Raw genomic sequence first — 57,671 nt, 5'->3', positions numbered from 1 at the left:
AATCTGTTCGACGATTGGCGTCTGCCACTGAGTGCCGAGCTGAAGAAGCGCATGAAGGCCGACGTGGCGCGGCTGCTGCCCGCGCATGCCCAACCGAGCGTCGCCCAATGGAAGATGATTTTCAGCGACACACCGTCGACCTCGGTGATCGCCGGGGCGGGCGCGGGCAAGTCGACTACCCTGGTGCTGCGAATTCTGCTGCTCAGCCATTATCTGGGGTTTGAGCTGAGCTCGATGACCGTGGTGACCTTCACCCGTGAATCGCGCAAGGACTTCATCAATAAGCTGATCGAGCTGTTTGCAGTCTGGGGCCGGGGAATCAGTCTTAAAGAAGCGCGCGATCTGGTGCGCACTTTCCATTCACGCATCCTGCCGATGGTTCGCAGTCTGCCGGGTTTCGAGCGGCTGCAAGCCTTCGAAAACCTCAGTCACCGCGTGCAAAGCGGCGACGAGGAGGTCGACAGCAACCCCTTTGACCTGCGCATCAACGACGCCCAGCGCCAGCAACTCAACGCCTGCTATCACAGCCTGCACACCCGCGATGAGCGTTTTCGCGAGTTGATCAAGCCTTTGTCTCGTCATGCCTTGCAGCTCAAGGAGCTGGAGCGTGATCACCCGGACGTGCAGAAACGCATGGCGGTGACTGAACTCGCCGCCAAGCGCGATGAAGAACTGTGCGACACCATCGAAGACTTGTGGTTTCGCGCCGGTGCCTGGCCGATCAAGGGCATCGAACCGAATCGTCAGACCTTCGACATCAACGGTTCGATCTTTCATTGCCACGGCTATATTCCGACGCTGGACGCTTGGGTGGTGCTGGGTTTTGATCCCCGGGAAAATCCCCAGGTCAGCCGTCCGAATGCCAAACTTTCAGTGCGCGCAGAGTGGGCTGTAAAACGCACTCTGTTTCAAGCTTTCTGCCGTAAGCCTTTGATATGGCTAGATAGTTATGAATCTTCAAAGCGTGTTTTGGCCTCTCTTGCCGGAGACGCCAGCGCCGGGCCGGGCTTCGATTACAAGGTCAAGGGCGAGCTCGGCTCGGCTCCGTTGCTGGACTGTTTTGTCGCGGCGGCCGGGTTTATTGAAAACCTCGGCCTGGATGTGCCGAAAGCCGTGGGCCAGATGAGTTTCGCCAAGGATGACCCGGACCGGTTCTTCTTCGAAGCCTTGAGTCTGTTCTGGCGAGCGCTGGAAGATCATCTGCTGGATCAATCGCCACCGGTGATGACTTACAACCGGATGTTCGCTTTGTTCAGCGAACATTCGCCGGAAAACCTCAAGCTGCTGAGCGATGAGCTGCTCAGGCCAATGTCGCACTTGATGATTGACGAGTTTCAGGACGTGTCGCCGCAGATCGTTTCGTGGGTTCGCGCCAGTCTGACGGAGATCCGCAGTCGCGGACCGGCCATGCATGTGGGGCGCGGCGCGCAGCGTTCCTCATTGCTGTGTGTCGGTGATGACTGGCAGTCCATCTATGGCTGGCGCGGCAGTTCGCCGACTTACTTCATGGAGTTCAACAAGGAATTCCCGTCGCCGAGCACGACCAAAGTGATGCTCAGCGACAATTACCGCAGCCATCAGCACATCATCGACGCGGCGGAGCATATCGTCCGCGCGGCACCGGCGATCGCTGGCAAGAAGGCCAAGGCCAGCGGTGAACCCAAGGCGCTGCTGCCGGTGAATGTGCTCGATCGGGATGACCAGGGCATGGCTAAGCGCCTGATCGAGCACTATAGAAAGGGCGACTCAATCTTGATGCTTTATCGAAAAAGCAGCGATAAGTCATTGATAGAAGAGCATATTCAGTCTGTAGTTAATGTGGATTCTAGCTTGCCGTACGACGCTCGGCGGCTCAAACAACTGACCTATCACAGCGCCAAAGGCCTGCAGGCGGATGCGGTGTTTCTGCTGGGCGATTGCCAGCACCTGACCAGTTCCCCCTTCAAGAACCAGGTCTATCGCATGGCCGGACTCGGCAAGGCTGGTGACAGTGAAGCTTACGACAGCGCACAGAAAGACGAGATCCTGCGACTGGCCTACGTGGGCATCACCCGGGCAGTGAACCATTGCTATTGGTATGTCGATGGCCAGGATACCTCGGCTGCGAACATGCCCAAGGCCTCCGACCGGATCGGCAAGGGCAAGGCGTTCTTTGCGGATCATCGTCTGGGAAAAGTGCCGGCCTGATCCTTCAGAGAGTATTGAGTCGAAAAAAACCTGTGGCGAGGGAGCTTGCTCGCGCTTGAGTGCGCAGCACTCCCAAAAGTTTGGGGCCGCTACGCAGCCCAGCGCGAGCAAGCTCGCTCGCCACAAAGGTAGGCATGGCGAAGGGGTACCGACTGGCTGCGAAAAGTTGCGGGGGACGCAATCCCGGCCTAAGGTCCAAAGCGAGGCTTTGCTTGCGACTCGCGCGCAATGATTCGCCGCAGGTCGCTGTCCATCCAATGCGGATACATGCAGCGAGGTGACGACATGCCGAACGACTCCCGTCCCGCCGTGCTCGAACTGATCGGTAATACGCCGCTGGTGCGTGTCAGCCGCTTCGATACCGGCCCGTGCACGCTGTTTCTCAAACTCGAATCGCAGAACCCTGGTGGCTCGATCAAGGATCGCATCGGTCTGGCAATGATCGACGCCGCCGAGCGCGATGGTCGCCTGCGCCCCGGTGGCACCATCGTCGAAGCCACCGCCGGCAACACCGGTTTGGGCCTGGCCCTGGTCGGCCGAGCCAAGGGTTACCGGGTGGTGTTGGTGGTGCCGGACAAGATGTCGACCGAGAAGGTCCTGCACCTCAAGGCGATGGGCGCCGAAGTGCACATCACTCGCTCCGATGTTGGCAAGGGCCATCCCGATTATTACCAGGACGTCGCTGCGCGGTTGGCGCAGGAAATTCCCGACGCCTTCTTCGCCGATCAATTCAACAACCCGGCCAACCCACTGGCCCACGAGTGCAGTACCGCGCCGGAGATCTGGGCGCAGACTCAGCATGATGTCGATGCCATCGTGGTCGGCGTCGGTTCGGCCGGCACGCTGACCGGGCTGACCCGTTTCTTTCAACGCGTACAACCGAATCTGGAAATGGTGCTGGCCGATCCGGTCGGCTCGGTGATGGCTGAATACAGCCGCAGCGGCACCCTTGGCACGCCCGGTTCCTGGGCGGTGGAGGGCATTGGCGAAGACTTCATTCCGTCGATCGCCGATCTGTCCAGCGTGCGTAAGGCCTATTCGATCAGCGACGAGGAAAGCTTCGATCATGCCCGCCAACTGCTGCGCGCCGAAGGCATTCTCGGCGGCTCTTCGACCGGTACATTGCTGGCGGCGGCATTGCGTTACTGCCGCGAACAAACCGAGCCGAAGCGGGTGGTCAGTTTCGTCTGTGACACCGGCACCCGCTACCTGTCGAAGGTCTACAACGACCAGTGGATGAACGATCAGGGCCTGCTTGCGCGCAAGCGCTACGGTGATTTGCGTGACCTGATCGCGCGGCGTTTCGAAGATGGCCGGGTGGTCAGCGTGGGGCCGGACGACACGCTGCTCACCGCGTTCCAGCGCATGCGCCTGGCGGATGTGTCGCAACTGCCGGTGCTGGTGAACGGGCAGCGACTGGTCGGCGTGATCGACGAGTCCGATATCCTGCTTGGCGTGCACGAAGACGCGTCACACTTCCGTATGCCGGTGAGCAGTGCGATGACTGACAAGCTGGAAATCCTGCCGCCCGGCGCCAGTCTGGCCGAACTGGAGGCGAAGCTCGACCGTGGATTGGTGGCGATGATCGCCGACGACGACTCGGGTTTCCATGGGCTGATTACCCGCGTCGATATGCTCAATTATCTGCGGAGATCCCTTGCATGAGTCAGCACGATGAAACCGCCAAGCCACGAGCCTTCACCACCCGTGTGATCCATGCCGGACAGACGCCGGATCCTTCCACCGGGGCGCTGATGCCGCCGATTTACGCCAACTCCACTTATGCGCAGCAGAGCCCCGGTGTGCACAAGGGCTTCGACTATGGGCGCTCGCACAACCCGACGCGTTTTGCGTTGGAGCGTTGCGTGGCGGACCTCGAGGGCGGTACCCGGGCCTTCGCCTTCGCTTCCGGGCTGGCGGCGATAGCCAATGTGCTCGAACTGCTCGATGCCGGTGCGCACATTGTTTCCGGCAATGACTTGTATGGCGGCACATTTCGTCTGTTCGACAAGGTGCGTCAGCGCAGTGCCGGGCATCGCTTCAGTTTTGTCGATCTGACTGACTTGGCGGCCTTCGAGGCGTCGCTACAGGACGACACGCGGATGGTCTGGGTCGAGACGCCGAGCAATCCTTTGCTCAGCCTTACCGATCTCACCGCCGTCGCGCGCACCTGTCGCGAGCGAGGCATCATTTGTGTGGCCGACAACACGTTTGCCAGCCCGTGGATACAGCGTCCGCTGGAGTTGGGCTTCGATATCGTGCTGCACTCAACGACCAAGTACCTGAACGGTCACTCCGACGTGATCGGCGGCATCGCGGTGGTCGGGCAGAACGCTGAACTGGCCGAGCGCCTGGGTTTCCTGCAGAACGCGGTGGGGGCTATCGCCGGGCCGTTCGATGCTTTTCTCACATTGCGCGGGGTGAAGACATTGGCGCTGCGCATGGAGCGCCACTGCAGTAACGCGCTGGAGCTGGCGCAATGGCTGGAACGTCAGCCTCAGGTGGCGCGCGTTTACTATCCAGGCCTGCCATCGCATCCGCAGCACGAACTGGCGCGGCGGCAGATGCGTGGATTCGGCGGGATGATTTCCCTCGACCTGAGTTGTGATTTGGCCGGCGCCAAGCGTTTCCTCGAGAGTGTGCGGATCTTCGCCCTGGCCGAGAGCCTGGGCGGGGTGGAAAGCCTGATCGAGCACCCGGCGATCATGACCCATGCCAGCATCCCGGCAGAAACCCGCGCGCAGCTCGGCATTGGCGATGCGTTGGTGCGTTTGTCAGTGGGGGTCGAGGATGTCGAAGACTTGCGCGCCGATCTGGCACAGGCCCTGATGAAGGTCGGTTAAACACTATCCATGTGGGGGCGGGCTTGTGTGGCGAGGGGGACTTGCCTGTGGCGAGGGGGCTTGCCCCCGTTGGGCCGCGCAGCGGCCCCAAAAAAAACACCGCGATCCTCCAGGTAAAAGCGCATCAACCGGTTTTGCGACTGCTTCGCAGCCGAACGGGGCGATGCGGCGTTCCGACAAGCCCCCTCGCCACAGGCAAGCCCTATAGCCACAGGCCGCTCCCACAGGTTTTGTGGCACGCCGGCCGTCAGGCATAACTTTTGAGGGCCTGCGGTGGAATGAACGCCGCCAGCTCATCTTCCACAGCTTCGATGATTCGTTCTACATCCGCCGCATTCATGACCGTTGCGCAAGGAATGCCGGCAATGGCAATCATGGTCTCGCCACTGGCGCGGTCGAACAGCCGGGCAACCATACTGCCCGGTGCATCCATGGTCGCTTCGAAACCCATGGGATGAAAATGCCAGCGCATCAGCTGGCAGGCATTGGGAAAAGTGACTTTGCTAAAAGACCTTTCATTCATGTGTTGCCCACCTTCATCATCGAGCGCTTCCTTTAGCTCATGTTAGGAGGGAAGAGCCTTCAATGGCTCAACCGGTGACTGTCTTTAAAAGTAGCATCCAGATGTGAAAATCATGTGGATTTTTTCAGTCCGTTTAGCGATTGGTTCATTTTTTTTTGACGCAGATCACGAGACACCACTTTTTGTGGCGAAAGGCCAATATTACCGGGGTATTCCACGGAGTCATTGAAGCCCCGAGCCTGAACCTCACTAGCTCGGTTTTTTCTCGTCGAGTCCTTTATTCACGCCGATGATGATGGTCCGTTGCAAACCCAGGTCACGGACGAGACGGTCATGCGTTTCCACCGGCGGCTGGAAAAACCGGGATCCGGGTCCCGGAAACTGCTGCTACAAACATCTAGCGCCTGCAGACCTGTCGCCGCAGCCGAAGGCTGCATTCGGCTGCGCAGCAGTCACAACAATACCCATCCAATAAAAGTAAAGTTGATAGCAATACACTGGCACTTATATTAAGAATCCCTGAAAAATGAGAACTCATCTACAGAAAACAACTTATCTATATTTAATATTTAGATAGCACATTGTCAGACAATCCGGCTAAAACCTTCAACTACAAACTATATTTCGACAGCATGCGTACTGTTTGCTGGAGTTCGCGGGAGCCACTCAATTTGACGTCAAAAAAAATGTAGACGTTTGATTTCGAATTGTGTCAGTTTTTATACGCCTTCATTGGGCGAGTGATAGGACGATCTCGCCAGAGATTGTCGTATCGGACAAAAACTGTTCCATTGCTAAACAAGGAAGTGTGTTTATGTCGAAAGTAAAAGACAACGCTATTGATCTTGCCGAACAAGGCTTTGCGCCATTGCAAGCGCTGGCTGCTCCCAGTTCCGCCTACAACCAGATCGATAGTTTCAGCCATCAGTATGATCGGGGTGGCAATCTCACGGTCAATGGCAAACCCTCCTTCTCCGTCGACGAGGCTGCTACCCAGCTGCTGCGCGACGGCGCTGCCTACCAGGACAAGGACGGCAGCGGCAAAATCGAACTCACCTACACGTTCCTGACCTCGGCTTCGTCGAGCACCATGAACAAGCACGGCATCACCGGGTTCAGTCAGTTCAGCGCGCAACAGAAAGCCCAAGCCGCGCTCGCCATGCAATCCTGGGCCGACGTGGCCAATGTCACCTTCACCGAGAAGTCCTCAGGTGGTGACGGTCACATGACCTTCGGTAACTACAGCGGCGGTCAGGACGGCGCGGCGGCATTCGCCTACCTGCCTGGCACGGGTGCAGGTTATGACGGTACTTCGTGGTATCTGACAGGCAGTGGCTATAACGTCAACAAGACGCCGGACCTGAACAATTACGGTCGTCAGACCCTGACCCACGAAATCGGTCACACCCTGGGCCTGGCTCATCCTGGCGACTACAACGCCGGTGAAGGCGCACCGACCTACAACGACGCGACCTACGGGGAAGACACCCGCGGCTACAGCGTCATGAGCTACTGGAGTGAAAGCAATACCGATCAGAATTTCAGCAAGAGTGGTGTGGAAGCCTACGCATCCGGCCCGCTGATGGACGATATCGCCGCCATCCAGAAACTCTACGGTGCCAACACCACCACCCGTACCGGTGACACCACCTACGGCTTCAACTCCAACGCCGGTCGCGATTTCCTGAGCGCGTCTTCGTCGTCGGACAAAGTCGTGTTCTCGGTCTGGGATGCGGGCGGCAAGGACACCCTGGACTTCTCCGGTTTTACCCAAAACCAGAAGATCAACCTCAATGAGGCCTCGTTCTCAGACGTTGGCGGCATGGTGGGTAACGTGTCCATTGCCAAGGGCGTCACCGTCGAGAACGCGATTGGCGGTTCGGGTAGCGACCTGCTGATCGGTAACGGCGTGGCCAACGAACTGAAGGGCGGTGCCGGCAACGACATCCTCTTCGGCGCGGGCGGTGCGGACAAACTGTGGGGCGGTTCGGGTTCTGACACCTTTGTGTTCGCGGCCAGCAGCGACTCCAAGCCAGGTGCCGTCGACCAGATCCTCGATTTTGTCAGTGGCCTGGACAAGATCGACCTGACCGGCATCACCAACGGCGCGGGCCTGCACTTCGTGAACTCGTTCACCGGTGCGGCAGGCGATGCAGTGTTGACCACTTCGGGCGGCAACAGCCTGTTGTCGGTGGACTTCTCCGGGCACGGCGTGGCTGACTTCCTGGTCAGCACCGTTGGCCAGGCGGCGTTCTCGGACATCGCGGCCTGATTCAAGGCAAAAGGAGGGTGGCGTTTGATACGCCGCTCTCTGTCCCTTGAGCGACGATCCAGAGTAAAACGCCCTATGATCCAGAACGTTTTTACCTACAAAGCAACCGCGTGGCTGTTGGCGACGCTGATGATGTTTCTTGGAGATGTAGCCATGGCTCGCAGTCTTAAATTAGCCGATCCGTCGGAACTCGCCGGGAAATGGCAGGCCACCTTGAGCTCCGCGCAAGACTCGCCCGAGTCCCAGGCGCTGCAGGACAAACCGTCGAATGTCTGTTCGATCGAGCTCAAATTGAACCAGACCCTGGGTGAGGGTGCCGACTGCCTCGGCGCCTGGCTGAACGAGTCGGCGATCGGCTGGTTCCCGGTGCCGGATGGCATTGCCGTGACCGGTAAAGAAGGCTCAAGAATTGTGTTCTTCAGCCGACAGCATGAGGGGCTTTATAAAAGTACCTTGAAGTCGGGGCTGATTATCACGCTCACGCGCGCAGCGCAATAAGCGAAAAGCGTCGGACCGATAGCAGGTGCTGAATATAAAGACCGTTATTGCAGTTATAAGCAGCAGATCAATAACCGGGACTCTTTAAAGTCCATAAATAGTTGTTATTAGTCTGCCAGCGATAACCGGCAAAAGAATGTCTCGGCCATGTGCGGACAGTTAATTGGAACCTCGCCAAGTAAGGCGAGGATTAATACCTCAGGAAAAACCAATGAAGATGGCGAAGAGCCCGGCCACCGCACCGTTATTCAAGGCACTGGGTGACTATAAAAACATCCTGGTCAGCGTCGGGTGTTTTACCGCACTGATTAATGTGCTGATGTTGGTCCCGTCGATTTATATGCTTCAGGTCTATGACCGGGTACTGTCTTCGCAAAACGAAACCACATTGGCGATGTTGTCGTTGATGGTGGTCGGGTTTTTCGCCTTCATCGGTCTGCTGGAGATCGTGCGCAGCTTCATCGTTATCCGTATCGGCAGCCAACTGGAGCGCCGTTTCAACCTGCGGGTGTATCAAGCCGCTTTCGAGCGCAACCTGTTCAAGGGCGAGGGCAACGCCGGGCAATCCCTGGGCGACCTGACCCATATTCGCCAATTCGTCACCGGCCCGGCGCTGTTTGCCTTCTTCGATGCACCGTGGTTTCCGGTCTATTTGTTTGTGATTTTTCTGTTCAACGTCTGGCTCGGCGTATTGGCCACCGCAGGCGCGGTACTGCTGATCGGGCTGGCTTGCCTCAACGAGGCAATGACCAAAAAGCCCTTGGGCGAAGCCGCGGGGTTTTCCCAGAAATCCAGCCAACTGGCCACCAGTCACCTGCATAACGCTGAAACCATTCAGGCCATGGGCATGCTCGGTGTCTTGCGCAAGCGCTGGTTCCAGGTGCACTCGCGTTTTCTCGGCTTGCAGAATCAGGCCAGCGACACCGGCGCGGTCATCAGTTCCCTGAGCAAAACCCTGCGCCTGTGCCTGCAGTCTCTGGTGCTGGGGCTTGGCGCATTGCTGGTGATCGAGGGTGACATGACCGCCGGGATGATGATCGCAGGTTCCATCCTGATGGGCCGGGTACTGAGCCCCATCGATCAGTTGATCGCGGTGTGGAAACAGTGGAGCGGTGCCAAACTCGCTTACCGCCGTCTCGACGCCTTGCTGCAAGCCTACCCGCCAGCTGATGAGGCCATGGCGCTGCCGGCGCCGAAAGGTCAGATCACGTTCGAACAAGTCAGCGCCGGCCCGCCAGGGCAACGGGCAGCGACGTTGCACATGGTCAATTTCAACTTGGGCGCCGGGGAAGTGCTGGGCGTGCTCGGGGCTTCCGGCTCCGGTAAATCGACCCTGGCCCGGGTGCTGGTCGGTGTCTGGCCGACGCTCGGCGGCACGGTACGCCTCGACGGCGCGGACATTCATCGCTGGAACCGCGACGACCTCGGCCCTTACATCGGTTATCTACCCCAGGACATCGAATTGTTCAGCGGCAGCATCGCCGAAAACATCGCCCGATTCCGTGAGGCAGATCCGCAAAAAGTCGTCGAAGCCGCGCAACAGGCCGGCGTTCATGAACTGATCCTGCGCATGCCGCAGGGCTACGACACGGTGCTTGGCGAAGACGGCAGCGGTTTGTCCGGTGGCCAGAAGCAGCGTGTGGCCCTGGCTCGCGCGTTGTACGGCAATCCGAGTCTGGTGGTGCTGGATGAGCCGAACTCCAACCTCGACACCGTCGGCGAAGCCGCGCTGGCCGGCGCCATCGCGCACATGAAAGCCCGGGGCACCAGCGTGATTCTGGTCACCCATCGCTCTTCGGCCCTGGCCCAGGCCGACAAGTTGCTGGTGCTCAACGAAGGTCGCTTGCAGGCCTTCGGCCCAAGCCAGGAAGTGATCAAGGCGCTTGCCGGTAATCAGTCAGGCGCTCAGGAGCAACAACGTGAAAAACCTGCACAAGCACCGGGCGGGCTCAGCATGAGCCGACAGTATCAGCCCACGACAAGGAATTCGGGTGTATGAGCAGCACACGCATGAACGACGACAGCGAAGCGACGATGGAACACGACTACATCGCCCAACGCCCTGAGCGCGACGCGCGTTTCTTCGCCCGAATGGGCTGGATTCTGGCGATTGTCGGTGCCGGCAGTTTCTTCACGTGGGCCAGTCTCGCGCCGCTCGATCAAGGCATTCCGGTGCAAGGGACTGTGGTGGTCTCGGGCAAGCGCAAAGCCGTGCAATCGATGAGCAGCGGTGTGGTCAGCCAGATTCTGGTGCGCGAAGGCCAAGTGGTGAAGCAGGGCCAGCCGCTGTTCCGCCTCGACCAGACCCAGGTCGCGGCCGACGTGCAATCGCTGCAAGCGCAATACCGCATGGCGTGGGCCAGTCTGGCACGCTGGCAGAGTGAACGGGACAATCTCAAGCAGGTGAATTTCCCCGCCGTGCTGAGCAACGATCCTGACCCGCGTCTGGCCCTGGTGCTTGAAGGCCAACGGCAATTGTTCAGCAGCCGTCGCGAAGCCTTTTCCCGTGAGCAAGCCGCCCTGCGCGCGAACATCGAAGGCGCCAGCGCGCAACTGGCCGGCATGCGTCGCGCGCGCACCGACCTGACGGCCCAGGCCAGTTCCCTGCAACAACAGTTGAGCAATCTTCAGCCCTTGGCGGACAACGGCTACATCCCGCGCAACCGCTTGATGGATTACCAGCGTCAGTTGTCGCAAGTGCAGCAACAGTTGGCAGAGAACACCGGCGAAAGCGGCCGGGTGGAGCAGGGCATCCTTGAATCCCGCCTGAAACTGCAACAGCACAGCGAGGAATATCAGAAGGAAGTCCGTAGCCAACTGGCCGACGCGCAGCTCAAAAGTGTGACCCTGGAAGAGCAATTGACCTCCGCCGGCTTCGACCTGCAACACAGCGAAATCATCGCCACCGCCGACGGCATCGCCGTCAACCTTGGGGTTCACACCGAAGGCGCCGTGGTGCGTCAGGGCGACACCCTGCTGGAGATCGTCCCGCAAGGCACCCGCCTGGAAGTGGAAGGGCACCTGCCGATCAACCTGATCGACAAAGTTGGCACGCACTTGCCGGTGGACATTCTGTTCACTGCGTTCAACCAGAGCCGTACCCCGCGAGTCCCCGGTGAAGTCAGCCTGATCTCCGCCGACCAGATGGTCGATGAGAAAACCGGTGTGCCGTACTACGTGCTGCGCAGCAGCGTCAGTGACCAGGCTATGGAGAAACTCAACGGTCTGGTGATCAAGCCCGGCATGCCGGCAGAAATGTTCGTGCGTACCGGTGAACGTTCACTCCTCAACTATCTGTTCAAACCGCTGCTCGACCGGGCAGGCTCCGCGTTGACCGAGGAATAAGGATGTTCGGCTGTATGAATAAGTTTTCTTTGCTCGCAGCGACCGTGGCGTTGCTGACGTGCAACAGCACGATGGCCATGGGGCCGTTCGACGTTTATGAGCAAGCGTTACGCAATGATCCAGTGTTTCTCGGCGCCATCAAGGAGCGCGATGCAGGCCTTGAAAACCGTGCCATCGGCCGCGCCGGGCTGCTGCCCAGGATTGGTTACAACTACAACAAGGGGCGCAACACCTCCAAGGTCACTCAAATTAATGAGGGGAGACCAGACTTTACCGAAGACCGCAACTACAGCAGTTACGGCTCGACCTTGACCCTGCAACAGCCGCTGCTCGACTACGAGGCTTATTCGGCGTATCGCAAAGGCGTGGCGCAATCGTTGTTCGCTGACGAAAACTTTCGGGGCAAGAGCCAGGAACTGCTGGTTCGCGTGCTGGAGAATTACACCAAGGCGCTGTTCGCTCAGGACCAGATCGACATCGCGCGGGCCAAGAAAAAAGCCTTCGAGCAGCAGTTTCAGCAGAACGAGCAGATGTTCCGCCAAGGGGAGGGCACGCGCACCGATATCCTCGAAGCCGAGTCACGTTACGAACTGGCGACCGCCGAGGAAATCGAGGCGCGCGATGAACAGGATGCGGCCCTGCGTGAGCTGGGCGCACTGATTGGCGTGCCGGCCATCGACATTGGCGACCTGACGCCGCTGGATCAGAACTTCCAGACGTTCACCCTGCAACCGGCCAATTACGACACCTGGCACGAGATGGCGGTGGCCAACAACCCGAACCTGGCCTCCCAGCGTCAGGCGGTAGAAGTGGCGCGCTACGAGGTCGAACGCAACCGCGCCGGCCACCTGCCAAAAGTCAGCGCCTACGCCTCGGTACGCCAGAACGAATCGGAAAGCGGCAACACCTACAACCAGCGCTACGACACCAACACCATCGGCATCGAAGTCAACATGCCGCTGTATGCCGGTGGCGGGGTCTCGGCCTCGACCCGTCAGGCCAGCCGCACCATGGAACAGGCCGAGTACGAGCTGGACGGCAAGACCCGGGAAACCCTGATCCAGCTGCGCCGTCAGTTCAGTGCCTGCCTGTCGGGGGTCAATAAATTGCGGGCTTATCAGAAGGCATTGGTGTCGGCCGAAGCGCTGGTGGTTTCGACCAAGCAAAGCATTTTGGGCGGCGAACGGGTCAACCTCGATGCGCTGAACGCCGAACAACAACTGTTTACCACCCGCCGGGATCTGGCCCAGGCACGCTACGACTATTTGATGGCCTGGACCAAATTGCACTACTACGCCGGCACCTTGAGCGAGCAGGACCTGGCCAAGGTGGATGAGGCCTTCGGCCAGGGCCCGAAAGCTCAATAACGGTTAGAAAACATTGTGGCGGGGGAGCTTGCTCCCGTTCGGTTGCGCAGCAACCGCCATTGGGCCTGCTTCGCAGTCCAGCGGGAGTAAGCTCCCTCGCCACAAAAACACAGAAGCACAGAAATATCGCCCCAGGACTGGGGACTACAACTCTAAAAACGCCAAAAAAGCGAGAGTCATGAACATGGACGTACAGATCAAGCCGATGTCGGTCGGCACGCTATTGCTCTTGATTTCATCGGTACCAGGCTCAGCCCAGGCGCTTTACCTGGAAACCGGCAAACCCGGCGACCCCGCCAGTTGGCGCTCGACTGAGTTCCAGCGCGATTGGGGCCTGGCGCGCATGCAGGCCGATCAAGCCTATGCCGCCGGCATCACCGGCAAGGGCGTGAAAATCGGCGCGCTGGATTCCGGTTTCGATTCCAGCCATCCCGAATTTTCCGCCGACCGTTATCACGCAGTGACCGCCAGCGGCAGCTATGTCGACGGCTCAGCGTTCAACATCGACGGCACACTCAACACCAACAACGACTCTCACGGTACCCACGTCACCGGCACCATGGGCGCTTCCCGGGATGGCACCGGCATGCACGGCGTGGCGTACAACGCGCAAATCTACGTCGGCAACACCAACAAGAACGACAGTTTCCTGTTCGGCCCCAGCCCCGATCCGCGCTATTTCGCAGCGGTCTATAACGCCCTGGCAGATGCCGGTGTTCGCGCGATCAACAACAGCTGGGGCAGCCAACCGCCGGACGTCAGTTACCGAACCCTCGACGACCTGCACGCTGCTTACGCCCAGCACTGGAACAAAGGCACCTGGCTCGATGCCGCCGCCGACGTTTCGCGCCGCGGCGTGATCAACGTGTTCAGCGCCGGCAACAGCGGTTACCCGAATGCCAGCGTGCGTTCGGCCTTGCCGTATTTTCAGCCGGACCTGGAGGGCCACTGGCTGGCAGTGTCGGGGCTGGATCAAAGCAACCAGCAGAAATACAACCAGTGCGGGATCGCCAAGTATTGGTGCATCACCACGCCGGGCGCGAAGATCGACAGCACCATTCCCGGCGGCGGTTACGCGATCAAGTCCGGCACCTCCATGGCCGCGCCGCATGCCACCGGGGCACTGGCGCTGGTGATGGAACGCTATCCGTACATGAACAATCAGCAGGCGCTGGAAGTGCTGCTGACCACCGCGACCCAGCTCGACGGTTCGGTCACCGACGCACCGAGCACCCGCATCGGTTGGGGCGTGGTCAACCTTGAGCGGGCGATGCGCGGGCCGGGGCAATTGCTCGGGTCGTTCAATGCCAATCTGGGGACCGGGCAAAGCGATGTCTGGAGCAATGACATTTCGGACAAGGCGCTGATTCAGCGTCAGGCCGAAGACGCCGCCGAACGCAGCGCCTGGCGACAGACGTTGAAGGACAAGGGCTGGGAGAACGGTGTCCCGGCCGGTGCCAGTCAGCAGGATCAGACCGATTATGCGGTGGGCACCGCTCGCGACTCCGCCGCCGCCAACCGAGTCTACGAAGGCAGCCTGATCAAGTCCGGTGCGGGGCGGTTGATGCTCACTGGCGACAACACTTATCGCGGCCCGACCACCGTCAACGGTGGGTTACTGACGGTGAACGGCTCGCTGACATCGGCGGTGACTGTTAATGACAGCGGCACCCTCGGCGGTAACGGACGAATCGCTGCATTGACTGCCAACCCCGGTGGCACCGTGGCGCCCGGAAACTCAATCGGTACGTTGCAAGTCAGCGGCGATGTGACATTTGCGCCGGGTTCGACTTATGCCGTCGAACTGTCACCCACCAGCAGCGACCAGATTATTGCGGGCGGTACGGCCACGATCAGTGGCGCCACCGTGAGCCTGTCCCTGGAAAACAGCCCGACCTTGCTCAGCACCCAACAAGTTCAAAGCCTGTTGGGCAATCAGTACAACATCTTGCAAGCGGCGGGCGGGATTCAAGGCCAGTTCGGCGCGGTGCTGCCCAACTACCTGTTCATCGGCGGCAGCCTGGATTACGCCGCGACCGGCATTCAGCTGAGCGTGGAGCGTAACGCCACAACCTTCGCCAGCGTCGGGCAAACGCCGAATCAGCGTGCCGTCGCGGCCGCAGCGGAAGGGCTTGGCGCGGGTAACGCGGTGTACGAAAGTCTGCTGCTGTCGCCGACCGCGAGTTCGGCGCAACAGGCCTTTCAGCAGCTGTCGGGGGAAATCTACCCAGCGCTGGGTTCGGTGTTGATCAATGACAGTCGTTATCTGCGTGACGCGGTAGGTGAGCGTCTCAATGAAGCCAACGGTTCCCAAAGCAATGGCTGGATCAAGGCATTGGGCGCCTGGGGCAAGACCGATGACAGCCATGACACCGCCGGCTACACCACCTCGATTGGCGGTTTGCTGGCCGGTGTCGATGGTGCGGTGGATGACCAAACCCGTGTAGGCCTGGTCGCCGGCTACAGCGACAGCTCGGTCAGCATGGGCTCCGGAACTCATTCATCAGCGCAGGTCGACAGCTATCACCTGGGCGCCTATGCCGGCCACGAAATGGGCGCCTGGCACCTGAGTGCCGGCGGCGCCTACAGCTGGCATCGGGCCGATGTCAAACGTGACCTGCAATACGCTGACGTCAGCGCCAAACAGAAAGCCAAGGTCGATGCCGGGACCACCCAGGTGTTCGGCGAAGCGGCCTATCGCCTGAATCTGCAAGCACTGGCCTTGGAACCGTTCGCCAACCTGGCTTACGTGCACCTCGATACCGAGGGCTTCACCGAAAAAGGTGACGCCGCTGCGCTCAAAAGCAGTGGCGAGCGGCGTGACGCGGTACTCAGCACACTGGGTATACGCGCACTGAAAACGGTAACGCTGTCCGGACAGCAACAGCTGGACCTGAGCGGCAGCCTCGGTTGGCAGCACAACCTGAGCAACACCGATTCCGAGGAACACCTGGCGTTTGCCAGCGGTGGCACTCCGTTCGTGGTGGAAAGCTCGCCGCTGGTTCGCGATGCGGCGCTGGTGGGCGCCCATGCCAGCCTGGCCTTGAGCCGGGATGTTCGGCTGAACCTCGATTACACCGGCCAACTGGCCAGCCGCGAGAAGAGCCACGGCGTCGGGCTGAGTCTCAATTGGCAGTTTTAACGCAGGCGAGGGGGCTTGGTGCAATCCCTGTGGGAGCGGGCTTGCCCGCGATGAGGGCGTGTCAGTCGACATTGATGTTGCCTGGCACACCGCCTTCGCAGGCAAGCCCGCTCCCACAGGTTTCGCGCCTTGACTGGCAGGATTGGGCAGGCCTTGAGGCACAAGGATTTTGGCAACATAACTAAGGATGGTCGCTGGATGAGAGCTGAAAACAACAATTCGCCTGCTCGGTCGGGCAGCACGTTTACTAGTTTAAAAAACCTCAATCGCGCTTTGCTCTGCGCATTGGCCACCTTGGGCACCGCACACGCGGCGCCCTACGTGGAAAACGGCAGGACAGGCAATCCCGATAGCTGGCGCAGCACAGAGTTCAACGCTGACTGGGGCCTGGGGGCGATCAACGCTCAGGAGGCCTATGCCGCCGGTTACACCGGCAAAGGGGTGAAACTGGGGATTTTCGATCAACCGGTTTACGCCTTGCACCCGGAGTTTTCCGGTACCAACAAAGTGATCACGCTGGTCACCAGCGGCATCCGCGAATACACCGACCCGTACATTCCAGTCAAAGTCGGGGATGCCTTTCTCTATGACGGTTCGCCCTCGGTAGGCTCTAACGGCAAACTCGGTGCCCACGGCACTCACGTTGGCGGGATTGCCGCGGGCAGTCGCGACGGCGGGCCGATGCACGGCGTCGCGTTTGGCGCGCAAATCATCAGCGCCGACAACGGCGACCCTGGCCCGGAAGACGGGATCATTCGCGGCAACGACGGTGCGGTGTACAAGGCCGGTTGGGATGCCCTGATCGCCAGCGGCGCGCGGATCATCAACAACAGCTGGGGCATCGGCATCACCGACCGCTTCGACCTGGGTGGTCGGGACCCGGCGTACCCGCACTTCACCGTGCAGGACGCGCAATTGCAGTTCAACGAGATCCAGACCTTGCTTGGGACCAAACCCGGTGGTGCCTACGACGGCGCCATCGCGGCGGCCCGCAGTGGCATCGTGACGATCTTCGCCGCCGGCAACGACTACAACCTCAACAACCCGGACGCCATCGCCGGCCTCGGTTACTTCGTCCCGGAGATCGCGCCGAACTGGATAACCGTCGCCGCGTTGCAGAGGAATCCGGACCCCAGCAGCCCCGACCCTTACAACATCAGTACCTTCTCGTCGCGCTGCGGCTACACCGCGAGTTTCTGCGTGTCGGCACCGGGCAGCCGGATCTACAGTTCGATTATCAGCGGCACCAATGCCGATGACCTGACCACCGGCTACGCCAATTACAACGGCACCTCGATGGCGGCGCCGCACGTTGCAGGCTCAGTGGCGGTGTTGATGGAACGCTTCCCGTACATGACCGGCGCGCAAGTCGCCAGTGTGCTGCGCACCACCGCCACCGACCTCGGCGCACCTGGCGTCGACTCGCTGTACGGCTGGGGCATGATCAACCTGCGCAATGGCATCGATGGCCCGGCGATGTTCGTGACCGAGCAGGACATTCCCGAGGAATTTCGCATCGAAGGCGCCTACGGCTCCAGCCAGTTTGTCGCGGACTTGCCGGGTATCGGCGCGATCATCGATGCCGGCAAACCCACCGAGCGTGTGTGCAATGACGTGCACTGCGGGCTCGACGTCTGGCGCAACGACATTTCCGGCCATGGCGGCCTGACCAAGCAGGGCGTCGGCACACTGGTGCTGACCGGCGCCAACACCTACGCCGGCCCGACTTTGGTCAATCAGGGCCGATTGGCGATCAATGGTTCGCTGCGGTCGGCCGTCACCGTCAATAACAGCGGGGTCCTCGGCGGTAACGGCAGCATCGCGGCGCTGACCGCGAAAAGCGGCGGTACCGTGGCGCCCGGCAATTCCATCGGCACCTTGCAGGTGGCGGGCGACGTAACCTTCGAGCCTGGCTCGACCTATGCCGTAGAACTGTCGCCCAGCAGCAGCGACCAGATCATCGCCGGTGGCAAGGCGATCATCGAAGGCGCAACGGTCAGTCTGTCTCTGGAATACAGCCCGACATTGCTGACCACCAGCGAAGCGAAATCCCTGCTCGGCAATCAGTACAACATCCTGCAAGCGGCCGGTGGGATAGAAGGGCGCTTCGGTGCGGTGGTGCCGGACTACCTGTTTCTCGGCGGCACCCTCGACTACTCGGCTAGCGGCATTCAACTCGCCGTCGAGCGCAACGCGACGTCCTTCACCAGCGTGGGCCAAACCCCGAACCAACGCGCCGTGGCCGCTGCCGCCGAGCAATTGGGCGCAGGCAATCCACTCTACGAAACCCTGCTGCTGTCGCCGACCGCCGCTGTCGCGCAACAAGCGTTCCAGCAACTCTCCGGTGAGATTCATCCGGCAGTCGGCACGCTGTTGATCAACGACAGCCGCTACCTGCGCGATGCAGTCGGCGAGCGTTTGCGTGAACATGATTTGTTCGACGCCGGGGCACCCACCGATGACCGCAGCAACGCCTGGCTCAAAGTGCTCGGCGCCTGGGGCAAGAGCGATGGCGGGCATGACAACGCCAGTTCCAACAGCTCCATCGGCGGGCTGCTGGCCGGTGTCGATGGCTTGATCACTGAAGATACCCGACTGGGTTTCGTCACCGGTTATAGCGACAGCTCGTTGAGCATGGGCGATGGCACGCATTCGTCGGCCTCGGTCGACAGCTACCACTTGGGTGCCTACCTGGGCCATGAAATCGACGCGTTGCGCCTTAGCGTTGGTGGCGCTTACAGCTGGCATCGCATCGACGTCAAACGTGACCTGCAATTTAACGGCGTCAGCGGCAAGCAGAAATCCAAACGCGATGCGACCTCCGCGCAACTGTTCACCGAAGCGGCGTATCGCCTGGACCTGCAACCGATCGCTCTGGAGCCGTTCGCCAATCTGGCTTATGTGCACTTGAACACTGAAAGCTTCAGCGAAAAAGGTGATGCCGCCGCGCTCAAGGGGGGTGAGAACAACCGCGACGTGGTGCTTTCGACCCTTGGCCTGCGGGCGAGCAAAGCCATTGCGTTGTCTGACCAGCAACAGCTGGAACTGTCCGGCACGCTCGGCTGGCAGCACAACCTGAGCAACACCCGTTCCGAAGACCATTTGGCCTTCGTCAACGGCAACACCGCGTTCAGCGTGCAAAGCGTGTCCATGGACCGCGATGCCGCGGTGGTCGGTGTCCGTGCCGGATTGGCGCTGGGCCGCGATACCCGTTTGAACCTGGATTACAACGGGCTGCTTGGCTCCCGGGAAAAAGACCACGGTGTGGGCCTGACCCTGGACTGGCAGTTCTGATTTGACGCTAAGGAAGCAAGAACATGGGACTGTTTGATTACAAAAATGCCGGCAGTGAGGCTGGCAAGGCGCTGTACTCCGACGCGATCGCGCTGACGCTCTACGCGTACACGCCGACCGGCCAGCCACTGCCGGCGACCGCTTGGGCGCCGATTGGCGCCACAGCGTTGGGCTATCAGGGCAAGGTCGGGGCCCAAGGCACCTTCTATGGCGAGAAGGACGGCTTCACCAGCGCCGAAGCCGAGGTGCTCGGTAAATACGACGGGGCAGGGAAGCTGATCGGCATCGGTATCGCCTTCCGTGGCACCGGCGGCCTGGGCTACAGCGACACTTTCGGCGACATGAAAAACAACCTGCTGGCCGCGGTCGGTCCGGTGGATTACGCGACGAACTACGCGAAAAACGCCTTCGATACTTTGCTGAAAAGCGTCGCCGCGTTTTCCGTCGCCCACGGACTGAGTGCCAAGGACGTGCTGGTCAGCGGGCATAGCCTCGGCGGGTTGGGGGTCAACAGCCTGGCGGAGTTGAGCGGCAATAATTGGGGCGGTTTCTTCAAAGACGCCAACTACATTGCCTTCGCCTCGCCGGCTCAAAGCGCTACCGGCAACAACGTGCTGAACATCGGCTATGAGAATGACCCAGTGTTTCGCGTGCTCGACGGCACCACCTTCAGCAGTGGCTCGCTGGGCAAGCACGACGGTCATCAGGATTCGGCGACCAACAACATCGTCAACTTCAATGAACAATACGCCTCCACCGCGCAGAATCTGGTGCCGTTCAGCATCCTCAACCCGCTGAACTGGTCCGCCCACGGTTCGTTGGGCTATGCCGATGGCTTGAACCGGGTGATCGACTCGCGCTTCTACGACCTCACCGACAAGGACTCGACGCTGATCGTGTCCAACCTGTCGGAATCGTCCCGAGGCACCACCTGGGTCGAAGACCTGGGCCGTAGCGGCGAGCCGCATACCGGCAGCACGTTCATCATCGGCACTGACAGCAATGACTTGCTCAAGGGCGGCGCGGGCAATGACTTCATCGAAGGCCGTGACGGTAACGACCGGTTCCGCGATGACGGTGGCTACAACCTGCTGCTGGGAGGCAAGGGCAGCAACACCTTCGAGCTGCAGAAACCGTTGCAAAACTTCAACTTTGCCAACGATGGCGACGGCACGCTGTACGTGCGCGATGCCTACGGCGGCATCAGCATGACCCGCGACATCGGCGCGCTGGTGAGCAAGGAATCGGGTTCGTGGTGGGGCAGCAAGGACATCACCTACAACGTCACCGTCAGTGGCTTGCTCAATGGCACGGAACTGACCCATTACAACCATTCGCTCAATGGCGATGCCTACGGCAACACGCTGGTGGCCAGCGTCGACGGTGACTGGCTGTTCGGCAACGCCGGTGACGACCTGCTGCGCAGCGACAAAAGCCACGTGACCTTCGTCGGTGGCGCGGGCAATGACGTGATGCATGCCTCGGGAGGTGGCAACAACACGTTCCTGTTCAGCGGCGCCTTCGGCTTCGATGCGATCAATGGCTACCAGGGCAGCGACAAACTGGTGTTCATGGGTGTCCAGGGCGCGGGGCAGGGTTATGACTACACCCAGCACGCGACCCAGGCCGGCAACGACACTGTGCTCAAGATTGGCGATTACGCCGTAACGCTGGTGGGCGTAGGTCTGGATAATCTTTCGGCTTCGGGAATTACGTTTGCGTAAAAGCTGCATGCACTAGAGGCTCCGGGGCGCCTCGTGATTGAGGCGTCCTGGCTGTGAGCTATCTCTGACAATTCCAACAAAGAGAGAGAGGCAATACCAATGGGTGTGTATGACTACAAAAACTTCGGTACAGCAGACTCCAAGGCGTTGTTCAGCGACGCTATGGCGATCACGCTGTATTCCTATCACAACCTCGACAACGGTTTCGCCACCGGTTACCAGCAAAACGGCTTCGGCCTGGGCTTGCCGGCAACCCTGGTCACCGCACTGATTGGCGGCACCGATTCCCAAGGCGTCATTCCCGGCATTCCCTGGAACCCCGATTCGGAAAAGGCTGCTCTCGACGCCGTGCAAAAAGCCGGCTGGACGCCAATCACCGCCGCGCAACTGGGCTATGACGGCAAGACCGACGCTCGTGGAACCTTCTTCGGCGAGAAGGCCGGTTACACCAGCGCCCAAGTGGAGATCCTCGGCAAGTACGACACCCAGGGCCATCTCACCGAAATCGGCATCGCTTTTCGCGGCACCAGCGGCCCGCGAGAAATCCAGATCGGCGACTCCATCGGTGACGTGATCAACGATTTGCTGGCGGCGTTGGGTCCCAAGGATTATGCGAAAAACTATGTGGGCGAGGCTTTCGGTAATTTGCTCGGTGACGTTGCAGCGTTTGCCCAGGCCAATGGGTTGTCGGGCAAGGATGTGCTGGTCAGCGGTCACAGCCTCGGCGGGTTAGCGGTCAATAGCCTGGCGGACTTGAGCAGCGAAAAATGGTCCGGGTTCTACCAGGATTCCAACTACATTGCCTACGCCTCGCCGACCCAAAGCAGCAGCGACAAAGTGCTGAACATCGGCTATGAAAACGACCCGGTATTCCGCGCCCTCGATGGCTCCTCGTTCAACCTGTCCTCGGTGGGCGTGCACGATGCCGCCAAGGATTCGACGACCGATAACATCGTCAGCTTCAACGACCACTACGCCTCGACGGCGTGGAATGTGCTGCCGTATTCCATCCTCAACATCCCCACCTGGATCTCGCACTTGCCCACCGGTTACGGCGACGGCATGACCCGGGTGCTGGAGTCGCAGTTCTACGACTTGACCAGCAAAGATTCGACCATCATCGTCGCCAACCTCTCGGACCCGGCGCGCAGCAACACCTGGGTCCAAGACTTGAACCGCAATGCTGAAACCCATAAAGGCAGCACCTTCATCATCGGCAGCGACGGCAATGACCTGATTCAGGGCGGTAAGGGCAACGACTACCTGGAAGGCCGCGACGGCAACGACACCTTCCGCGATGGCGGCGGCTACAACATCCTGTTGGGCGGCAAGGGCAGCAATGCGCTGGACCTGCAGCAGTCGGTGAAGAACTTCGTCTTCGCCAATGACGGAGCCGGCAACCTGTACGTGCGCGACGCCAATGGCGGCATCAGCATCACCCGCGACATCGGCAGTATCGTTACCAAGGAACCGGGTTTTCTCTGGGGTGTGTTCAAGGATGACGTGACCCACAGCGTCACCGCCAATGGCCTTGCGGCCGGCGGCAACCTGACCCAGTACGCCTCAAGCGTGAAGGGCACGACCGGCGCTGACACTCTCAATGCGCACACAACCGGCGACTGGATGTTTGGCTTCGATGGCAACGACCATTTGATTGGCAGCACCGGCAACGACGTGTTTGTCGGCGGGGCGGGTAATGACCTGATGGAGTCGGGCGGCGGGGTCGATACGTTCCTGTTCAGCGGCGCGTTTGGCCAGGACCGGGTGGTGGGTTATCAAGCCAACGACAAACTGGTGTTCCTCGGGGTTCAAGGCGTTGCGCCGAACGACGAATACCGGGCCCATGCCACGGCGGTGGGGCAGGATACGCTGCTGACGTTCGGCAGTGATTCGGTAACCCTGGTGGGTGTCGGGCTGGACAGTTTGTCTGGTAGCGGGATTGTGATCGCCTGAGTTTAGCGGGGCGCCTGTCAGGGCCCTATCGCGGGCAAGCCCGCTCCCACAATGGTTGGTGATGTTCACAAAATCTGTGTCCGCATCATATCCCTGTGGGAGCGGGCTTGCCCGCGATGAACGATAACGCGGTAGATCGGTGACCCACCGGTCACTCTCGAACTCCAATACCTGCACCAACAGGAATCTGGCACTAAACCATCAGCCCACATACACGTTATACTATAACGCAGGTGCTGCATGCCGCCATTGAGTACAGGAGATTTTGCAACGTGAGTAACAGCAAGAGGTTCACCTTCGGTTTGGCGCTGGCCTTGTTATCGGCAACCGCCGCCGCAGAGCTGCCTCAAAGCTCGATTCTGACCCGTTACGGGGTCACCTCCGATCAACTGCCGAAACCGGCCGCGATCGAAACCACCAAACCCGCCAAACCCATCGAAGAAAAAAGCCGCTTTCAGGTCCAGCCGGAACAGCCTTGGGTGACAGTGCGCCTGGGCGACGGCAAACAACCGGAGAATACCGGCAATATCAGCATTGATCGTTCGATGCAGCAGGAACGGGAGCGTTGTCAGCGGATGCAGGAACGACTGATCCGGCAAGGAGGGCAGTCCTTCTCCTGCGATAACAATATTCCAGGGATTCACTGAGCAATGACCGCAACGGGCGTTGCCAAGCTAAGAAACAGGGCTGAGCCCACTGACCACGACATGAGTGACTGATATGACCCTATCCACAAGCGTGGGGCAGGCGGGAAGTGTTTCTTCTGCGCTTGCCTCCAGCGCTGCAAAAACCACCACCCGGATGCTCGCCATCGATGCCTTGCGCGGCTTCGTCATGCTCTGCATGCTCGTCGACCATGTGCGGGAAACCTTTTTGCTGCACCGTCAGGTGACCGACCCGATCGACGCCTTGAGCGTTACCCCGGACCTGTTCTTCACCCGACTGCTGAGCACAATCTGCGCCCCGGTGTTCATCTTCCTCACCGGTTTGTCGGCCTGGCTCTACAGCCAGAAACACACGGCCAGCGAGACGTCGGTGTTCCTGCTAAAACGCGGGCTGTTTCTGGTGTTTCTGGAGCTCACGTTCGTGTGCTTCGCCTGGAACGCCGAGTTCCCGCCCAAGACGTTGTGGCTGCAAGTGATCTGGTGCATCGGCATCTGCATGATCGTGCTCGCCGGGTTGCTGCACTTCAAGCGCGGTTGGTTGATCGTGCTCGGGGTAGCGATTGTCGCCGGGCACAACCTGCTCGATGGCGTGACCGTGGGGCCGGAGTCGCCGTTCTTTGTGCCGTGGTCAATCCTGCATCAGCGGGTGTTCATCGATATCACCGAGTTCACCCGGGCTCGCACGACATATCCGGTGTTGCCGTGGATCGGGGTGATTCTGTTGGGCTGGGCCATCGGGCCATGGTTCGGCAAGGACATGGAATCGGCGGAGCGGATTTCGCGGTTGCTGAAAGTCGGCTGCGGCCTGCTGGTGGCCTTCGTGTTCATCCGCTACTTGAATGTTTATGGCGAGAAGCCTTGGGTGCAAACCGGTGAGTCGCTGCGCACCTTCATGAGTTTCATGAGCGCGAAGAAGTACCCGCCATCGTTGATGTTCCTGATGCCGACGCTTGGTCTGGGGTTGATTCTTTTGGCGTTGTTCGAGAAAGCTCAGGACCGGTGGTCCACTGCGACCCTGGCGATCTACGGCGGTGCGCCGATGTTTTTCTATTTGTTGCACCTGTACGTGCTCAAGGCCATGTACCTGGTGGCTGTCGCGATCTGGGGCGTCAATCAAGGCACTTATTACGGCTTCGACAACCTGCCCATGGTCTGGCTGTGGAGCGTGATCCTCGGGGTGTTGCTGTTCTTCCCGACGCGCTGGTTCGCCAATCTCAAACAGCGCCGTCGCGACATCGCGATTCTCAAGTATCTCTGATTCCTATTTGCTGTTCGAACGCCACAGATCCAATGCGGGCTTGCTCGCGAAAGCGGTGTGTCAGGCAACATCAAATTTGACTGTGCCGCCGTCTTCGCGAGCAAGCCCGCTCCCACAGGTTCTGCGTTTTAACTTACCGGCTTGCGGGCAACCCGTTCAGGGATCAGTCTTCCTTGCGAATCGTGGTCACGTCATCGGCGCGGACCTTCACTTTCGCCCCGGAAATATCTTCGAATTCGAAGAAGCCGTCCTTGGTCTTGGTGTTCGGCATGTCCTTGGTCAAATACTGGGTGCCGTTCTGCAGGGTCACGACCGTTGGCGTCGAGCAACCGGCCAGGGCCAAAAAGGCCGCTACCACCAAGGGCAAACCCAGACTCTTGATATTCATACACACCTCTCATCACTCAATAAAAACAGCGCGAACGCCTCGCTTGAGGTCAATCGTCGCTGTGCCTCTAACGCGGTTGGTGCGATGGAATGGCAGAAAGTTCGATGGTCACCCGAAAAATGCCGGATAGCGTCGCCACTTATCCTTTTCCGTTTGCACCGGGTGGGGCATAGCTGGTATCTGTACGCATAACCAGTACTCGGTTGCCATGGCCCTTTTGCCCGTGATTGTAAATCCTCTCGATGATCCGTTCTATTACTTGAACAAGTTCATGCAAGTGCTTGATTGGCTTGAACATCGTTATGCCGATGTATTGAGCGTCGAGGAGCAGGATTTCATCCGCGACTTCAATCGACTGCCCCGCGAGTCCCAAGCCTTGCTGGTCAGGCTGGTGATGCGCAAGGGCGTGCATTTCAGGGCCGGCAAATTGAGTTACGCCGAGATCGGCGACATCGACAACGCTGCGACGCCATTGCTGGCATCGGGCTGGATCGATGAGCAGTCACCGTTGCACATCGAGGACTTGTTCGAGGTGTTGCTCAAGGCCGAGATTCTCCAGTGCTTTGGCAGCGCCATCGATCAGCCCAAGGGCAAAAAGACCGATTGGCTGCCGACCCTGAGCGAGCAGTTTCCCGAAGCACAAAGTTTTGCCCAATGGTGTCCGGCACTGAATGACCGGTTGTTCAGCCTGACCGTCATGGGCCTGTGCGACCGGTTGCGGCTGATGTTCTTCGGCAATCTTTACCAGGACTGGTCGGAGTTCGTGCTGGCCGACCTGGGCATCTTTACCTATGAAAAAGTCGAGTTCTGCGCCGAGTCCCGAGGCTTGCGCAGTCGCGAGGACGTCGATGCCTGTCTGTTTCTATACAGCTGTCAGCAGCGTTTCGAGGCCGGTGAAGACGTGGCGACGATTGTCGAGCAGATCAACGGACTGGAACTCGACAATCCCTGGCTGCAAAAACGTCGGGGCAAGCTGCTGTTCCAGATCGGTCAGCATTGCGAGCGCATCGCGGATTTTTCCACCGCCCTGAGCCTCTACCGTGAATGCGCCTACCCCGGCGCGCGTCTACGGTTGATTCGGGTGTTGGAACGTTGTGCTGAATATCAACTGGCGATGGACCTGGCCACTCACGCCGAGCAAGCCCCTGAAAGCGCCGCCGAGCATCAGCATCTATCGCGTGTGCTGCCCAGACTGCGGCGCAAATTGGGTGGGCCGCCGATCAAACGCCCAACTCCGCGGGCCATGCAACGCCTGGACCTGCAACTGCCCAGGCACGATCCGGCGTTATCGGTGGAGTCTTACGTTCAAGCACATCTGGCGGAGGAGTCGGCGCCGGTGCATTACGTCGAGAACAGCCTGATCAACTCGCTGTTCGGGCTGCTGTGCTGGCCGGCGATCTTCGCGCCGTTACCGGGGGCGTTTTTTCACCCGTTCCAGCGCGGGCCGGTGGACCTGCTCAACGAAGACTTTCATGCGCGGCGCGCGGATCTGTTTCAGGCCTGCCTCGCGGAACTCGATGACGGGCGTTATGTGCACACTGTCCGCGAGCGTTACAGCGCCAAGTGGGGCGTGCAGTCACCGTTCGTATTCTGGGGCGTGCTGAGCGAGGAACTGCTGGAGCAGGCGCTCGATTGTCTGCCCGCCGAGCACCTCAAACACTGGTTCAATCGACTGCTGCTCGACATCAAGGCCAACCGCGCCGGCATGCCGGACCTGATCCAGTTTTGGCCGCAAGACAAAACCTACCGGATGATCGAAGTCAAAGGCCCCGGCGATCGGTTGCAAGACAATCAATTGCGCTGGCTGGAATTCTGTCACGAGCACCAGATGCCGATCGCGGTCTGCTACGTGCAATGGGCGGAGCAGGGCGCGTGAGCTACAGCATTGCGGTGCGGGCGCTGTGTGAATTCACCGCCAAGGTCGGTGACCTCGACCTGCGCTTCACCCCGTCACCGACTGCGCTGGAAGGCATCGTCGGGCATCGCACCGTGGCGTCACGGCGCAGCGAGGGTTATCAGAATGAAGTCGCGCTTGAGGGCCAGTATCGAACCTTGACGGTGAAGGGCCGGGCGGATGGCTACGATCCGGCGCAAAACTGCCTCGAAGAAGTCAAAACCTACCGTGGCGACCTGAGCAAGCAACCGGCCAACCATCGGCAACTGCATTGGGCGCAGGCGAAGATCTATGGCGGGTTGATGTGCCAGAAACTGCAGTTGGAGCAGATTAATCTGGCGCTGGTGTACTTCGACATCGTCAGCGAGAAGGAAACCTGTCTGGTAGAGGCCTTCAGCGCCGCCGAATTGCAGTTGTTCTTCGAGCACCATTGCGGGTTGTTCCTGCACTGGGCCGAGCAGGAAATGGCCCATCGCGAAGGGCGCAATCTGGCAGCGCAACGGTTGGCATTTCCCCATGCCGATTTTCGTCCCGGGCAACGGCATCTGGCCGAGTCGGTGTTCAAGGCTGTCAGCACCGGTCGCTGCCTGATGGCCCAGGCGCCAACCGGTATCGGCAAGACCGTTGGCACACTGTTCCCAATGCTCAAGGCCCTGGCGCCGCAACAACTGGACAAGGTGTTTTTCCTCACGGCGAAAACCCCGGGGCGCAAATTGGCGCTGGACGCCGCTCAGGTCATCCTCGACAGCGCCGATGCTCCGCCATTGCGAGTCCTCGAGATGATCGCCCGGGACAAGGCTTGCGAGCACCCGGACAAGGCCTGCCATGGCGAATCCTGTCCGTTGGCCCAGGGTTTTTATGATCGTTTGCCGGCCGCGCGTCAGGCCGCCAGCCAATTGAGCCTGCTGAACCAGAGCGCCTTGCGCGAGGTTGCCCTGCAGCATGACATTTGCCCCTACTACCTGAGCCAGGAAATGGCCCGCTGGGCGGACGTGGTGGTCGCCGACTACAACTATTATTTCGACTTCAGTGCGCTGCTGTTCGGGCTGGCCCAGGCCAACAACTGGAGAGTGGCGGTGCTGGTGGACGAGGCTCACAACCTTGTAGAACGTGGCCGGCAGATGTACAGCGCCAGCCTCGATCAGGCGACGTTGAACAGCGTGCGTAAAACCGCGCCTGAGCCACTGAAGAGATCCTTGCAACGGGTCAATCGCGAATGGAACGCCTTGCATGATCAGCAACTCAGCCCCTATCAGGCCTATGACAAAGCCCCGGAAAAACTGCTTCAGGCGCTGTCCTTATGCTGCGCGAGCATCGGCGACTACCTGAATGATCACCCTCAAGGCCTGGACAGCGGGTTGCAGAATTTTTACTTCGACATGCTGCAATTCGGCCGCGTGGCTGAACTGTTCGATGAGCATTTCCTGTTCGACATCAGCAAACGTGACCTCGAGCGCAAGCTCAACCTGTCGCAACTGTGCCTGCGCAACGTGGTGCCGGCCGCTTTCATTCGCCCGCGCCTGACAGCTGCGCGTAGCGCCGTGCTGTTTTCCGCCACCCTGAGCCCTCGGCATTACTACGCCGATTTGCTGGGAACACCGGCGAATACAGTCTGGATTGATGTGGAATCGCCGTTCAGTGCCGAACAATTGCAAGTGCACATCGTCAGCCAGATTTCGACCCGCTATGTCCATCGTCAGGCGTCCCTTGAGCCCATCGTCGAACTGATCGCCAAACAGTTCACCCAGCGCCCCGGTAACTACCTGGCGTTCTTCAGCAGCTTTGATTATTTGCAGCAAGTGGCCCAGTTGCTGGCCGAGCGGCATCCGCACATCACGCTATGGTCGCAGTCCCGGGGAATGGGGGAAGGGCCGCGTCAGGCGTTTCTCGATCAATTCACCGTCCATAGCCAGGGCGTAGGGTTTGCGGTGCTGGGTGGCGCATTCGGCGAAGGCATCGATCTGCCCGGCGCGCGTTTGATTGGTGCATTCATTGCCACCCTGGGGCTAGCGCAACTGAATCCGGTCAACGAGCAGATGAAACGGCGCATGGCGGCGATTTTCGGCGCCGGGTATGACTACACCTACCTGTTTCCCGGTGTGCAGAAAGTCGTGCAAGCAGCGGGGCGGGTGATCCGCACTCAGCAGGATCAAGGGGTGGTGATGCTTATCGATGACCGGTTTGGCGAGAGCAAAGTCAAGCAATTGTTGCCGCGCTGGTGGTCGATGCAATCGGCGCTTTTTTAGCCTGTTGAGTAGTGCCCCCACCAACCGTATTGGTTTTTTGAATTTCCAAGCGAGCGGTTTGTCGCATACTCCAGAAGAACAACAATAAGGACAGGGATCCATGAGCGATGACCGGACCAGGATCAATGCCATCGAGGAGATGCGCTTCCGTCTGCTGATCGATGCTGTGATCGACTACGCGATCTACATGATCGACCCCGATGGCATCATCACCAGTTGGAACGCTGGCGCCAAGCGTTTCAAGGGGTATGAGGAAGCGGAGATTCTTGGTCAGCATTTCTCGCGTTTTTATACCGAAGAGGACCGCAAGGCCGGTTTGCCGCAGCGCGCCCTTGATACCGCCATTCGCGAAGGACGTTTTGAGGGCGAAGGCTGGCGGGTTCGCAAGGACGGCACGCATTTCTGGTCCCACGTCATCGTCGATCCCATTCTCAGTCCGTCGGGCAAATTGCTGGGTTTTGCCAAGATCACCCGGGATCTGACCGACCGCAAAATGGCCGAAGAGACCCTCAAACAAAGCGAGCAGCAGTTCCGGCTGCTGGTGCAAAGCGTCACCGACTACGCCATCTACATGCTCGCCCCGGATGGACGTGTGACCAACTGGAACCTGGGGGCTCAGCGAATCAAGGGTTACCGGCCTGAAGAAATCATCGGCCAACACTTTTCGCTGTTTTACACCCCTGAAGACCGCGAAGCCGGTGAACCGCAGCGGGCGCTGGACATTGCGATTCGCGAGGGGCGATTCGAAAACAAGGCCTGGCGCGTGCGCAAGGATGGCACGCGGTTTCTGGCACATGTCGTGGTCGACCCGATCAGGGGCGACACTGGCACGTTACTGGGATTTGCCAAGATCACTCGGGATATTACTGAAGCGACACAAGCCCAACAGGTCCTTGAGAAAACCCGCGAAGCGTTGTTTCAGGCGCAGAAAATGCAGGCTATCGGCCAGCTCAGCGGGGGGATTGCCCACGACTTCAATAATCTGCTGACCGTTATCCTCGGCAATCTGGAAATCGTTCGTAAACGTGCGGCAGATGACCCGAGAATTACCCGTTTGCTCGACAACGCCACTCAAGGCGCCTTACGTGGCGTTTCCTTGACCCAGCGCATGCTGGCGTTTGCCAGGCGTCAGGAACTCAAGACCGAATCCGTCGAGATACCAGCGCTGATACAGGGAATTACCGGGCTGTTGCGCAGCTCTCTGGGGCCTGCAGTGAACATAGAAACCCGCTTTGCGCCCGAACTCGAACCGGTCATGGCCGACGTCAATCAGCTCGAACTGGCGGTGCTGAATCTGGCGACCAACGCCCGCGATGCCATGCCCGACGGTGGGAAACTCGTGATCGATGCCAAGGTGCAAGAGGTCGACGACCAGGCAATCCTGTCCTTGCCGTCAGGTCGTTATGTCTGCCTGAGTGTCACGGATACGGGGGAGGGCATGGATAACGCTACCCTGACCTCGGCAATGGACCCCTTCTTCACTACAAAAGGCGTCGGCAAAGGCACTGGCTTGGGGTTGTCGATGGTTCACGGGTTTACTGAACAACTGGGGGGACGCTTCATTCTGAAAAGCCAGAAGGACGTCGGCACCACTGCCGAGCTCTGGTTACCCGTTGCGCTAACCAGCTCGACTACCGAACCCGTTATTGAGGAGTCCGTCATGTCGCGGGTGCCTCGTCTGTGTGTGTTGGTTGTGGACGACGATAGTCTGGTGTTGACCAGTACCAGCCTGTTGCTTGAGGACCTGGGCCATCGGGTGATCAATGCAGCGTCCGGTGCACAGGCACTGGAACTGTTCGACAGCGAGCACGATTTTGACCTGGTCATTACGGACATGGTCATGCCCAAGATGAGCGGCGCGCAACTGGCGCAGGCTATTCGGGTGATAAGACCACACCTGCCGATCATCCTCGCCACCGGTTATGCGGAGCGCCTGGAAGGCTTCGCGGCCAGACTTCCACGCCTGTCCAAGCCTTTTACCCAACTTAATCTGGTGGAGGTCATTGCTTTGGCGATGAAGTGACAGCCGCCATCCTGTATACCTTTGTGGCGAGCGAGCTTGCTCGCGTTGGGCTGCGTAGCGGCCCCAAAAATCTGACAGCCATTGCCGATTTTTGTGAGCGCTACGCACTCAAGCGAGAGCAAGCTCCCTCGCCACAGGTTTCTCACTGACTCAAGACTCTCGTAAGTCATTCGCCGGGCTTTGCTATTCCCCCCCATCAAGCAGCGAGATTGGGCGCCCCCAGCTCTTTTTTGTAGCGGGCTTTCAGGGTTTCCATTTCTGCACCCAATTCGTCGAGCGTCGTTTTGCCCAGCAGTTTTTTGGCCTGAGGAAACATTTCCTTTTCCTCTTCTTCAATGTGATGTTCCAGCAACTCCTTGACCACTTTCACTCGACCGGCAAATTCGAGGGTAGAGGGATCAGTGGTTTTCAGGTCGGGAAGCACCAGCGTATCGACGGTGCGATGTTCTTCCTTGGCTTCGTAATACATGATGTCCTGCTCCTTGCCCCCGGCTTTTTTATACGCCGGATACAAGACTTCCTCTTCCAGACGGGTATGGATCGAAATTTCCATTTCCAGTTTGGCCAGCAACTCGGTGCGTTTTTTCACCCCACGCTCGGTGGACTCGCTCAACTGGGCCAGGATGCCTTTTACGCGTTCATGGTCGGCTTTCAACAGGTCAATGGCGTTCATGGTCAAACCTCTTGTTTAGTCACGGGGTCAGGCGCAAACGGTCTTCCTGCCGCTGTCGCTCACACTGCTGGAGCATTTCTCGTGCCTGTTTCAAGGTTTACCAAAAAGCCATAAAAAACAGTGGGATGTGATCGAATAGAAACGACGTTTGTCGTGCAACCTGCATGAATATTTGTTGCTGTTCAATGCAGGTTGACCGACGGAGGAAACCGTCAGACGTCCTGCTGATTGCGCCGCTCATACCGGGCCAGCATCGGTTGAGTACTGATGCCATGCGCCAGAATGCTCAGCGCCACCACCGACAACGTCAGGTCGGTGCACAGCGTGGCCGCCGCCGGACCGAGGTCATGGTTCAAGGCGTAGAACAGGTAATAAAAGCTCCCGATCCCGCGAATCCCGAACCAGCCGATCAACAGCCGCTGGCGGCTGTCCAGCAAACGCCCCCATGGCATGAGCCATACGCACAAGGGCCGAATGGCACAGAACAACACCAGTGCAACCACCAACGCTCGCCAATCCCAATGGCCCACCAGCACCACGCCCAGCAGGGTGACCAGAAACACTTCCATGGCGCGTTCCACCAAACTGCCGAATGCCAGCATGTCGCCCATCATGATGCCCGCCGCGACTTGGGTTTCCGGCAGATTCGCCACGTCGCCGTGGACGGCGGCCTCAGGTTCGACGTTCTGGTGACCGACCACCGGTTGCACCAAATGCTCGGCGGGTATCTGCGCGTCGCCTGTGGATTTGACTTCGGCCTGCCGCAACCCCAGGCCGGCGGCGAATACGGACAGAAAGCCATAGGCATGTATCTCCTCGGCCGCGACATAAGCGAGGGCGATCAGGGCCAGGGTCAGATAATCGTTGGGAGAAATAGTGCTGTCGGCATTGCGGATGCGCATCGACAAGGTCAAGCGACCGATGCCGTGGCCCATCCAGTAACCGGTGAACAATCCGGCAGGCACGGCCCACAGCACACTTTTCAGTGCCCACTCACCGAGCCAGGCCTCGCTATTGCCGCCCTGTTGCACGAACAGCAAGCCGAGGATTACGAAAGGGAAGGCGATGCCGTCGTTGAGGCCCGCCTCACCGGAGAGCCCGAAACGCACCGAATCGTAATCCCTGGCGTCGTTGACTTGCACCAGCGAGGCCAATACCGGATCGGTGGGGGCCAGAATCGCCCCGATCAGCAGTGACGGCCCCCAGGCCAGGGCAAATCCGTAATGCAGTAGCAGGCAGACGCCAATGATGGTCAGGATCATCACCGGTCCTGCCAGGCCGAACGCTATCCGCCATTGGCGATCCTTGAGTGGCAGGCGCAATTTGAGTCCGCAGACAAACAGCGAAAAGAGCACCGCGACTTCCGTCAGATGCTCCATCCAGAACGCCGCGTCCTTGATGTTCAGCTTCAGCAGGCCCAGCCCCGCCGGACCGATTGCCACACCCAGCGCCAGGCACACTGCTGAGGTGGTCACCGGCATCCAGCGCAGATAGGACGAGGTCAGTGCCAGGGTCAGCAGCACCGCCCCCAACACCGCCACCCATACAATGAAGCTCATGCCCGGTTCTCGGAGGTGTGCCGCAGACCGTCGAAGGATCGCTGACCCAGGACAGTCAAATGCCGGTCACGCGTAAGTACTCAGGTCGCAGATAGTTGGACCAGAGCAAAATCATTTCCACCAGGATAGTCACCAGCACCAACAGCCCGACACCCCATAGGCTCGCCGCATTCAGCAGGCCTTGCTCCCTGCGCTCGTGCATGAAAATCGGCAAGCCGACGAACAGCAGGAACGTCGAATAGATAGAGGCGGCCCCCAGCACCGTGATCGCCAGCCAGCGGCTGGGGTAGAGCCCGGCGATACCCGCGAGAAAAAACGGGGTCACGGTATAGGCGGCAAAACCGATGCACTGATTGACGTTGGGGCGTGAGTCGAATGTTCGTGACATCCAGCGGATGAACAGCCCCATCAGCACCACGCCGACAATGATGCTCAGGTACAGCAGCCCGCAGAGTTGCAGGGCGCTGGTGGTGGTGAGCCTGACCGTTTCTTTCTCGACCAGGCTCCAGCCGACGTAGGTGGTCCCGATGAACAGACATACGGCGGGAATCAAGGCGAGCAACAGCAAATGAGCGAGGTAATGGCGCGGATGCGCTTCCTCTTCCTTACGAATATCTGTCCAGACGAAATTGGGCTGAGTGAACAGCCTGACGAAAGGTGCGGACATGTCGACCTCCAGATAGCGAGCGGCCCTGCATAGGGGCCCCTAAAAGTATTGAGGTGCATCCATCGCCGGGGGTTCATTTTTTATCGGGTGACGCCAAGGGCGGTCTGCCGGAGGGAATGTTTACAAGCGTTGAAGGTTGTTCCACGCAAACAACTCAAACGCACAAGCACTCGTTGAGTTCGGTTGGACTTCCGACGGGTTTAACGCAAGAGGAGAGCTCACTGTTCCTGCATACACTCAACTCATGAGTTAGGCTCTATGCGATGCAAGAAACTCGATGAGGAGTTGCTCATGAACACCCAATCGCTCGTTGCACTGGCACTATCGTTGGCATGTCTTGCTGGCTGCGAAAACAAATACGAAGTGAATGAGAAAAATTGCGAGCCGAAAAACTTCATGAAGCTGCCGGACGATCAGAAGCGAGAAGCCTTCATCAAGGCTTGCATGGAGCGCATAACACCTTGAATTTGATTCGATACTGCGCCTATCGCCCATAAAAAACCCGATGCACAGGCATCGGGTTTTCGGTGTCAACCTGAGGTGTCAGGCCTGGCGGTTACGCAAACTACGCTCCATCCGCGCGATCCCTTCTTCCAGCAGCGCTCGCGGGCAACCGAAATTCAGTCGCACGAACTGCCCGGCGTTATCGCCGAAATCCAGCCCTGCGCTCAGCCCGACCTTGGCCTGTTCGAGGAAGAATTGCTGCGGGCTATCCAGCCCCAACGCCGTGCAGTCGAGCCACGCAAGGTAAGTCCCCTGAGGGATGTTCATGGTCACACCCGGCAACCGCGTACGAACCGCCTCCACCAGGTAATCCCGATTGCTTTGCAGATAGGCCATGAGCTCGGTCAGCCACGGGCTGCCTTCGCTGTAGGCGACGCGGGTGGCTTCCAGGCCCAGCGGGTTGACGCTGTCGACCATGCCACAACGAGCACTGTTGACCCGATGGCGCAGCGCCGCGTCCTGAATGATCATGAACGCCGTCTTCAAACCGGCGATGTTGTAGGCCTTGCTCGCCGACATCAGGGTGATGGTGCGCTTGGCGATTTCTGGGCTGAGCGAGGCAGTCGGAATGTGTACGCGCCCGTCGAAGCACAGCTCGGAATGGATCTCGTCGGAGATGATCCAGGCGTCCTGCTCCAGGCAAATGTCGGCGACCGCTTGCAGCTCTTCACGCGGGAAGACCTTGCCCAGCGGGTTATGCGGGTTGCTCAGCAGCAGGGCGCCGCCCCCTTGCAGGGCCTGGCGCAAGGTGTCGAGTGGCGTCGCATAAGTGCCATCGGCCAATGCGTCGAAATCCAGTTCGATCTTGTTCAACTGCCAGTGGCCCGGTGCGTGGCGCAGCGGTGGGTAGTTCGGAATCTGCACGACCACGTTCTGCTGTGGCTGAACCAGCGCATGCAGGGCCATGTTGAAACCCGACTCGATACCCGGCAGGAAGACCAGCTCCTGAGGTTGCACGCGCCAGGCGTACTTGCTCCACAGGTCGGCGACGATGGCGTCACGCAAGTCATCCTGGGCCACGCTGTAACCGAGCATCGGGTGTTCCAGGCGTTTTTGCAGCGCCTGAATGATCGCTGGCGGCGCGGCAAAGTCCATGTCGGCCACCCACATCGGCAACACGTCGGCCGGGTAGCGGCTCCATTTGGTACTGCCGGTGCCATGGCGGTCGAACACCTGATCAAAATCGAAAGTCATGCTCAGTCTCATAAAAGGCGGGGGGGTTAATCCGGCGGTCATGATAAGCGCCAACCTTGATCGCTGGCGAATTGCGCAACAGGGCATGACCGGCAAGCCGCCGACGGTCGGTTTTCAGACGGCGCACGGCAACATTGTCTAAAGTTCTAAGTGGCGGTAGATAGGTTACCGTCACTGTGATCGTCCAGAAAAACCCGGCCAATGCACAGTGCCAGTCAGTTAAGCGAAACCCTGTGGGAGCGGGCTTGCCCGCTAAGACGGCGGCACAGTCAATATTGATGTCGCCTGACACACCGCCTTCGCGGGCAAGCCCGCTCCCACAGGTTCTGATTGGCCAACGCACCGGGTTTCCACCTGATCAGGAGTGCACGATGGATCTCAACCGTCGTCAGTTCTTCAAGGTCGCTGGTCTCGGCCTTGCGGGCTCAAGCCTCGGCGCGCTGGGCATGGCCCCGACGCCCGCTTTCGCCGAACAAGTGCGTCATTTCAAGCTCGCCCATACCCATGAAACCCGCAACACCTGCCCGTACTGCTCGGTCGGGTGCGGCTTGATCATGTACAGCCAGGGCGACAACGCGAAGAATGTCGCCCAGAGCATCATCCACATCGAAGGCGATGCCGACCACCCCGTCAATCGCGGCACCCTCTGCCCCAAAGGCGCAGGCCTGCTCGATTTCATTCACAGCCCCAGCCGTCTCCAGTACCCGCAGGTGCGCAAGCCCGGCACCACGGAGTGGACGCGAATCTCCTGGGATGAAGCGCTGGATCGCATCGCCGACCTGATGAAGGCCGACCGCGACGCCCACTTCATCGAGAAGAACGCCCAGGGGCAAACGGTGAACCGCTGGCTGACCACCGGTTTCCTCGCAGCGTCCGCGTCGTCCAACGAAGCGGGGTACATCACCCACAAGGTGATTCGCAGTCTCGGCATGCTGGGGTTTGATAACCAGGCACGTGTCTGACATGGCCCGACGGTGGCAAGTCTTGCCCCGACGTATGGCCGTGGTGCCATGACCAACCACTGGACCGATATCGCCAACGCGAATCTGGTTCTGGTGATGGGTGGCAATGCCGCTGAAGCGCACCCTTGCGGTTTCAAATGGGTGACCGAAGCCAAAGCCCACAACAAGGCGCGGCTGATTGTGGTCGACCCGCGTTTCACCCGTACCGCCTCGGTGGCCGACTACTACGCGCCGATTCGCACCGGCACCGACATTGCCTTCATGGGCGGGCTGATCAACTACCTGCTGACCGAAGACAAGATCCAGCACGAATACGTGCGGGCCTATACGGACGTGTCGTTCATCGTCAAGGCCAACTACGGCTTCGAGGACGGGTTGTTCAGCGGTTACGACGCGAGCAAGCGCACCTACACCGACAAGTCCGGCTGGGGCTACGAAATCGGCGAGGACGGTTTCGCCAAAGTCGACCCGACTTTGCAAGACCCACGCTGCGTCTATCAATTAATGAAGCAGCATTACAGCCGCTACACCCTGGAGCTGGCCAGTCAGGTCTGCGGCATGCCCGTGGACGCGATGCAGAAAATCTGGGAAGAGATCGCCACCTGCTCGCAACCGGGCAAAACCATGACAATTCTCTACGCGCTAGGCTGGACCCAGCATTCGACCGGCTCGCAGATGATCCGCAGCGCGGCCATGGTGCAACTGCTGCTGGGCAACGTCGGCATGCCGGGCGGGGGCGTCAATGCCCTGCGCGGGCACTCCAACATCCAGGGCCTGACCGACCTGGGCTTGCTGTCCAACCTGCTGCCGGGTTACCTGACCCTGCCGGCCGAAGCCGAACAGGATTACAACGCCTACATCGCCAAACGTGCACTCAAGCCGCTGCGTCCCGGGCAGATGTCCTACTGGCAGAACTACGGCAAGTTTCACGTCAGCCTGATGAAAGCCTGGTACGGGGCCAATGCCACCGCAGAGAACAACTGGGGCTACGACTGGCTGCCCAAGCTGGACATTCCCGGCTACGACATCCTGAAAATGTTCGACATGATGGGCAAGGGCGAGGTCAATGGCTACATGTGCCAGGGCTTCAACCCGATCGCCGCCTTGCCGGACAAGAACCGGGTGATGAAGGCGCTGGCCAAACTCAAATGGCTGGTGGTGATGGACCCACTGGCTACCGAAACTTCGGAGTTCTGGCGCAACGCCGGGCCTTACAACGATGTGCAAACGGCCGAGATCCAGACCGAAGTCATCCGTCTGCCCACCACCTGTTTCGCCGAAGAAAACGGTTCGCTGGTCAACAGCGGTCGCTGGCTGCAATGGCACTGGAAGGGGGCCGATGGCCCGGGGCAGGCGCGCACGGACGTGAAAATCATGGCCGAGCTGTTCTTGCGCCTGCGCAAGCGTTACCAAGCCAACGGCGGTGCCTGGGCCGAGCCGATCCTCAAGCTCGACTGGCCCTACAAGATTCCCGATGACCCGACGCCGGAAGAGCTGGCCCGGGAATTCAACGGCTACGCCATCGCCGATGTCACCGACGCCTCGGGCGCGGTGGTCAAGGCCGGTCAGCAGCTGTCCGGTTTCGGCCAACTCAAGGACGATGGCAGCACGGCGTCCGGGTGCTGGATCTTCTGCGGCAGCTGGACCGAGCAGGGCAACAACATGGCCCGGCGCGACAACAGCGACCCTTTCGGCATGAAGCAGAACCTGGGTTGGGCCTGGGCCTGGCCGATGAACCGACGGATCCTCTACAACCGCGCCTCTTGCGACCCTCAAGGCAAACCGTGGGATGCGAACAAACGGCTGGTGTGGTGGAACGGCAAGGTCTGGACCGGCACCGACGTGCCTGACTACAAGGCCGATGTGCCGCCGGAAGCCGGGATGAACCCGTTCATCATGAACCCCGAAGGCGTGGCGCGTTTCTTCGCCCTCGACAAGATGAACGAAGGACCATTCCCGGAACACTATGAGCCGTTCGAGACGCCCATTGGCATCAACCCGATGCACCCCAACAACAAGCAGGCGACCAGCAACCCGGCCGGGCGGATCTTCGATTCAGTCTGGGAAACCCTGGGGCAGGCCAAGGACTTCCCTTATGCGGCGACCAGCTACCGGCTGACCGAACACTTCCACTTCTGGACCAAGCATTGCCCGATCAACGCCGTGACCCAGCCTGAGCAGTTTGTCGAAATCGGCGAGGTGCTGGCCAAGGAGAAAGGCATTGCTGCCGGTGACCGGGTACGGGTCAGTTCCAAGCGCGGGCATATCGAAGCGGTGGCGGTGGTGACCAAGCGGATTCGTCCGCTGCAGGTCAACAATCAGGTGGTGCATCAGATCGGTATCCCGTTGCACTGGGGTTTCACCGGCGCCACCCGTCACGGTTACCTGACCAACACCCTGGTGCCGTTCCTCGGCGATGGCAACACACAGACCCCGGAATCCAAGTCATTCCTGGTCAACGTGGAGAAAATCTAAATGGCCAGCCAAGACATCATCGCCCGCTCGGCCACCACCACCGTGCCGCCCTCGGTGCGCACGCAAGAGGAAGTGGCCAAGCTGATCGACACCACCAAGTGCATCGGCTGCAAGGCCTGCCAGGTCGCCTGCTCCGAATGGAACGAGTTGCGCGACGATGTCGGTCACAACCTCGGCACTTACGACAACCCTCAAGACCTCAGCGCAGACACCTGGACCTTGATGCGCTTCACCGAGCATGAAACCGACGCCGGCAACCTCGAATGGCTGATTCGCAAGGACGGCTGCATGCACTGCGCAGAACCCGGCTGCCTGGCGGCGTGCCCGAGCCCCGGCGCGATCATCAAGCACGCCAACGGCATCGTCGATTTCGATCAGGACCATTGCATCGGCTGCGGGTATTGCATCACCGGTTGCCCGTTCAACATTCCGCGCATCTCGCAAAAGGACCACAAAGCCTATAAATGCACACTGTGTTCGGACCGGGTGGCGGTGGGACTCGAGCCGGCCTGCGTGAAAACCTGCCCGACCGGCGCCATCGTTTTCGGCAGCAAGGAAGACATGAAAGAACACGCCGCCGAACGTATCGTCGACCTCAAGAGCCGCGGTTTCGAAAACGCCGGTTTGTATGACCCCGCAGGCGTTGGCGGCACTCACGTCATGTATGTGCTGCACCATGCCGACACGCCCAGGTTGTATGCCGGGTTGCCGGATCACCCGGCGATCAGTCCGCTGGTGGACCTGTGGAAAGGCCTGAGCAAACCCTTGGCGTTGCTGGCCATGGGCGCGGCGGTGCTGGCCGGGTTCTTCCATTACGTGCGCGTCGGGCCACAACTGGTCGAGGAGGACGAACACCCAGTCATCATCGACCCGGCGGTGCATGAATTCGATCCATCGGTGCACACCTTTGATCCGACGAAACCCGGCGGGGAGGACAGGCCATGAACGACAAACCGATCCTGCGCTACACCTCCAACCAGCGCACCAATCACTGGCTGGTGGCGATTGTGTTTCTCATGGCCGCGCTGTCGGGGCTGGCCTTGTTCCATCCGGGGTTGTTCTGGCTCAGCAACCTGTTTGGCGGCGGTTCGTGGACGCGCATCCTGCATCCGTACATGGGCGTGGCGATGTTTGTGCTGTTCCTCGGCCTGGTGTTCAGTTTCTGGCGGGCGAATTACTTCAGCGCCAACGACCGGTTGTGGCTCAGGCGCGTCGGGACTGTCATGCGTAACGAAGAGGAGGGCGTGCCACCGATCGGCAAATACAACCCGGCGCAGAAGCTGCTGTTCTGGGTGTTGCTGATCTGCATGCTGGTGCTGTTGTTCAGCGGGCTGGTGATCTGGCGCGCCTGGTTCAGCGCGTATTTCGGCATCACCGGCATTCGCTGGGCGATGCTGTTGCATGCGTTGGCGGGGTTCATTCTGGTGCTGAGCATCATCGTCCATGTCTATGCCGCGATCTGGATTCGCGGTTCGGTCCACGCCATGGTGCATGGTGGCGTCAGCCGTGCCTGGGCGAGAAAACACCATGAGCTCTGGTACCGGGAAGTGACCCAAGACGAGACGCCTGAGCGACCGATCACCAAAAAAGGATGACCCCTTGGCCACGATCCTCGAGCCTGGGCAAATAGAAGCGGCGGCGAGTTCACCGCCGTTTCTGTACCTGCCACCGAACAACCTGTTCACCTTGCGCGCGCTGCGCCTGGAACGCCTGGCCGATGGGCATCCCATGGCGGACTATCTGCGCTTGATCGCGGGGCTGTGCCACGTTCAGCAGGAATTGATGGACGATCCGCCCGTGGCCGCCATGCCCGATCCCGAACGTCTTCGGGTGTGCGTGGAACATGGCTTGCCACCGTTCGCCGCCGACAGCCTGGTGCGCGAAAATGTTTGGTTGCCGTATCTCGAAGCCTTGTTGCAACGCTATCAGCCACCGCCACAATCAGCGGTAGAAAACGCCGTGGCGACTTTGCGCAGTGCCAACCCGGGGCTGCTCAAAGCCTGGGCGATTGCCTTGGTCAGCGGCCAGTATTCAATGCTGCCGGCAGAGCTTGTGCCGTTTCTCGGTGCAGCGCTGCAAGCGGCCTGGAGCCATTGGCTACTGAGCTCACCCAATCTTGAACTCAAGCGCGGCGACAGCCTCAGCCAATGCCCGGCCTGCGGTTCGCCAGCGATGGCCGGGGTGATTCGTCATCGCGGCAAATACAACGGATTGCGTTATCTGGTGTGCTCATTGTGCGCCTGCGAATGGCATGCGGTGCGGGTCAAGTGCGTGTATTGCGAACAAGGCAAGGGGCTTCAATACATAAGCTTCGAGGATGACCGTCATGCTGCCAATCAGGCGCCGTTACGGGCGGAAGTCTGCCCCGGCTGCAATAGTTACCTGAAGCTGATCTACCTGGAAAACGATGCGGAAGCCGAAGCGCTCTCGGCGGACCTGTCCAGCCTGATGCTGGATATGCGTCTGGAGGAGGAGGGTTACCAGCGCCTATCGCCCAATTTGATGTTGGCACCTGGGGCATAGGTTTCTGCACGAGGCTTGGGGCTTGGTGTTGGGAGTACATATCCATTTCTGCGGTAACGGCCGCTTAGGGTTCCGCGCTGACGGCAGGTCCCACGCATTTCCCTGTAGGAGCTGTCGAGCGAAGCGAGGCTGCGATCTTTTGATGTTGCCGTTGCTGTCGGAGCTGGCTTGCCTGCGAAGGCGGCCTGATCGCTGACCTGTTTCTTATAGATGTACACCGATCAAATTGTGGGAGCTGGCTTGCCTGCGATGACGGCCTGATAGCCGACCGGGATTTTTGGTGTACATATCCGTTTCTGCGGTCACGGCTTCTATTGGTTTCGCTCTTACAGCGAGTCCCTTTTCCAAACGCCGAAAAGGAACCAAAAGGCTTTGCCCCTCCATTCGGTGCCTCGCCTAGGCTCGGCATGCCATAACGAAGGCATTGCTCCGGGGGCCCGCCGCCATCGGCCATCCATGGCCGGGGGCGGCTACCGCGGCATCCTTGCCGCGGTGCCCCCTGCGCAATACCTGCGTTCGGCCTCTGGGAAAGGGGCAACAGATCAACAGCAACAGCAACAGCAACAGCAACAGCAAGATCAACAGCTTCGCGAGCAGGCTCGCTCCCACAGGAGGAGCGGGTATATACAAAATCTGTGTACGACACAAATCCTGTGGGAGCGGGCTTGCCCGCGATAGCGGTGGGTCAGTCAATGTGATGTTGAATGTGCCGCCGCCATCGCAGGCAAGCCAGCTCCCACAAAAAATCAGAGCACATCCGCTCTGCCTTTCACCACTCAACAGGCCGAGCGTTAGCTCGCCTGCAGCTCTTGATCTTGAGGCACCGCCCCTGTCGTTACTTGGGGCTTTTCCAAGTGACTCGCTGTAAAAGCGAAACCGCCAGCGGCCGTTACCGCAGCAACGGATATGCACACCATCAAAATCGGAAAGATACCCACGCACCGGAGGCGACTGAGCCTGTCCCCTTTGAGCAGAGAGCCCAGCGACTACACTCAGACGCGACGGTCATTCGCTTCCGGGAGCCTCTGATGTCCGCACCCTCCGCCAGCCACGCCTTGCGGCTGCCCTCCATCGACAGCTTGCTGCGCCATCCAGCCTGCCAGGCGTTGGCCGAGCGTTATGGGCGTGACGCGCTGCTGGCCGGCCTGCGGCAACTGCTCGATGACTTGCGCGAACCGGTGCTCAAAGGTGAACTCGATGCCGTTGAAATCGCCCCCGACGTATTGGCGGGCAGGGCGGGTGAGCGTCTGGCGATCCAGCATCGCAGCCAGGTCCGTCGGGTATTCAACCTCACCGGCACGGTGCTGCACACCAACCTCGGGCGCGCGTTATTGCCAGAGGAAGCCATTGCCGCCGTGGAACTGGCCGCCCGCTATCCGCTCAATCTGGAATTCGACCTGCGCAGCGGCAAGCGCGGCGACCGCGATGATTTGATCGAAGGCCTGATCCGTGAACTGACCGGCGCCGAAGCGGTGACCGTGGTCAACAACAACGCCGCCGCTGTGTTGCTGACACTCAACAGTCTGGGCGCGCGCAAGGAAGGCATCATTTCCCGTGGTGAACTGATCGAAATCGGCGGTGCCTTTCGCATTCCCGACATCATGGCCCGCGCCGGGGTGCGGCTGCACGAAGTGGGCACCACCAACCGCACCCATGCCCGCGATTACGAGGCTGCGATTGGTCCGCGCAGTGGTCTGCTGATGCGCGTACACGCGAGCAATTATTCCATCGAAGGTTTCACCGCCCGGGTGCCGACGGCTGAGTTGGCGGAACTGGCTCACCGTCACGGGCTGCCACTGCTCGAAGACCTGGGCAGTGGCAGTCTGCTGGACCTGACTCGCTGGGGCCTGCCCGCCGAACCGACGGTGCGCCAGGCGCTGCTTGATGGCGCGGACATCGTTACTTTCAGTGGCGACAAACTGCTCGGCGGCCCCCAAGCCGGGCTGATAGTCGGCCGCAAAGACCTGATCGCGAAGATCAAGAAGAACCCGCTCAAGCGCGCGCTGCGGGTCGACAAACTGACCCTGGCCGCCCTCGAAGCCGTATTGGCGCTGTACCGCGATCCTGATCGACTGGCCGAACGTCTGCCGAGTCTGCGCCTGCTGACTCGACCCCAAACCGACATCTTCGCCCAGGCCGAACGCCTGCAACCGTCACTGGCGCAGGTGTTGGGTGACGGCTGGAGCGTCAGCGCGGTACCGGCGCTGGGCATGATCGGCAGCGGTAGCCAACCGGTGGCTCGTTTACCTGGCGCTGCGTTATGCCTGCGGCCCAACGTCTCCAAGCGTCTGCGCGGGCGGCGATTGCTGGGGCTGGAGGCCGCGTTCCGTCGGCTGCCGATTCCCGTGCTTGGGCGCATCGACGGTGATGCGCTTTGGCTGGACCTGCGCCAACTCGACGACGAAGCCGCATGGCTGGCGCAACTCGATCAACTGCAGGAGGAGGGCCGGGACGGGTGATTGTCGGCACGGCGGGGCACATCGATCACGGTAAAACCTCCTTGCTCCAGGCATTGACCGGCCAGGCCGGCGACCGTCGCCGGGAAGAACGCGAACGCGGCATGACCATTGACCTCGGCTACCTCTACGCGGCGCTGGAGCCGGGCGCCTCGCTGACCGGTTTTATCGACGTCCCCGGTCATGAGCGCTTCACCCACAACATGCTGGCCGGGGCTCAGGGCATTGATCTGGTGTTGTTGGTGGTGGCGGCCGATGACGGCGTCATGCCGCAGACCCGCGAACATTTGGCGATTGTCGAGTTGCTGGGCATCCCTCGGGCACTGATTGCAATCAGCAAATGCGACCGCGTCGACCCTGCTCGTGTGCAAGCCGTCCGGGAACAGATCGAAGCTTTGTTGGCACCCGGCCCTTATGCCGACGCGCCGCAAATCGCGCTGTCGAATGTGACCGGCGAAGGTGTCGAGACACTGCGTCGGGCCTTGCTGGATGCGCAACATGAAGTGCTTCAACGCAGCGCCAGCGGCGGTTTTCGTCTGGCGATTGATCGGGCTTTCAGCGTGGCCGGCGCCGGTATCGTGGTGACCGGCACCGCGTTGTCCGGCCAGGTGGCCGTGGGCGATACGCTGATGTTGAGTCCGCTGGGCAAACCGGTACGGGTGCGAGGCCTGCATGCGCAGAATCAGGCGGCTGACAGCGCAACGGCCGGGCAGCGAGTCGCGCTGAACCTGAGTGCCGACCGTTTGGCTCTGGAGCAGATTCACCGGGGCCACTGGCTGTTGGCCGAATGGCTGCATGCGCCGACCCAGCGTCTGGATATCGAGATGACCTTATTGGCCAGCGAGGCGCGAAGCTTCGAGCACTTTCAGCCAGTGCACGTGCATCTCGGCACTCAGGACGTGACCGGGCGAGTGGCGTTGCTGGAGGGCAGCAGCCTGGCACCGGGTGAGCAGATGTTCGCGCAACTGCTGGTGAATGCGCCGGTGCTGGCGGTGAAGGGCGACCGTTTGATCCTGCGCGATCAAAGCGCGCAACGGACCCTCGGCGGTGGCCGGGTGCTCGACCCGTTCGCTCCGGCCCGACACCGCCGCAGCCCCGAGCGGTTGGCACAGCTACAAACGCTGGCCACCACGAACAGCCTGGAAGAAGCATTGCCGGCGCTGCTGGCCAACAGCGACACCGGGCTCGATCCGCAACGTCTGGAGCGCCAGTTCAATCGTCCGCGCGATAGCTGGGAATTGTCCGATGATGTGCGTTTGATCGATACGCGGCAGGGGCCGTTGCTGTTCAGCGCGGTGCGCTGGGAAGCACTGAAAGCGCTGTTGGTGGAACACCTTGCACGCTTTCATCAACTCGAACCGGATCAAATGGGACCGGACAGGGATCGCCTGCGTCGCTTCGCTGGCACCGCGCTGGACCGGCCGACCTTTATCAGCCTGCTCGACGAATTACTGGCCAGCGGCGCGATCGTCGCCAGCGGTCCGTGGCTGCATTTGCCCGATCACCAAGTGCGGTTGAGCGACGACGACGAAACCCTGTGGCAGCAATTACAGCCGTTGTTCGAGCAGGCGGGCTTCGATCCGCCGTGGGTGCGTGATTTGGCTAAAGCGACGGGTCATGAAGAGGCCGTGGTGCGCCTGCTGCTGCGCAAGATGGCGCGGCTAGGGTTGGTGCATCAAGTGGTTCGTGACTTGTTTTACACCGAGATAGTGGTGCGCCGATTGGCGGCTATGCTGGTGCAACTGGCAAGCGACAACCCGGTGATTCAGGTCACCGCGTTTCGCGATGCCGTGGGCCTGGGGCGCAAGCGCAGCATTCAGATTCTGGAGTACTTCGACCGAATCGGCCTGACCCGACGCTTTGGCGACCGGCGCCACATCCGGCTCGACAATGCATTGGCCCAACAAACAGAAAACTGAGTTCAAGGAAGGCAATCGCGCCCGGTGGCGCGGCCGGGCTTCAAACCCGGTTGGGGACGGCATCCGTTCCCGGGCAGGTTCGACTCCGGCTGCCTTCCGCCATTTAGTACTGCTTTCTTTTCGCGGTAGAACACAGGGGCTGGCAACGCAGCAATCCCTGTGGGAGCGGGCTTGCCCGCGAAAGCGGTGTATCAGGCGACATCAATGTTGACTGTGCCGCCGTCATCGCGGGCAAGCCCGCTCCCACAGGTTCCGCTGACTGGCATTAGGGAAAACACGCCAACAAACACAACTATGACCTACGCTTATTCCAGACGCATGTTCAACGAACAGGGGCTTCTCCCTGATCGAAAACAACAAGAACAGCTATCCGGAGACGACTCATGTTTGCATTGGCCCGTCGATTCAGCAGCAACCTTGCCGTTTTAGTTACCGCCGCCGCGCTCGCATCACCGGTTTTTGCGCTGGACACCGTCAAGTTCATGGCCCCCGGTTCGGTCGGTGGTGGTTATGACCAGACCGCACGCGTCCTGGGCAAAGCCATGGTCGAGGCCAAAACGGCAAAAGCCGTCACCTTCGAAAACAAGGGCGGCGCTGGTGGCACCTTGGGGTTGGCGCAATTTGCCAACGGTACCAAGGGCGACGCCAACGCCCTGATCGTGGTCGGCGCGATCATGGTCGCGGCCATCGAGCAGAACAAACCGCAAATCACCTTGAAGGACGTGACGCCGATCGCCCGGCTGTTTACCGAATACAACGTGATTGCCGTGCGTGACGACTCCCCGTACAAAACCCTGGACGACCTGCTCAAAGACTTCAAAGCCAACCCGTCCAATATCAAATGGGGCGGCGGCTCCAAGGGGTCGATCGACCACATCGGCATCGCCGAACTGGCGAGCAAAATGGACGTCCCCGTCAATAAGGTGAATTACGTTGCCTTCGCAGGTGGCGGCGAAGTCGTCGCCGCGGTGCTGGGTGGCCACATCACGGTGATCACCGGCGGCTACGCCGAGCTTGCCAAATACGTGCAGTCCAAGCAGTTCCGCTTACTCGCCATCGGCGCACCCAGCCGCGTTGAAGGCATCGATGCGCCGACCCTCAAAGAAAGTGGCTATGACGTGACGATCGGCAACTGGCGTGGCGTTTACGGCGCAGCGGGCCTGACGCCTGACCAGCGCAAAGAATTGACCGAAGCCGTCCTGACCGCCACCAAAAGCAACGTCTGGCAAGAAAACGTAAAAACCAATGCATGGTCACCGAGCATTCTGACCGGGGATGATTTCGGCAAATTCGTCGAAGAAGAACATGGTCGCCTGCGCGCGATGCTGGTCAAGGTCGGGCTGCTTTGAGATGGCCGGGCGCTGGAGAGTCATGCCGGCCCAACTGGCGATTGGTTTAGGTGTCGTCGCCATCAGCGCGCTATTGGCGTTCGGCGCCTCACGGTTTCCTCCCGAGATGGGCTTCGTCATCATGGCGGCCTACGTCTATCCCTACGCCGTCGCGGCGTTTCTGGGCGTCGTCGGTCTGTTGATGTGCTATCAGGCGCTCACCGGTGGTTTTCGCAACCTTCCCGACGACCATGAGACCACCCAGACTCAGCCCGGCGGCAAGCTCGGCGCAACCTGGGTCACGGCGGGGCTGGTCGGCGTTGCCTTGCTCATTACCTACATCGGCTTCGTATTGGCCGCTGCACTGCTGTTTGCCTGTTCTGCACGGGGTTTTGGCAGTCGCAGCCCGCTGCGGGACCTGGCCATCGGCATCGCCCTGACGCTGCCGATTTACTGGCTTTTCACCGCCGGGCTAGGGGTTTCCCTTCCGCCCCTGGTCAACGCCTGGATCTGATCCGGGCCGAAAGGAGGTCGACAAGGTGGACATTCTCGCAAGTCTGGCAAGCGGCTTCGGTGCCGCGTTGGCGCCGATCAATCTGATGTGGGGTTTTATCGGCTGCTTGCTGGGTACTGCGATCGGTGTTTTGCCGGGAATCGGCCCGGCGCTGACCGTCGCCTTGCTGCTGCCGATTACCGCCAAGGTCGATCCTACCGGCGCGCTGATCATGTTCGCCGGCATTTATTACGGCGCTCAGTTTGGCGGCTCCACCACCTCGATTCTGCTCAACACCCCGGGGGAATCGTCCTCGATGGTCACGGCCCTGGAAGGCAACCTCATGGCGCGCAACGGACGGGCAGGCCCGGCGTTGGCGACGGCGGCGATAGGTTCATTTGTGGCCGGCACGATCGCGACAATCTTGCTGACCTTGTTCGCCCCCCTCGTTGCCACACTGGCGCTGAAGTTCGGGCCGGCGGAGTATTTCGCGATTCTGGTGCTGGCCTTCACCACGGTGTCGGCGGTGCTTGGCGCATCGATGCTGCGCGGCTTCGCCTCGTTGGGGATCGGGCTGACCATCGGCTTGATCGGCCTGGACTCGACCTCGGGCATTGCCCGCTACACCATGGAGGTGCCCGAACTGGTCGATGGCATCGAAGTGGTGCTGGTGGCGGTCGGCTTGTTTGCCGTCGGTGAGGCCTTGTACAGCGTGCTCTACCAAAAGGAAGAAACGGGCAGCCGACATCGCCTGACCTCGTTGTGGATGACCCGTGCCGACTGGAAACGCTCGATTCCCGCGTGGCTACGGGGCACCCTGATCGGTTTTCCCTTTGGCTCGATTCCGGCCGGTGGCGCGGAAATTCCGACGTTCCTGTCTTATTCGACCGAACGCAAACTCAGCAAATACCCGAAAGAGTTCGCGGCCAGCAAAGGCGAGGGTGCGATTGAAGGTGTCGCTGGCCCCGAGGCGGCCAACAATGCGAGCGCCACCGGTTCTCTGGTTCCGCTGCTGACCCTGGGCATACCGACTTCCGCCACGGCGGCGATCCTGTTGGCCGCGTTCCAGAACTACAACCTGCAACCGGGGCCGTTGCTGTTCCAGACCTCGGGCGACCTGGTCTGGACGCTGGTGGCCTCGCTGTACATCGGCAACGCCATCCTGCTGGTACTGAACCTGCCATTGGTGGGCCTGTGGGTCAAACTCTTGCAGATTCCGCGACCGTACCTGAACGCCGGCATTCTGGTGTTCGCCACTATTGGCGTGTACGGCATGCGCCATTCAACGTTCGACTTGTTTCTGATGTTGGGCATCGGCTGGGCCGGGGTGTTGATGCGGCGTTTCGATTTCCCCGTCGCCCCGGTGATCGTCGGCATGCTGCTGGGCCCGATGGCGGAAAAACAACTGCGCAACGCCTTGTCCATCAGTCAGGGCGACTGGATGGTGTTTGTGACACAACCCATCGCGGCCTCGCTGCTGGTGCTGACGCTGTTGGTGTTGCTGGTGCCATACCTGCTGCATAAGCGCGGCATCAAATTGCATGAGGATGATTGAGCGCTTCGCGAGCCGGTTTGATGATCAGCGCGATGATGCACATCAGCGCCAGTCCGAGCATCACGCGCTCATGAATCACCAGGTAGATCGTTCCCATGCTCCGCGTGGGAATGCCTCAACGGACGCTCCGCGTTCGGCTCCAGAGGGACGCGGAGCATCCCGGGCTGCATTCCCACGCAGAGCGTGGGAACGATCATTGAAATTACATGAGGATGATTGAGCGCCGATCGTTCCCACGCGATCGTAGGAACGATCAACTTTGTGGCGCACAACTTTCCAAGACGTTTCCTACAACGTACCCTGTTGCCGCGTTTCGGTATCGACCCCTATAGTTCGGACTCGCGGAAAACACCGCGAATGACCTTGGCCGGTCGGATACAGGAACGTTCAGCTACCCAACACCTTTGTGTTATGGCGGCTGTGCGTGGGACACCTTCGGGTGTGCCGGTTCCTGTCCGGTCGGCCAACCCGCGTACGGCCGCCACCTTTCCAGCATTGCACTCGCTTGCACACACAACCTTGTGGCGAGGGGGCTTGCCCCCGTTGGGCGGCGAAGCAGCCCCAAAACGGACGCCGCATTGTTTCAGGTCCACCGAGAACGCCAGGCTTTGCCAGGCAGAATTCAGAAGCGGAACGCTTGTCGTCCTACCAGTAGCCATTTGCCTTGCTGTTTCTGCCAGATCTGGAAGTTCTCGATTTCCGTCGGAACGATCTCTTCACCCTTGATAGCTTGCGCCGAAAAATGATGACGGACCAACGCCACATCACCTGACAGCGTGATGGTCTGCCCCTGCATTTCCAGTGTCTTGAAAGCGCTTTTGCCGGTTTCGATGTCGGCGATGAACGCTTTCTTGTCCTGGATTTTCCCGCTGGAATGGCCGTAGGTAAGGTTTTCAGCGGTGAGCGCGTTCAGCTGGGGAATGTTTTTGGTCAGCATGGCTTGAGTCAGATGGTCCACCGCTACGGCGACATCTTTCTCGCCGGAGGAGGGGGTTGCCATCACATAGCCGCTGAAGAGGCACAAAAAGCCGATAAGCAATTTGGTTTTTTTCATGGGTATTTTTTCCTTGTTGTTATAGGGATGACAGACGAGAGACAGCCGCCTCGTCCGTCATCGTACAACTTAGCAGGTTTTTTCTGCGCAATGCATCCAGCGAACGCAAACCTGTGGGAGCGGGCTTGCCCGCGAAAGCGATGTGTCAGCCGACATTAATGTTGAATGTGCCGCCATCATCGCGGGCAAGCCCGCTCCCACAGGTTCCGCAGCGTACTTTTCATCACTTCATCGTCTGCTTGGAACTCCCCGCCAGACACCCTCGTCATCTGCAATGAAGCACCACCGCGGACACCCCGCGGCCACTTCCTGACGTGTTCATTACGAAGGCGATGGATGACATGACTATTCCAGACAGCAGAACCGGACAACCGGATGCCCCTCGGGATCCCGCAGGCTCCGAACAAAACTTTCAGCATTTAAAAGAGGAGGTTACCGAAGCGATCGGCGGTGCGCGGCATCAGGCCGATGAGCAGTTCGGCCAATACCGCGATACCGCAGCGGATCAGATTGAAGCATTGGCCAGAGGCGCCCAATCAGTCGTTTCCGAGATCAGGACGAACGATACGTTTGGGATGTCCGATTACCTGGCAGACATGGCCGACAGCATGAGCAGCCTGGCGGGAAAACTGCGCAGCAAAAGTGCCGAAGAGCTTCTGCACGATGGCGCTGACCTGGCACGCGAGAACCCCGGGTTGTTCATTGTCGGCAGCATCGCGGTGGGGTTCGGTCTGTCGCGCTTCCTGAAAGCAGGCACGGCGACCCTGCCGACAACAACCGACCGTGAGTTCGCTGCCCAGAGCAGTACAGCCACGTTCACTGGCGATGGCTCGCAAGGACTTTATGAAACGACGATGCCGCCCGGAGGCGACTTGTCGTCCGGGTTGGCCACTAGCATCACGCCGTCCTCGCCGAGCGCGCCCGACCATCGTGGCGACGGCTCCTCAATGCCGGGGTCCAGCCCCTTCTCAGGAGAACGGTGATGAACAGAGAAAATCCAGAACTGCAACGCACCCCACCCGTCACACCGTCGGTCACGGCGGCTGATCATGATGCTTCCGTGGTCGGTTTATTGCGGCAGTTGACTCGGGAAGTACCGGCGTTATTCACCAAGGAACTGGCGTTGGCCAAAGTGGAATTGCAGGCCAGCCTGACGACATTGAAAGCAGGGATTGCCGGGGTCGCCGGTGGCGCCATTGTGCTGCTCGCCGGGTTCATCATCCTGCTGATGGCTGTGGTCTATGCCTTGAGCCTGGTGATGGCGCCCTGGCTGGCCGCGCTGATTGTCGGCGTCGTGGTGATGGTCATCGGGTTCGTGATGCTGCAGGCAGGCAAGAAACAATTCGAGCCTTCCCACTTCAAGCCTGATCGCACCCTGGACGCGCTGAACAAAGACCAGGAAGCCCTGCGGAGGAAAATGTCATGAACCGTGAATTCGAAACCGAAGCGGCCAAGAGCCCGGAAACCATCGAACGTGAAATCGATGCGCAACGGGAGAACATCGGGCATATCGTCGACGCACTGGAAAGCAAGTTCACCCCTGGCCAGATGTTCGATCAAGCACTGCTGATGATGCAAAGCAATGGCTCGACTTTCCTGACCAACCTGGGCACCAGCGTGCGCAACAACCCCGTGCCCGCGGTGCTGACCTCAGTGGGGTTGATGTGGTTGATGATGAGCCAGAATCGCCCGCCAACGCCCAGGGAATATAGCGTAGAGCCTGCGCAGGATTTCGACTGGGCCGATGACTTGGGCGAAGGGCTTTCCGATGGCATGGACAGCGCCCGACAGCGTCTGCACAACACCACCGATTCGCTCAAGGACAGCTATCAGGCGGTCAAAGGCAAGGCAGCACACCTGAGCGATAGCCTGCATGCGAAGACCGATCAGCTCAGTCATACCGTTCATGAAACCAGTGATCGCCTGGCGCGCAGGACTCATGAAATGGGCGACCAGTTCAGTCATTTGCTCAAGGAGCAGCCACTGATGATGGCGGCGGTCGGTATCGCGGTGGGGGCGTTGCTGGGCGCAGCGCTACCGACCACCGCGACGGAACGCCGCTATCTGGGCAGGACCAGCGCAAGCCTTACCGGCAAGGTCAAACAGCAAGCACGGGAGGGCTATGAGGCGGTGCGCGAAAAGGTGATGGAAACCACGGAGCCCCGCGAGGCAATCGCTGGAGAAACGGGCGAGATGCGCAAGCCCGCGTCCGACACTTCAGCCGATCTGTCGCGAGGGTTGGGGACTTCTTGACAGGTATCAGGGCTCGACGGGAGGTCTGATGCACAGACCTCCCGTCGAGCCCGGTTTGTCGGCGCCTTGGAACAGGCGGTGACGGAATGACCCTGGAGATTCACCCTGTTGCTGGCACCTGACTCATCGGTAACGAAAAACTCAGGGCCGTCTCGAACAGGCTTCAACCGCCACTGACTTTCCAGTGTTTGACGTTATCGGCAAACACCATCTGATGCATTTCGTGGGCAATTCCATAGGCCAGGGATTCATGCGCTGCGATGACTTTCTCTTCCGCTGAAAGGCAATGAAAAATGTCCAGTTTGGTTTCTGCGTGGGCAGTTTCCAGGGCAAAGATTTGCACGTAGCGCGCGAGGTCGTTATCCAGGCTCAAGAGGTATTCGCGCAGGCGTTGATGGTCGACCGAGCTTTGGGGGAAGTACCAATTCATTGGGTGAATCAGAAACCGCGAATGGGGGGCGGTGATACGTCGGCCGGCGGCCAGGTACATGATGATGCCCATCGACTCGATGTTGCCGGCATTAATCGCGCACAGCGGCACTGGCAGAGATTTGAGGAAGGTATAGAGGGCGAAGCCAAAATTGGTGCTGCCGCCGCTGGTGGAGAGATTCAGCAGTAAGGAAGAGGCGCCCTGGTCGATGGCGTCGAGGCAGCAGTCCCTGAAGCGTTCCATCGTGCCCTGATCAATCTGGCAATGAAAGTGGACGATGTGCTCTGTCATCGACGTACCTCCACAGAGGAAAAATTAGCTAGCTGATAGTTCAGCGTAACTGCTTGAATGATGCCAGACCTCAACGCTCTTTTCCTTGATGAATTTGTATAAGCGCAAGCCATTTTTATACTCGTTTAGCTCACCTCCATTAGTCGCAGCGTCAGGAGTTTTCCGGAACTAATCATCCCAATCCGCCTGTCGCAATACGATGGATCAGTTCAAACTTTCAATCACAGAAAACCTCGGAATTAGACGAGCCTACGAAGGTTCGCGAGAAACAATGAGGAGAACGAAAATGGCTAACACCGGTGATAAAAAACCTGGCAATTTTGCCAACGACCCTGATAAAGCCTCCGAAGCTGGCAAAAAAGGCGGGCAGTCGGGCGGCGGGATGATGAACGATCCGCAACGTACCTCCGAAGCCGGCAAAAAAGGTGGACAGGCCTCTGGGGGACGTCAGTCCAGCGATACCAATCGTCCCGGCAGCGGACAGGGAGCAGGGCGCCAAGGCAACTTGGTCGAAGACAGAGAAAAAATGTCTGACGCAGACAAAAAAGGAGGAGGGCAAACTCCCGGCGGTGGGCGTAAACCCTGATGCCGTGTGAAATACGTCAAGCCCCGCTTCTGGCGGGGCTTGGTTTTGCGATCGCGCGGCGCAACTATCGGTTCAAGTAATAGTGACAATCAAGAAACGCAAGTTCTGCTTTGTCGGGCAAAGTTGGAAAATCGCTTCCATCGTAAACGCAGCTCAACGCCCCCGACTTTTTATTTTCAGGACTTCACCGATGCGCCTTTTATTTGTTCCTGTCATGGCTTTCGCCTCCTTGCTGCTGGCCGGCTGCGCCTCCGCGCCGAATGACCCGACGCAGAGCTTTCAGACGAAAAAAACGCCTGCCGAGTACGCCGACTGCGTAGTGCCGAAGTTGCAGGGCAGCGCACTGAACCCGACGGTCTCGCAAACCCAGCGCAGTTACCGGATCGTGGTGCCGAGCAAAGTCGCGGCAGACAACGTTCTCGAAGCCTATAAAGCCCCGAATGGCGGCAAGGTGTTTTTGTATGAGCGCCACTTGCTGGCGTCGAACTTCATGCCTTCGAGTTTCGAGCGTGCCGCGCAGGAATGCCTGTAACCGCTTTTAAAAATGCTCCTTTGGTTGGCCGCAACCAACCAATTTTTTGTCCCGTGACTCATTCGGTCACGGGACTTTTTTACGTACAGCTTTTTGGTGGAGCAATGGATCATTCTTTGAGAAGTGACCCTGCCGCATGACTGGCCTGGTTCCTGCGCCTGAAATGAGAGAGTTGGTAGGCGATTGCCAACCAAATGAACCATGCAGGCATCACGCACAGTGCAAGGCGGGTGTCTGGCCGAAGGGCAAGCAGGCACAGCACAAATGCGAGAAATGCGAGGGAGAACCACGCCATCGGCACGCCTCCAGGCATTTTGTACCGCGATTGCGCATGAAGATCGGGTCTTGCTTTGCGATACGCGATGTAGGAGGCCAGGATGGTCGACCAGGTAAAGATCACCAGGATGGCCGACACCGTCGACACGATGGTAAAGGCGGTCATGACTTCAGGGATGATGAACAGCAGCAGGACGCCCAGCAGCATCAGAAAGGTCGTGAAGACCAGGCTGATGAGCGGAACACTGTTTTTCGACAACCGTCTGAAGATAGCGGGTGCACTGCCAAGGTCGGCCAGGCCGAACAACATGCGGCTGGACGAGAAGACGCCGCTGTTGGCGGATGACGCCGCAGAGGTCAGCACCACAAAGTTCACAATGCCGGCCGCCGCTGGAAAACCCGCGATCAGGAACAGTTCGACAAAAGGACTTTTGTTGGGCGATACCTGCTGCCATGAGGTCACCGCGATGATGCAGACCAGCGACAGAACATAAAAAAGGATGATCCTGAGCGGTATGGAATTGATGGCTTTGGGCAAGGTCTTTTCCGGCGACTTGGTTTCGGCGGCCGCGGTGCCGATCAATTCTGTGCCCGCGAACGAAAAGATCGCCATCTGAAAGCCCGCGAAGAAGCCGAACAGGCCGTTAGGAAAGGCGGCTTGTTTGTCCAGCAAGTGCGTCAGGGACGCCGTGACTCCCGTGGGTGAGACGAAGGAGCTGGCAATCAGCAGCACACTGACGGAAATCAGCGCAACGACTGCGATTATCTTGATGATCGCGAACCAGAATTCAACCTCACCGAACAGTTTGACGGTAAGCACATTCAAGGCGAATAGCGTGAGCATCATGCCGATGGCGGGGATCCAGGCCGGTACATCAGGGAACCAGTATTGAAAGAAACCCCCAACGACCACTGCATCTCCCACAACGGCCACGCTCCAGCTCAACCAGTATGACCACCCGAGAAAGAAGGCCGCACGAGGGCCGAGGTAGGCCCCGGCAAAGTCAGCAAAGCTTTTGAAGTTCAGGTTTGATAAAAGCAGTTCTCCCATGGCACGCATGACGAAGTAAACGAAAAGACCGATGATCATATAGATAAGTATGATCGAGGTACCGGACAGGGCGATGATCTTGCCGGAGCCCATGAACAGCCCCGTACCAATGGCGCCGCCCATGGCCATTAGTTGAATGTGGCGATTGCTGAGCGTGCGCTGTAATGCGGGTTGTTCAGTTATTTCATGCGTATCTGATTTCATCACAAAACCTCTTGATTTTATGTTTTTTGAGTTTTGGCAGAGAAATAGTCTGTGTGTTTTATTGTTGTAAGTTCGCCATTAGGCCTTGTAGATCAGGACGGTATTTCAAACGCTTTGCAATATCGGTTAATCAGTAAGGTGTCCGTGGCTCGCCACCTGGTTTGATAGCGAGCTATCGCGTGTCTTAGCTTGCTGCCAACTGCTGTTTTTGCGGGGGCGATACTGATGAAAAATCAGACTTCTCCTCAATCAATTGATACAGGTTCTTGATATTGGCAGGCGTGGGTACAAGATGGATTTTCTCACCGATCGCGTATTTTCTAGCCTGGTCATGCAAGTAACGAAGTGAAGAAAAGTCTTCTAGAGCAAATCCCACCGAGTCGAACACCGTGACTTGCGTGTCATTTTCCCGGCCTGGTTCGTTATCCCGAACGATACGAAAATATTCGATGACAGGATGGTCCGCGTCCAGTTGCTGAATGTCGCCTTCAATGCGCGTCTGTGGTTCAAACTCGACAATGATCCGGGCGTTGCGCAGGATATCGGCATGAAGTTCGGTTTTCCCGGGACAGTCACCGCCAACCGCGTTGATATGCATGCCAGGCTCGATCATGTCGGGCGTCAAGATTGTCGCGTAGGCTTTGTCCGCCGTGACGGTGGTGATGATATCAACGCCTTTGACGGCTTCATGCACCGAGGCGGCTACGGTGACATTGATGCCGGTATAGCTTTCCAGGTTTTGTTTCAGTTTCAATGACGCAGCGCTGTCGATATCAAATATCCGCACCTCGTTGATCCCGAGCATTTCATAAAAGGCAATGGCCTGGAATTCGCTCTGGGCGCCATTTCCGATAATGGCCATACGTGTCGAACCCTTGCGTGCCAAGGACTGGGCTACCAGCGCGGACGTTGCCGCTGTACGAACCGCGGTGGTCAGGGTGAGTTCGCTGAGAACAGTGGGGTATCCGCTATCGACGTTCGCCAATACCCCAAAGGCCATGACGGTCAGCAAGTTGTTGCCAGCATTTCCTGGATGGCCGTTTACGTATTTGAATGAATACTGT

At 59.5% G+C, this 57,671-nt stretch carries 42 protein-coding genes, 1 tRNA gene and 1 pseudogene (2 of these 44 cut by a window edge); 34 read left to right on the top strand and 10 right to left on the bottom strand.

Annotated features, from left to right (window positions below; all coding sequences use genetic code 11):
• The 3 genes from AB3226_RS29620 to AB3226_RS29610 all read left to right on the top strand — a co-directional run.
• Positions 1-2,187 carry the 3' portion of a UvrD-helicase domain-containing protein gene (locus tag AB3226_RS29620; RefSeq protein ID WP_367375695.1) on the top strand. The gene continues 288 nt to the left of window position 1, outside the view, so the window shows 2,187 of its 2,475 coding nt (coding positions 289-2,475); the start codon falls outside the window, past its left edge; its stop codon occupies positions 2,185-2,187.
• 285 nt (positions 2,188-2,472) lie between these two features.
• A complete protein-coding gene (locus AB3226_RS29615) occupies positions 2,473-3,852 on the top strand; it encodes a pyridoxal-phosphate dependent enzyme (RefSeq protein ID WP_367375694.1) in 1,380 nt (459 codons plus the stop codon).
• The gene (locus AB3226_RS29610) at positions 3,849-5,030 is read left to right on the top strand and encodes a cystathionine gamma-synthase (RefSeq protein WP_367375693.1); all 1,182 of its coding nucleotides are present in this window, start codon (positions 3,849-3,851) and stop codon (positions 5,028-5,030) included. The genes AB3226_RS29615 and AB3226_RS29610 overlap by 4 nt, the downstream gene beginning before the upstream one ends.
• A gap of 247 nt (positions 5,031-5,277) precedes the next feature.
• Here the strand turns inward: AB3226_RS29610 and AB3226_RS29605 are convergent, their stop codons facing one another.
• Positions 5,278-5,553, bottom strand: a complete 276-nt coding sequence (locus tag AB3226_RS29605) for a DUF1652 domain-containing protein (protein WP_367375692.1) — start codon at positions 5,551-5,553, stop codon at positions 5,278-5,280.
• 814 nt (positions 5,554-6,367) lie between these two features.
• On the opposite strand from AB3226_RS29605, the gene AB3226_RS29600 reads away from it, so the two are divergent.
• The 11 genes from AB3226_RS29600 (at position 6,368) to AB3226_RS29550 (ending at position 25,071) form a co-directional block, all read left to right on the top strand.
• Complete coding sequence (locus AB3226_RS29600; RefSeq protein ID WP_367375691.1) at positions 6,368-7,825, top strand: serralysin family metalloprotease; 1,458 nt, start codon at positions 6,368-6,370, stop codon at positions 7,823-7,825.
• Positions 7,826-7,900: 75 nt separating this feature from the next.
• A complete protein-coding gene (locus tag AB3226_RS29595; RefSeq protein ID WP_367375690.1) occupies positions 7,901-8,323 on the top strand; it encodes an AprI/Inh family metalloprotease inhibitor in 423 nt (140 codons plus the stop codon).
• A 211-nt stretch (positions 8,324-8,534) separates the two neighbouring features.
• Complete coding sequence (locus AB3226_RS29590; protein ID WP_367375689.1) at positions 8,535-10,322, top strand: type I secretion system permease/ATPase; 1,788 nt, start codon at positions 8,535-8,537, stop codon at positions 10,320-10,322.
• Positions 10,319-11,668: an HlyD family type I secretion periplasmic adaptor subunit gene (locus AB3226_RS29585; protein ID WP_367375688.1), complete on the top strand. Its 1,350-nt coding sequence runs from the start codon at positions 10,319-10,321 to the stop codon at positions 11,666-11,668. The genes AB3226_RS29590 and AB3226_RS29585 overlap by 4 nt, the downstream gene beginning before the upstream one ends.
• Positions 11,669-11,670: 2 nt before the next feature.
• On the top strand, positions 11,671-13,035 hold the full coding sequence (locus AB3226_RS29580) for a TolC family outer membrane protein (protein ID WP_367375687.1): 1,365 nt from the start codon (positions 11,671-11,673) through the stop codon (positions 13,033-13,035).
• A gap of 184 nt (positions 13,036-13,219) precedes the next feature.
• Entirely contained in the window at positions 13,220-16,177 is a 2,958-nt protein-coding gene (locus AB3226_RS29575) for an autotransporter domain-containing protein (protein WP_367375882.1), read from the top strand.
• A 198-nt stretch (positions 16,178-16,375) separates the two neighbouring features.
• The gene (locus tag AB3226_RS29570) at positions 16,376-19,471 is read left to right on the top strand and encodes an autotransporter domain-containing protein (RefSeq protein WP_367375686.1); all 3,096 of its coding nucleotides are present in this window, start codon (positions 16,376-16,378) and stop codon (positions 19,469-19,471) included.
• A 23-nt stretch (positions 19,472-19,494) separates the two neighbouring features.
• Positions 19,495-21,195, top strand: coding sequence for a polyurethanase (locus AB3226_RS29565; protein ID WP_367375685.1), 1,701 nt, complete (start codon positions 19,495-19,497; stop codon positions 21,193-21,195).
• Between the two features lie 99 nt (positions 21,196-21,294).
• Complete coding sequence (locus AB3226_RS29560; protein ID WP_367375684.1) at positions 21,295-23,148, top strand: polyurethanase; 1,854 nt, start codon at positions 21,295-21,297, stop codon at positions 23,146-23,148.
• Between the two features lie 272 nt (positions 23,149-23,420).
• Complete coding sequence (locus AB3226_RS29555; RefSeq protein WP_367375683.1) at positions 23,421-23,795, top strand: hypothetical protein; 375 nt, start codon at positions 23,421-23,423, stop codon at positions 23,793-23,795.
• Positions 23,796-23,868: 73 nt separating this feature from the next.
• Entirely contained in the window at positions 23,869-25,071 is a 1,203-nt protein-coding gene (locus AB3226_RS29550) for a DUF1624 domain-containing protein (RefSeq protein WP_367375682.1), read from the top strand.
• 163 nt (positions 25,072-25,234) lie between these two features.
• Here AB3226_RS29550 and AB3226_RS29545 read toward each other — a convergent pair whose 3' ends face one another.
• Positions 25,235-25,459 carry a YgdI/YgdR family lipoprotein gene (locus tag AB3226_RS29545; RefSeq protein ID WP_367375681.1) on the bottom strand — a complete coding sequence of 75 codons (225 nt, stop codon included), beginning with the start codon at positions 25,457-25,459 and terminating at the stop codon, positions 25,235-25,237.
• Between the two features lie 208 nt (positions 25,460-25,667).
• Here AB3226_RS29545 and AB3226_RS29540 point away from each other — a divergent pair, with 208 nt between their 5' ends.
• The 3 genes from AB3226_RS29540 to AB3226_RS29530 all read left to right on the top strand — a co-directional run bounded on the left by AB3226_RS29540 (position 25,668) and on the right by AB3226_RS29530 (position 31,622).
• Positions 25,668-27,335, top strand: a complete 1,668-nt coding sequence (locus AB3226_RS29540) for a VRR-NUC domain-containing protein (protein WP_367375680.1) — start codon at positions 25,668-25,670, stop codon at positions 27,333-27,335.
• Entirely contained in the window at positions 27,332-29,599 is a 2,268-nt protein-coding gene (locus AB3226_RS29535; RefSeq protein WP_367375679.1) for a helicase C-terminal domain-containing protein, read from the top strand. Before AB3226_RS29540 ends, AB3226_RS29535 begins: the two co-directional genes overlap by 4 nt.
• A 100-nt stretch (positions 29,600-29,699) precedes the next feature.
• Entirely contained in the window at positions 29,700-31,622 is a 1,923-nt protein-coding gene (locus AB3226_RS29530; RefSeq protein ID WP_367375678.1) for a PAS domain S-box protein, read from the top strand.
• 196 nt (positions 31,623-31,818) lie between these two features.
• On the opposite strand, the gene AB3226_RS29525 is transcribed toward AB3226_RS29530, so the two are convergent.
• The 3 genes from AB3226_RS29525 to AB3226_RS29515 form a co-directional block, all read right to left on the bottom strand.
• On the bottom strand, positions 31,819-32,295 hold the full coding sequence (locus tag AB3226_RS29525) for a hemerythrin domain-containing protein (RefSeq protein WP_367375677.1): 477 nt from the start codon (positions 32,293-32,295) through the stop codon (positions 31,819-31,821).
• A gap of 212 nt (positions 32,296-32,507) precedes the next feature.
• Positions 32,508-33,854 (bottom strand): cation:proton antiporter, encoded by a 1,347-nt coding sequence (locus AB3226_RS29520; protein ID WP_367375676.1) that lies wholly within the window; start codon positions 33,852-33,854, stop codon positions 32,508-32,510.
• 55 nt (positions 33,855-33,909) lie between these two features.
• Complete coding sequence (locus AB3226_RS29515; RefSeq protein WP_367375675.1) at positions 33,910-34,521, bottom strand: Yip1 family protein; 612 nt, start codon at positions 34,519-34,521, stop codon at positions 33,910-33,912.
• A 291-nt stretch (positions 34,522-34,812) separates the two neighbouring features.
• Here AB3226_RS29515 and trbK point away from each other — a divergent pair, with 291 nt between their 5' ends.
• On the top strand, positions 34,813-34,986 hold the full coding sequence (gene trbK / locus AB3226_RS29510; RefSeq protein ID WP_123722917.1) for an entry exclusion lipoprotein TrbK: 174 nt from the start codon (positions 34,813-34,815) through the stop codon (positions 34,984-34,986).
• Between the two features lie 78 nt (positions 34,987-35,064).
• Here the strand turns inward: trbK and AB3226_RS29505 are convergent, their stop codons facing one another.
• The gene (locus AB3226_RS29505; protein WP_367375674.1) at positions 35,065-36,219 is read right to left on the bottom strand and encodes a MalY/PatB family protein; all 1,155 of its coding nucleotides are present in this window, start codon (positions 36,217-36,219) and stop codon (positions 35,065-35,067) included.
• Between AB3226_RS29505 and AB3226_RS29500 the strand changes: the two genes are divergently transcribed.
• The 11 genes from AB3226_RS29500 to AB3226_RS29450 all read left to right on the top strand — a co-directional run bounded on the left by AB3226_RS29500 (position 36,218) and on the right by AB3226_RS29450 (position 49,930).
• A complete protein-coding gene (locus tag AB3226_RS29500; RefSeq protein WP_367375673.1) occupies positions 36,218-36,361 on the top strand; it encodes a hypothetical protein in 144 nt (47 codons plus the stop codon). The two genes, AB3226_RS29505 and AB3226_RS29500, sit on opposite strands and share 2 nt — an antisense overlap.
• Before the next feature lie 229 nt (positions 36,362-36,590).
• On the top strand, positions 36,591-39,656 hold the full coding sequence (fdnG, locus tag AB3226_RS29495) for a formate dehydrogenase-N subunit alpha (RefSeq protein ID WP_367375672.1): 3,066 nt from the start codon (positions 36,591-36,593) through the stop codon (positions 39,654-39,656).
• Positions 39,657-40,601, top strand: coding sequence for a formate dehydrogenase subunit beta (fdxH, locus tag AB3226_RS29490; RefSeq protein WP_367375671.1), 945 nt, complete (start codon positions 39,657-39,659; stop codon positions 40,599-40,601).
• A complete protein-coding gene (locus AB3226_RS29485) occupies positions 40,598-41,251 on the top strand; it encodes a formate dehydrogenase subunit gamma (protein WP_367375670.1) in 654 nt (217 codons plus the stop codon). Before fdxH ends, AB3226_RS29485 begins: the two co-directional genes overlap by 4 nt.
• A gap of 4 nt (positions 41,252-41,255) precedes the next feature.
• Positions 41,256-42,179: a formate dehydrogenase accessory protein FdhE gene (gene fdhE, locus AB3226_RS29480; RefSeq protein ID WP_367375669.1), complete on the top strand. Its 924-nt coding sequence runs from the start codon at positions 41,256-41,258 to the stop codon at positions 42,177-42,179.
• A gap of 1,028 nt (positions 42,180-43,207) precedes the next feature.
• Positions 43,208-44,638 carry an L-seryl-tRNA(Sec) selenium transferase gene (gene selA / locus AB3226_RS29475; RefSeq protein ID WP_367375668.1) on the top strand — a complete coding sequence of 477 codons (1,431 nt, stop codon included), beginning with the start codon at positions 43,208-43,210 and terminating at the stop codon, positions 44,636-44,638.
• Complete coding sequence (selB, locus tag AB3226_RS29470) at positions 44,635-46,554, top strand: selenocysteine-specific translation elongation factor (RefSeq protein WP_367375881.1); 1,920 nt, start codon at positions 44,635-44,637, stop codon at positions 46,552-46,554. Before selA ends, selB begins: the two co-directional genes overlap by 4 nt.
• Before the next feature lie 6 nt (positions 46,555-46,560).
• Positions 46,561-46,656: transfer RNA gene (locus AB3226_RS29465), tRNA-Sec, on the top strand.
• Positions 46,657-46,937: 281 nt separating this feature from the next.
• Positions 46,938-47,903: a tripartite tricarboxylate transporter substrate binding protein gene (locus AB3226_RS29460; RefSeq protein ID WP_367375667.1), complete on the top strand. Its 966-nt coding sequence runs from the start codon at positions 46,938-46,940 to the stop codon at positions 47,901-47,903.
• A gap of 1 nt (position 47,904) precedes the next feature.
• Positions 47,905-48,396: a tripartite tricarboxylate transporter TctB family protein gene (locus tag AB3226_RS29455; protein WP_367375666.1), complete on the top strand. Its 492-nt coding sequence runs from the start codon at positions 47,905-47,907 to the stop codon at positions 48,394-48,396.
• Between the two features lie 25 nt (positions 48,397-48,421).
• Positions 48,422-49,930, top strand: coding sequence for a tripartite tricarboxylate transporter permease (locus AB3226_RS29450; protein ID WP_367375665.1), 1,509 nt, complete (start codon positions 48,422-48,424; stop codon positions 49,928-49,930).
• Positions 49,931-50,552: 622 nt separating this feature from the next.
• On the opposite strand, the gene AB3226_RS29445 is transcribed toward AB3226_RS29450, so the two are convergent.
• Positions 50,553-50,984 (bottom strand): nuclear transport factor 2 family protein, encoded by a 432-nt coding sequence (locus AB3226_RS29445; RefSeq protein ID WP_367375664.1) that lies wholly within the window; start codon positions 50,982-50,984, stop codon positions 50,553-50,555.
• A gap of 341 nt (positions 50,985-51,325) precedes the next feature.
• Between AB3226_RS29445 and AB3226_RS29440 the strand changes: the two genes are divergently transcribed.
• Genes AB3226_RS29440 through AB3226_RS29430 form a run of 3 tightly spaced genes read left to right on the top strand, consistent with a single transcriptional unit; the run spans position 51,326 to position 53,237 of the window.
• Entirely contained in the window at positions 51,326-51,967 is a 642-nt protein-coding gene (locus AB3226_RS29440) for a hypothetical protein (protein WP_367375663.1), read from the top strand.
• Entirely contained in the window at positions 51,967-52,410 is a 444-nt protein-coding gene (locus AB3226_RS29435) for a phage holin family protein (protein WP_367375662.1), read from the top strand. Before AB3226_RS29440 ends, AB3226_RS29435 begins: the two co-directional genes overlap by 1 nt.
• A complete protein-coding gene (locus tag AB3226_RS29430) occupies positions 52,407-53,237 on the top strand; it encodes a DUF3618 domain-containing protein (protein WP_367375661.1) in 831 nt (276 codons plus the stop codon). The genes AB3226_RS29435 and AB3226_RS29430 overlap by 4 nt, the downstream gene beginning before the upstream one ends.
• A 163-nt stretch (positions 53,238-53,400) precedes the next feature.
• Here AB3226_RS29430 and AB3226_RS29425 read toward each other — a convergent pair whose 3' ends face one another.
• The gene (locus AB3226_RS29425) at positions 53,401-53,958 is read right to left on the bottom strand and encodes an ATP-dependent Clp protease proteolytic subunit (protein WP_367375660.1); all 558 of its coding nucleotides are present in this window, start codon (positions 53,956-53,958) and stop codon (positions 53,401-53,403) included.
• A gap of 286 nt (positions 53,959-54,244) precedes the next feature.
• Between AB3226_RS29425 and AB3226_RS29420 the strand changes: the two are divergent.
• Positions 54,245-54,403, top strand: a pseudogene (locus AB3226_RS29420) (general stress protein); the annotation flags it as partial.
• Between the two features lie 331 nt (positions 54,404-54,734).
• Positions 54,735-55,076 (top strand): hypothetical protein, encoded by a 342-nt coding sequence (locus AB3226_RS29415; RefSeq protein WP_367375659.1) that lies wholly within the window; start codon positions 54,735-54,737, stop codon positions 55,074-55,076.
• 109 nt (positions 55,077-55,185) lie between these two features.
• On the opposite strand, the gene AB3226_RS29410 is transcribed toward AB3226_RS29415, so the two are convergent.
• Positions 55,186-56,607 (bottom strand): amino acid permease, encoded by a 1,422-nt coding sequence (locus tag AB3226_RS29410; protein ID WP_367375658.1) that lies wholly within the window; start codon positions 56,605-56,607, stop codon positions 55,186-55,188.
• A 184-nt stretch (positions 56,608-56,791) separates the two neighbouring features.
• Positions 56,792-57,671: the 3' portion of an ornithine cyclodeaminase gene (locus AB3226_RS29405; protein WP_367375657.1), read on the bottom strand. It continues 191 nt past the right edge of the window; 880 of the gene's 1,071 nt are visible here — the last part of the coding sequence; its start codon lies off the right edge, out of view — the gene reads right to left on this strand; its stop codon occupies positions 56,792-56,794.

Origin of the sequence: Pseudomonas lini, from assembly GCF_964063345.1 — a bacterium.
Classification (GTDB): domain Bacteria; phylum Pseudomonadota; class Gammaproteobacteria; order Pseudomonadales; family Pseudomonadaceae; genus Aquipseudomonas; species Aquipseudomonas lini_B.
The sequence above is the reverse complement of the archived record's forward strand: the minus strand, read 5'-3'. Positions and strand labels throughout refer to the sequence as shown.

Excerpts from the sequence above, each read along its gene's own strand:
- AB3226_RS29615 (WP_367375694.1), top strand. The coding sequence starts at position 2,473 with ATGCCGAACGACTCCCGTCCCGCCGTGCTCGAACTGATCGGTAATACG.
- AB3226_RS29610 (WP_367375693.1), top strand. The coding sequence starts at position 3,849 with ATGAGTCAGCACGATGAAACCGCCAAGCCACGAGCCTTCACCACCCGT.
- AB3226_RS29605 (WP_367375692.1), bottom strand. The coding sequence starts at position 5,553 with ATGAATGAAAGGTCTTTTAGCAAAGTCACTTTTCCCAATGCCTGCCAG.
- AB3226_RS29600 (WP_367375691.1), top strand. The coding sequence starts at position 6,368 with ATGTCGAAAGTAAAAGACAACGCTATTGATCTTGCCGAACAAGGCTTT.
- AB3226_RS29595 (WP_367375690.1), top strand. The coding sequence starts at position 7,901 with ATGATCCAGAACGTTTTTACCTACAAAGCAACCGCGTGGCTGTTGGCG.
- AB3226_RS29590 (WP_367375689.1), top strand. The coding sequence starts at position 8,535 with ATGAAGATGGCGAAGAGCCCGGCCACCGCACCGTTATTCAAGGCACTG.
- AB3226_RS29585 (WP_367375688.1), top strand. The coding sequence starts at position 10,319 with ATGAGCAGCACACGCATGAACGACGACAGCGAAGCGACGATGGAACAC.
- AB3226_RS29580 (WP_367375687.1), top strand. The coding sequence starts at position 11,671 with ATGTTCGGCTGTATGAATAAGTTTTCTTTGCTCGCAGCGACCGTGGCG.
- AB3226_RS29575 (WP_367375882.1), top strand. The coding sequence starts at position 13,220 with ATGGACGTACAGATCAAGCCGATGTCGGTCGGCACGCTATTGCTCTTG.
- AB3226_RS29570 (WP_367375686.1), top strand. The coding sequence starts at position 16,376 with ATGAGAGCTGAAAACAACAATTCGCCTGCTCGGTCGGGCAGCACGTTT.
- AB3226_RS29565 (WP_367375685.1), top strand. The coding sequence starts at position 19,495 with ATGGGACTGTTTGATTACAAAAATGCCGGCAGTGAGGCTGGCAAGGCG.
- AB3226_RS29560 (WP_367375684.1), top strand. The coding sequence starts at position 21,295 with ATGGGTGTGTATGACTACAAAAACTTCGGTACAGCAGACTCCAAGGCG.
- AB3226_RS29550 (WP_367375682.1), top strand. The coding sequence starts at position 23,869 with ATGACCCTATCCACAAGCGTGGGGCAGGCGGGAAGTGTTTCTTCTGCG.
- AB3226_RS29545 (WP_367375681.1), bottom strand. The coding sequence starts at position 25,459 with ATGAATATCAAGAGTCTGGGTTTGCCCTTGGTGGTAGCGGCCTTTTTG.
- AB3226_RS29540 (WP_367375680.1), top strand. The coding sequence starts at position 25,668 with ATGGCCCTTTTGCCCGTGATTGTAAATCCTCTCGATGATCCGTTCTAT.
- AB3226_RS29530 (WP_367375678.1), top strand. The coding sequence starts at position 29,700 with ATGAGCGATGACCGGACCAGGATCAATGCCATCGAGGAGATGCGCTTC.
- AB3226_RS29525 (WP_367375677.1), bottom strand. The coding sequence starts at position 32,295 with ATGAACGCCATTGACCTGTTGAAAGCCGACCATGAACGCGTAAAAGGC.
- AB3226_RS29520 (WP_367375676.1), bottom strand. The coding sequence starts at position 33,854 with ATGAGCTTCATTGTATGGGTGGCGGTGTTGGGGGCGGTGCTGCTGACC.
- AB3226_RS29515 (WP_367375675.1), bottom strand. The coding sequence starts at position 34,521 with ATGTCCGCACCTTTCGTCAGGCTGTTCACTCAGCCCAATTTCGTCTGG.
- trbK (WP_123722917.1), top strand. The coding sequence starts at position 34,813 with ATGAACACCCAATCGCTCGTTGCACTGGCACTATCGTTGGCATGTCTT.
- AB3226_RS29500 (WP_367375673.1), top strand. The coding sequence starts at position 36,218 with ATGCTCAGTCTCATAAAAGGCGGGGGGGTTAATCCGGCGGTCATGATA.
- AB3226_RS29505 (WP_367375674.1), bottom strand. The coding sequence starts at position 36,219 with ATGACTTTCGATTTTGATCAGGTGTTCGACCGCCATGGCACCGGCAGT.
- fdxH (WP_367375671.1), top strand. The coding sequence starts at position 39,657 with ATGGCCAGCCAAGACATCATCGCCCGCTCGGCCACCACCACCGTGCCG.
- AB3226_RS29485 (WP_367375670.1), top strand. The coding sequence starts at position 40,598 with ATGAACGACAAACCGATCCTGCGCTACACCTCCAACCAGCGCACCAAT.
- selA (WP_367375668.1), top strand. The coding sequence starts at position 43,208 with ATGTCCGCACCCTCCGCCAGCCACGCCTTGCGGCTGCCCTCCATCGAC.
- AB3226_RS29460 (WP_367375667.1), top strand. The coding sequence starts at position 46,938 with ATGTTTGCATTGGCCCGTCGATTCAGCAGCAACCTTGCCGTTTTAGTT.
- AB3226_RS29455 (WP_367375666.1), top strand. The coding sequence starts at position 47,905 with ATGGCCGGGCGCTGGAGAGTCATGCCGGCCCAACTGGCGATTGGTTTA.
- AB3226_RS29445 (WP_367375664.1), bottom strand. The coding sequence starts at position 50,984 with ATGAAAAAAACCAAATTGCTTATCGGCTTTTTGTGCCTCTTCAGCGGC.
- AB3226_RS29440 (WP_367375663.1), top strand. The coding sequence starts at position 51,326 with ATGACTATTCCAGACAGCAGAACCGGACAACCGGATGCCCCTCGGGAT.
- AB3226_RS29435 (WP_367375662.1), top strand. The coding sequence starts at position 51,967 with ATGAACAGAGAAAATCCAGAACTGCAACGCACCCCACCCGTCACACCG.
- AB3226_RS29430 (WP_367375661.1), top strand. The coding sequence starts at position 52,407 with ATGAACCGTGAATTCGAAACCGAAGCGGCCAAGAGCCCGGAAACCATC.
- AB3226_RS29425 (WP_367375660.1), bottom strand. The coding sequence starts at position 53,958 with ATGACAGAGCACATCGTCCACTTTCATTGCCAGATTGATCAGGGCACG.
- AB3226_RS29415 (WP_367375659.1), top strand. The coding sequence starts at position 54,735 with ATGCGCCTTTTATTTGTTCCTGTCATGGCTTTCGCCTCCTTGCTGCTG.
- AB3226_RS29410 (WP_367375658.1), bottom strand. The coding sequence starts at position 56,607 with ATGAAATCAGATACGCATGAAATAACTGAACAACCCGCATTACAGCGC.